56 protein-coding genes (1 of these 56 running past the window's edge) are annotated in these 55,208 nt (G+C 67.5%); 35 read left to right on the top strand and 21 right to left on the bottom strand.

Features of this window, described 5'->3' with window-relative positions; translation table 11 throughout:
• From ACT54R_RS00280 to folD, 4 genes are all read left to right on the top strand, one after another.
• Positions 1 to 255, top strand: partial view of a hypothetical protein gene (locus ACT54R_RS00280; RefSeq protein ID WP_476322202.1) — the 3' end only. 801 nt of this gene lie to the left of the window's left edge; 255 of the gene's 1,056 nt are visible here — the last part of the coding sequence; its start codon lies off the left edge, out of view; it ends in the stop codon at positions 253 to 255.
• A gap of 141 nt (positions 256 to 396) precedes the next feature.
• The gene (locus ACT54R_RS00275; protein WP_476322199.1) at positions 397 to 744 is read left to right on the top strand and encodes an STAS domain-containing protein; all 348 of its coding nucleotides are present in this window, start codon (positions 397 to 399) and stop codon (positions 742 to 744) included.
• A 473-nt stretch (positions 745 to 1,217) separates the two neighbouring features.
• Positions 1,218 to 3,305 (top strand): bifunctional diguanylate cyclase/phosphodiesterase, encoded by a 2,088-nt coding sequence (locus ACT54R_RS00270; RefSeq protein ID WP_476322196.1) that lies wholly within the window; start codon positions 1,218 to 1,220, stop codon positions 3,303 to 3,305.
• A 193-nt stretch (positions 3,306 to 3,498) separates the two neighbouring features.
• Positions 3,499 to 4,374 (top strand): bifunctional methylenetetrahydrofolate dehydrogenase/methenyltetrahydrofolate cyclohydrolase FolD, encoded by an 876-nt coding sequence (gene folD / locus ACT54R_RS00265; RefSeq protein WP_476322193.1) that lies wholly within the window; start codon positions 3,499 to 3,501, stop codon positions 4,372 to 4,374.
• A gap of 58 nt (positions 4,375 to 4,432) precedes the next feature.
• On the opposite strand, the gene ACT54R_RS00260 is transcribed toward folD, so the two are convergent.
• The 8 genes from ACT54R_RS00260 to purC form a co-directional block, all read right to left on the bottom strand.
• Positions 4,433 to 4,696, bottom strand: a complete 264-nt coding sequence (locus ACT54R_RS00260; RefSeq protein ID WP_476322190.1) for a hypothetical protein — start codon at positions 4,694 to 4,696, stop codon at positions 4,433 to 4,435.
• A gap of 91 nt (positions 4,697 to 4,787) precedes the next feature.
• A complete protein-coding gene (grxD, locus tag ACT54R_RS00255; RefSeq protein WP_168458013.1) occupies positions 4,788 to 5,126 on the bottom strand; it encodes a Grx4 family monothiol glutaredoxin in 339 nt (112 codons plus the stop codon).
• 167 nt (positions 5,127 to 5,293) lie between these two features.
• Positions 5,294 to 5,530, bottom strand: a complete 237-nt coding sequence (locus ACT54R_RS00250) for a BolA family protein (RefSeq protein WP_024278809.1) — start codon at positions 5,528 to 5,530, stop codon at positions 5,294 to 5,296.
• Between the two features lie 31 nt (positions 5,531 to 5,561).
• Positions 5,562 to 7,769 (bottom strand): phosphoribosylformylglycinamidine synthase subunit PurL, encoded by a 2,208-nt coding sequence (purL, locus tag ACT54R_RS00245; RefSeq protein ID WP_168458284.1) that lies wholly within the window; start codon positions 7,767 to 7,769, stop codon positions 5,562 to 5,564.
• A 37-nt stretch (positions 7,770 to 7,806) separates the two neighbouring features.
• Positions 7,807 to 8,505, bottom strand: a complete 699-nt coding sequence (gene purQ / locus ACT54R_RS00240) for a phosphoribosylformylglycinamidine synthase subunit PurQ (protein ID WP_168458012.1) — start codon at positions 8,503 to 8,505, stop codon at positions 7,807 to 7,809.
• Positions 8,506 to 8,511: 6 nt separating this feature from the next.
• Entirely contained in the window at positions 8,512 to 8,736 is a 225-nt protein-coding gene (locus ACT54R_RS00235) for a hypothetical protein (protein WP_476322186.1), read from the bottom strand.
• 50 nt (positions 8,737 to 8,786) lie between these two features.
• Positions 8,787 to 9,029: a phosphoribosylformylglycinamidine synthase subunit PurS gene (purS, locus tag ACT54R_RS00230; RefSeq protein WP_024278813.1), complete on the bottom strand. Its 243-nt coding sequence runs from the start codon at positions 9,027 to 9,029 to the stop codon at positions 8,787 to 8,789.
• Between the two features lie 166 nt (positions 9,030 to 9,195).
• Positions 9,196 to 9,990, bottom strand: a complete 795-nt coding sequence (gene purC, locus ACT54R_RS00225; protein WP_168458010.1) for a phosphoribosylaminoimidazolesuccinocarboxamide synthase — start codon at positions 9,988 to 9,990, stop codon at positions 9,196 to 9,198.
• 361 nt (positions 9,991 to 10,351) lie between these two features.
• Between purC and ACT54R_RS00220 the strand changes: the two genes are divergently transcribed.
• Positions 10,352 to 10,675 (top strand): DUF1476 domain-containing protein, encoded by a 324-nt coding sequence (locus ACT54R_RS00220; RefSeq protein ID WP_476322182.1) that lies wholly within the window; start codon positions 10,352 to 10,354, stop codon positions 10,673 to 10,675.
• Between the two features lie 97 nt (positions 10,676 to 10,772).
• On the opposite strand, the gene rpsD is transcribed toward ACT54R_RS00220, so the two are convergent.
• Positions 10,773 to 11,390: a 30S ribosomal protein S4 gene (gene rpsD / locus ACT54R_RS00215; protein WP_476322179.1), complete on the bottom strand. Its 618-nt coding sequence runs from the start codon at positions 11,388 to 11,390 to the stop codon at positions 10,773 to 10,775.
• Positions 11,391 to 11,766: 376 nt separating this feature from the next.
• Here rpsD and ACT54R_RS00210 point away from each other — a divergent pair, with 376 nt between their 5' ends.
• Positions 11,767 to 12,474: a type 1 glutamine amidotransferase gene (locus ACT54R_RS00210; RefSeq protein ID WP_476322177.1), complete on the top strand. Its 708-nt coding sequence runs from the start codon at positions 11,767 to 11,769 to the stop codon at positions 12,472 to 12,474.
• 167 nt (positions 12,475 to 12,641) lie between these two features.
• Here the strand turns inward: ACT54R_RS00210 and rimO are convergent, their stop codons facing one another.
• Both rimO and tyrS read right to left on the bottom strand, forming a co-directional pair.
• On the bottom strand, positions 12,642 to 13,964 hold the full coding sequence (gene rimO, locus ACT54R_RS00205) for a 30S ribosomal protein S12 methylthiotransferase RimO (RefSeq protein WP_476322174.1): 1,323 nt from the start codon (positions 13,962 to 13,964) through the stop codon (positions 12,642 to 12,644).
• Positions 13,965 to 14,272: 308 nt separating this feature from the next.
• A complete protein-coding gene (gene tyrS / locus ACT54R_RS00200) occupies positions 14,273 to 15,523 on the bottom strand; it encodes a tyrosine--tRNA ligase (protein WP_476322171.1) in 1,251 nt (416 codons plus the stop codon).
• A 102-nt stretch (positions 15,524 to 15,625) separates the two neighbouring features.
• Between tyrS and ACT54R_RS00195 the strand changes: the two genes are divergently transcribed.
• A complete protein-coding gene (locus tag ACT54R_RS00195; RefSeq protein WP_476322169.1) occupies positions 15,626 to 16,735 on the top strand; it encodes an anhydro-N-acetylmuramic acid kinase in 1,110 nt (369 codons plus the stop codon).
• Positions 16,736 to 16,997: 262 nt separating this feature from the next.
• On the opposite strand, the gene ACT54R_RS00190 is transcribed toward ACT54R_RS00195, so the two are convergent.
• Positions 16,998 to 17,660 carry an alpha/beta hydrolase gene (locus tag ACT54R_RS00190; protein ID WP_168458004.1) on the bottom strand — a complete coding sequence of 221 codons (663 nt, stop codon included), beginning with the start codon at positions 17,658 to 17,660 and terminating at the stop codon, positions 16,998 to 17,000.
• Between the two features lie 306 nt (positions 17,661 to 17,966).
• On the opposite strand from ACT54R_RS00190, the gene ACT54R_RS00185 reads away from it, so the two are divergent.
• The 11 genes from ACT54R_RS00185 (at position 17,967) to ACT54R_RS00135 (ending at position 29,953) form a co-directional block, all read left to right on the top strand.
• Complete coding sequence (locus ACT54R_RS00185; RefSeq protein ID WP_476322166.1) at positions 17,967 to 19,214, top strand: cysteine desulfurase family protein; 1,248 nt, start codon at positions 17,967 to 17,969, stop codon at positions 19,212 to 19,214.
• A gap of 108 nt (positions 19,215 to 19,322) precedes the next feature.
• Positions 19,323 to 20,795: a Fe-S cluster assembly protein SufB gene (gene sufB, locus ACT54R_RS00180; protein WP_168458003.1), complete on the top strand. Its 1,473-nt coding sequence runs from the start codon at positions 19,323 to 19,325 to the stop codon at positions 20,793 to 20,795.
• A gap of 204 nt (positions 20,796 to 20,999) precedes the next feature.
• Entirely contained in the window at positions 21,000 to 21,749 is a 750-nt protein-coding gene (gene sufC / locus ACT54R_RS00175) for a Fe-S cluster assembly ATPase SufC (RefSeq protein WP_168458002.1), read from the top strand.
• 11 nt (positions 21,750 to 21,760) lie between these two features.
• Entirely contained in the window at positions 21,761 to 23,089 is a 1,329-nt protein-coding gene (gene sufD / locus ACT54R_RS00170) for a Fe-S cluster assembly protein SufD (protein WP_476322163.1), read from the top strand.
• Between the two features lie 149 nt (positions 23,090 to 23,238).
• Positions 23,239 to 24,486, top strand: coding sequence for a cysteine desulfurase (locus ACT54R_RS00165; RefSeq protein WP_476322160.1), 1,248 nt, complete (start codon positions 23,239 to 23,241; stop codon positions 24,484 to 24,486).
• Complete coding sequence (locus ACT54R_RS00160; RefSeq protein WP_168457999.1) at positions 24,483 to 24,857, top strand: SUF system Fe-S cluster assembly protein; 375 nt, start codon at positions 24,483 to 24,485, stop codon at positions 24,855 to 24,857. The genes ACT54R_RS00165 and ACT54R_RS00160 overlap by 4 nt, the downstream gene beginning before the upstream one ends.
• A gap of 9 nt (positions 24,858 to 24,866) precedes the next feature.
• Positions 24,867 to 25,310, top strand: coding sequence for a VOC family protein (locus ACT54R_RS00155; protein WP_476322158.1), 444 nt, complete (start codon positions 24,867 to 24,869; stop codon positions 25,308 to 25,310).
• A 454-nt stretch (positions 25,311 to 25,764) separates the two neighbouring features.
• On the top strand, positions 25,765 to 27,087 hold the full coding sequence (proS, locus tag ACT54R_RS00150) for a proline--tRNA ligase (RefSeq protein WP_476322155.1): 1,323 nt from the start codon (positions 25,765 to 25,767) through the stop codon (positions 27,085 to 27,087).
• Entirely contained in the window at positions 27,084 to 28,382 is a 1,299-nt protein-coding gene (locus ACT54R_RS00145; protein WP_168457996.1) for a lipoprotein-releasing ABC transporter permease subunit, read from the top strand. Before proS ends, ACT54R_RS00145 begins: the two co-directional genes overlap by 4 nt.
• Before the next feature lie 5 nt (positions 28,383 to 28,387).
• On the top strand, positions 28,388 to 29,125 hold the full coding sequence (locus ACT54R_RS00140) for an ABC transporter ATP-binding protein (protein WP_476326317.1): 738 nt from the start codon (positions 28,388 to 28,390) through the stop codon (positions 29,123 to 29,125).
• A 30-nt stretch (positions 29,126 to 29,155) separates the two neighbouring features.
• On the top strand, positions 29,156 to 29,953 hold the full coding sequence (locus tag ACT54R_RS00135; protein ID WP_476322151.1) for a YdcF family protein: 798 nt from the start codon (positions 29,156 to 29,158) through the stop codon (positions 29,951 to 29,953).
• A gap of 16 nt (positions 29,954 to 29,969) precedes the next feature.
• Here the strand turns inward: ACT54R_RS00135 and ACT54R_RS00130 are convergent, their stop codons facing one another.
• Positions 29,970 to 30,272: a DUF3253 domain-containing protein gene (locus ACT54R_RS00130; RefSeq protein ID WP_168457994.1), complete on the bottom strand. Its 303-nt coding sequence runs from the start codon at positions 30,270 to 30,272 to the stop codon at positions 29,970 to 29,972.
• A gap of 222 nt (positions 30,273 to 30,494) precedes the next feature.
• Here ACT54R_RS00130 and ACT54R_RS00125 point away from each other — a divergent pair, with 222 nt between their 5' ends.
• From ACT54R_RS00125 to ACT54R_RS00110, 4 genes are all read left to right on the top strand, one after another.
• Complete coding sequence (locus tag ACT54R_RS00125; RefSeq protein ID WP_168457993.1) at positions 30,495 to 30,632, top strand: hypothetical protein; 138 nt, start codon at positions 30,495 to 30,497, stop codon at positions 30,630 to 30,632.
• Between the two features lie 189 nt (positions 30,633 to 30,821).
• Positions 30,822 to 31,838, top strand: coding sequence for a hypothetical protein (locus tag ACT54R_RS00120; protein WP_476322147.1), 1,017 nt, complete (start codon positions 30,822 to 30,824; stop codon positions 31,836 to 31,838).
• Between the two features lie 10 nt (positions 31,839 to 31,848).
• Positions 31,849 to 32,283 (top strand): DUF1489 family protein, encoded by a 435-nt coding sequence (locus ACT54R_RS00115; protein ID WP_168457991.1) that lies wholly within the window; start codon positions 31,849 to 31,851, stop codon positions 32,281 to 32,283.
• A gap of 106 nt (positions 32,284 to 32,389) precedes the next feature.
• Positions 32,390 to 33,547 (top strand): hypothetical protein, encoded by a 1,158-nt coding sequence (locus tag ACT54R_RS00110; protein WP_168457990.1) that lies wholly within the window; start codon positions 32,390 to 32,392, stop codon positions 33,545 to 33,547.
• A 33-nt stretch (positions 33,548 to 33,580) separates the two neighbouring features.
• Here the strand turns inward: ACT54R_RS00110 and ACT54R_RS00105 are convergent, their stop codons facing one another.
• Complete coding sequence (locus tag ACT54R_RS00105; protein ID WP_168457989.1) at positions 33,581 to 34,195, bottom strand: XRE family transcriptional regulator; 615 nt, start codon at positions 34,193 to 34,195, stop codon at positions 33,581 to 33,583.
• A 107-nt stretch (positions 34,196 to 34,302) separates the two neighbouring features.
• Entirely contained in the window at positions 34,303 to 35,115 is an 813-nt protein-coding gene (thiD, locus tag ACT54R_RS00100) for a bifunctional hydroxymethylpyrimidine kinase/phosphomethylpyrimidine kinase (protein ID WP_476322142.1), read from the bottom strand.
• Between the two features lie 124 nt (positions 35,116 to 35,239).
• On the opposite strand from thiD, the gene ACT54R_RS00095 reads away from it, so the two are divergent.
• The 6 genes from ACT54R_RS00095 (at position 35,240) to ACT54R_RS00070 (ending at position 39,894) form a co-directional block, all read left to right on the top strand.
• A complete protein-coding gene (locus ACT54R_RS00095) occupies positions 35,240 to 35,476 on the top strand; it encodes an Lrp/AsnC ligand binding domain-containing protein (RefSeq protein WP_168457987.1) in 237 nt (78 codons plus the stop codon).
• 234 nt (positions 35,477 to 35,710) lie between these two features.
• A complete protein-coding gene (locus ACT54R_RS00090) occupies positions 35,711 to 35,935 on the top strand; it encodes a hemin uptake protein HemP (RefSeq protein ID WP_476322139.1) in 225 nt (74 codons plus the stop codon).
• A gap of 194 nt (positions 35,936 to 36,129) precedes the next feature.
• Positions 36,130 to 37,863: an ArnT family glycosyltransferase gene (locus tag ACT54R_RS00085; protein ID WP_476322136.1), complete on the top strand. Its 1,734-nt coding sequence runs from the start codon at positions 36,130 to 36,132 to the stop codon at positions 37,861 to 37,863.
• A complete protein-coding gene (locus ACT54R_RS00080; protein ID WP_476322129.1) occupies positions 37,860 to 38,822 on the top strand; it encodes a phosphatase PAP2 family protein in 963 nt (320 codons plus the stop codon). Before ACT54R_RS00085 ends, ACT54R_RS00080 begins: the two co-directional genes overlap by 4 nt.
• Entirely contained in the window at positions 38,819 to 39,565 is a 747-nt protein-coding gene (locus ACT54R_RS00075; RefSeq protein ID WP_476322126.1) for a glycosyltransferase, read from the top strand. The genes ACT54R_RS00080 and ACT54R_RS00075 overlap by 4 nt, the downstream gene beginning before the upstream one ends.
• Entirely contained in the window at positions 39,565 to 39,894 is a 330-nt protein-coding gene (locus ACT54R_RS00070; RefSeq protein ID WP_024278845.1) for a lipid-A-disaccharide synthase N-terminal domain-containing protein, read from the top strand. The genes ACT54R_RS00075 and ACT54R_RS00070 overlap by 1 nt, the downstream gene beginning before the upstream one ends.
• Before the next feature lie 36 nt (positions 39,895 to 39,930).
• Here the strand turns inward: ACT54R_RS00070 and ACT54R_RS00065 are convergent, their stop codons facing one another.
• From ACT54R_RS00065 to ACT54R_RS00050, 4 genes are all read right to left on the bottom strand, one after another.
• A complete protein-coding gene (locus tag ACT54R_RS00065; RefSeq protein ID WP_476322123.1) occupies positions 39,931 to 40,707 on the bottom strand; it encodes an amino acid ABC transporter ATP-binding protein in 777 nt (258 codons plus the stop codon).
• A 14-nt stretch (positions 40,708 to 40,721) separates the two neighbouring features.
• Entirely contained in the window at positions 40,722 to 42,131 is a 1,410-nt protein-coding gene (locus ACT54R_RS00060) for an amino acid ABC transporter permease (protein WP_476322120.1), read from the bottom strand.
• A gap of 1 nt (position 42,132) precedes the next feature.
• Positions 42,133 to 43,428 (bottom strand): amino acid ABC transporter permease, encoded by a 1,296-nt coding sequence (locus ACT54R_RS00055; RefSeq protein WP_476322117.1) that lies wholly within the window; start codon positions 43,426 to 43,428, stop codon positions 42,133 to 42,135.
• Positions 43,429 to 43,554: 126 nt separating this feature from the next.
• On the bottom strand, positions 43,555 to 44,565 hold the full coding sequence (locus ACT54R_RS00050) for an amino acid ABC transporter substrate-binding protein (RefSeq protein WP_168457980.1): 1,011 nt from the start codon (positions 44,563 to 44,565) through the stop codon (positions 43,555 to 43,557).
• A 179-nt stretch (positions 44,566 to 44,744) separates the two neighbouring features.
• On the opposite strand from ACT54R_RS00050, the gene metC reads away from it, so the two are divergent.
• Positions 44,745 to 45,959: a cystathionine beta-lyase gene (gene metC, locus ACT54R_RS00045; RefSeq protein WP_476322113.1), complete on the top strand. Its 1,215-nt coding sequence runs from the start codon at positions 44,745 to 44,747 to the stop codon at positions 45,957 to 45,959.
• Positions 45,960 to 46,036: 77 nt separating this feature from the next.
• The gene (locus tag ACT54R_RS00040) at positions 46,037 to 46,231 is read left to right on the top strand and encodes a hypothetical protein (protein WP_168457978.1); all 195 of its coding nucleotides are present in this window, start codon (positions 46,037 to 46,039) and stop codon (positions 46,229 to 46,231) included.
• A gap of 3 nt (positions 46,232 to 46,234) precedes the next feature.
• Here ACT54R_RS00040 and panC read toward each other — a convergent pair whose 3' ends face one another.
• Positions 46,235 to 47,080 carry a pantoate--beta-alanine ligase gene (gene panC, locus ACT54R_RS00035; protein ID WP_476322109.1) on the bottom strand — a complete coding sequence of 282 codons (846 nt, stop codon included), beginning with the start codon at positions 47,078 to 47,080 and terminating at the stop codon, positions 46,235 to 46,237.
• 264 nt (positions 47,081 to 47,344) lie between these two features.
• Here panC and ACT54R_RS00030 point away from each other — a divergent pair, with 264 nt between their 5' ends.
• Together ACT54R_RS00030 and ACT54R_RS00025 are read left to right on the top strand one after the other, a co-directional pair.
• Entirely contained in the window at positions 47,345 to 47,968 is a 624-nt protein-coding gene (locus ACT54R_RS00030) for a VWA domain-containing protein (protein ID WP_476322106.1), read from the top strand.
• Between the two features lie 74 nt (positions 47,969 to 48,042).
• Positions 48,043 to 48,762 (top strand): DnaJ domain-containing protein, encoded by a 720-nt coding sequence (locus ACT54R_RS00025; RefSeq protein ID WP_476322103.1) that lies wholly within the window; start codon positions 48,043 to 48,045, stop codon positions 48,760 to 48,762.
• A gap of 15 nt (positions 48,763 to 48,777) precedes the next feature.
• Here ACT54R_RS00025 and ACT54R_RS00020 read toward each other — a convergent pair whose 3' ends face one another.
• Entirely contained in the window at positions 48,778 to 50,808 is a 2,031-nt protein-coding gene (locus tag ACT54R_RS00020) for a serine hydrolase (protein WP_476322100.1), read from the bottom strand.
• Between the two features lie 294 nt (positions 50,809 to 51,102).
• Between ACT54R_RS00020 and ACT54R_RS00015 the strand changes: the two genes are divergently transcribed.
• The 3 genes from ACT54R_RS00015 to clpA all read left to right on the top strand — a co-directional run bounded on the left by ACT54R_RS00015 (position 51,103) and on the right by clpA (position 54,990).
• On the top strand, positions 51,103 to 51,435 hold the full coding sequence (locus tag ACT54R_RS00015; protein ID WP_168457974.1) for a phasin family protein: 333 nt from the start codon (positions 51,103 to 51,105) through the stop codon (positions 51,433 to 51,435).
• Between the two features lie 516 nt (positions 51,436 to 51,951).
• On the top strand, positions 51,952 to 52,293 hold the full coding sequence (gene clpS, locus ACT54R_RS00010) for an ATP-dependent Clp protease adapter ClpS (protein WP_476322097.1): 342 nt from the start codon (positions 51,952 to 51,954) through the stop codon (positions 52,291 to 52,293).
• 246 nt (positions 52,294 to 52,539) lie between these two features.
• On the top strand, positions 52,540 to 54,990 hold the full coding sequence (gene clpA / locus ACT54R_RS00005) for an ATP-dependent Clp protease ATP-binding subunit ClpA (RefSeq protein ID WP_476322094.1): 2,451 nt from the start codon (positions 52,540 to 52,542) through the stop codon (positions 54,988 to 54,990).
• Positions 54,991 to 55,208: the final 218 nt, after the last annotated feature.

Raw genomic sequence — 55,208 nt, 5'->3', positions numbered from 1 at the left:
CTCAAGGACGACTGGAAGAAATTGACCAACAAGTTTCCGCGTTATTCCGGCCAGCAACTGCCCGTTGAGCCGCTCGGTCCGGTGCTGGACACCTTTGACCGGCTGTGGACCGACACCCTGGCGAAGAGCGAGGGGCGCGCCGGCTGCTTCTTCCTCATGGTGCGCCATCTCGCGGCGGGCGGCCTTGCAGTGGAGGAGGTGGCGGGCCTGCCGGAAGGGGAGGGGCTGGACGCCCGCCTCGCCGCCCTCGGCTGACCGGTCCGTCCATCGCCGCTGGTAGGTGGGCCGCCCGGCCGCACTGTCACAAAACTGTAAAGGCCGGGTGGGAAGAGGGGCCAGATAGCCCGGAACCACACCGGTTCCGGCGCACGGCTCAGCGAACCACGGCGGACCGCCATGAAGCTCGACTCCACTCCGCTCGAACCCGGGCAGATCGTCATCTCCCTCGCCGGCCGCATGGATATCGCCGGCGCGGCGGAAATCGAGACCGTTTTCAGTGCCCTGGTGAGCCACGCCCATGTGGCCCTGGTGGACATGGCGGGCGTGACCTTCCTCGCCTCCATCGGCATCCGCCTCATCCTCGCCAATGCCAAGTCCCTGCATAAGCGCGGCGGCACGCTGGTGCTGTTCAACTGCGATCCGCAGGTGGAGCGCGTGCTGCTCACCACCGGCGTCGGGGAACTGACCGAGATCGTCGCCACCCGCGCCGATGCCGACCGCTTCCTGGTTCCTGCGGCCGGCTGACTGTCGCTGGGGCCACTGCTTAACCTTGGGTAATACTTCGCCGCCCGGCTGAGACATCATCAGCCGGGCGGCCTTGCTTTGGGCCGGCGTTGTCCGACGCGGACGCTCCAAGGTGCTGCATTGCACGGTGAATGCTGGCGCGCCAACGCCGACGCGCCGGCCGCGGGTCGCCAGTTTCATGGCGCCGCAGGGGAATGGCGTCCCCCTGGTTGAGCGCAGATCGCTGCTCACTCGCCGGTCGGCTGCGCAGATTGGAGAAGGTCGAAACGACCTTGCGCAAGGTGCAAATCTATCGGACATAGAGATTAAATCCGGCTGCCACGGCCGGATTTTCTGCCAAACAGCGCCCGGCGCGGCTCTGGGGCGGAGCAACGATCTGGACCGGGTTCCAGGGAGGCATCGCCATTTCTCGCCAGTCCGGCCGTCACGTCCACCGTTCGCTCCTGGCCGGGCTCGCCGCGCTCGCGCTCCTGGTGGCGGGGCTCGTGGGGGTCTTCGTCTATGCCGGCATGAAGCAGGACGAGAAGGCGGGGATGCGGGAGCGCCTGGCCCTCTTGGCTGCGCTGCAGGCCCACGAAACGCTCATCCAGCAGGCCCTGGCCAGCTCGGAGGACGAGCGGCAGGTGCTCAGCCAGCTCGCCAGCGGAGACTTCGCCCGGCTGCACGAGCGCTTCGGCAAGCGGCTGAACGACAGGTTCGGGCTCGAGTTCGTATACATCATCGATGCCAACGGCGACGTGCTCTATTCGTCCGAGAACGGAAAGACGGGTGAGCGGAAGGCCTACGACTGGATTCGCCCTGCGGTCGCCCGCGCGCTGGCGGAAGGGCGCGCCGGCCATGCCGGCCTCGTCGCCAGCAAGGACGGCTCCGGCATCATGGTGGCCCGTCCGTTCTCCGAGCGGTCGGACGACATCAAGGCCCCGCAGCCGCTGGTGGCGGTGACGGTGGACCTGCTGGACCAGCCCCTGCTGCAATCCCTCGCCGCGCCGGCCCATCTGAGCGACGTGCAATTGCGCACCGGCCGGGGCGCCGCGAACCATCCCGACAGGGTGGGCGCCTCGGTTCCCAATCTCTATGACGGCACCGAGGCGGAGCTGGCCTGGCGCGGCTCCCAGCCCGGCCGAAACCTGCTGCGCAACGCGCTGCCGGCCCTCGCCGTGCTCACCACGCTGCTGTCCATCACCTTCCTCGTCATGATGTTCCGCGCGCTGCGCGTCGCTGCCGCCCTGGCCGAAAGCGAGGCCGAGGCCCGCCAGGCCGCCTCGCGCGACTACATGACGGGCCTGTTCAATCGCGGCTATTTCATCGAGGCGCTGGAGTCGGCCTTCGCGGGGCTCGATCCGGACGGGCGGCTGGTGCTGCTGTTCATCGACCTCGACGACTTCAAGACGATCAACGACACGGCCGGCCACGGCGCTGGCGACCAGGTGCTGAAGGCGGTGGCGAGCCGTATCGCCGCGGCCATCGGCGACCGCGGCGTCGCGGGGCGGTTCGGCGGAGACGAGTTCGTCGCCTTCTTCCCGGCCGCCACCGGGGCCGAGATCGACGAACTGCTCCATCGCGTCCAGACGGAGCTGAAGCCACCGATCCAGGACGGGCCCGGCGAACTGCGCGTCACCGTCTCCATCGGCGTCGCCGAGGCGCCCCAGGATGCGGTCTCCGCCAGCGACCTCATGCGCCGCGCCGACATCGCCCTCTACCGGGCCAAGGACACGGGGGGCGACACCCTCTGCCGGTTCGAGACCCAGCTCGAGAGCGAGCGCAACGCCCGTCGCGAGATCAAGGGCGCCCTGGGCGGCGCGCTGGAGCGGGGCGAGCTGGTCATCACCTACCAGCCGCAGGTGGACGTGGCGAGCGGCCGGGTCGTCGGCTTCGAGACGCTGCTGCGCTGGGATCATCCCCGGCTCGGCCGCCTGCTGCCGGCGCAGTTCATCGCCATGGCCGAGGAGATGCACATCATCTCCGCGCTCGACCTGTACGGGCTGCGCCGCGCCTGCATCGAGGCGGCGGCGCTGCCGGGCATGTCCATCTCCGTCAACATCGCTTCCGCCACCATGAAGACGACGGACTTCGCCGATCAGGTCGCCGGCATCCTCCGGGATACGCGCTTCGATCCCGCGAAGCTGGAGATCGAAGTGCCGGAAACGATCGTGCTCAACACCTCGGCGGAGCTTGCCCGCACGTTCGAGGCCCTGCGTGGGCTGGGGATCGGCGTCGCCCTCGACGATTACGGCACCGGATATGCGTCGCTGCACCATGTCAGCCGGTTTCCCATCAGCCGGATCAAGATCGACCGCTCCTTCATGCTGAAGGCCTGCACCGATCCGGACGTGGCGGCGGTGATCGAGCACAAGCTCAAGCTCGCCCAGTCGCTGCGCATCAACGTGACGGCGGAAGGGGTGGAGACGCGGGAGCAGCTGCGCTTCCTGCGCGAGATCGGCATGCCCACGGCGCAGGGCTACCTGTTCGCCCCGCCGCTGCCCATCGCTGCGGCCATCGACATGCTGCACCGGCAGGACGAGGCGCAGCAAGCCAGCGCGGGCGGCACCGCGCGGGCCTGACCTTTCCGTCAGATAAGACAATTTTCTTTACAAGAAACATTCGCGCGCGGTAAGCACCACAGCTGCGGCGTTCCGGCATGCTTTTGGCCTTGCCTCTGCCGCCCCGCCTGCCGACAAGGACGGGGAATTGCGCACAGCGAGCGGAGCCGGTGCGGCCCAGCGCCGGGCTCCCGATGATTTCTGGGGGTGCTTCGTGATCGAGACCAAACCCATCGACGGAAAGGCCTTCGCCGCCGGCCTGCGGGCCCGCATCGCCGAGGAGGTTTCCGCCCTCAAGGCCAGCGCCGGCCTCACCCCCGGCCTCGCCGTGGTGCTGGTGGGCGAGGATCCCGCCAGCCAGGTCTATGTGCGCAACAAGGCGGCCCAGACCGCCGAGGCCGGCATGGCCTCCTTCGAGTACAAGCTGGCGGCCGACACGGCGGAGGCCGATGTGCTGGCCCTGGTGGCGAAGCTGAATGCGGACCCTGCCGTGAACGGCATTCTGGTTCAGCTTCCGCTGCCCCCGCAGATCGACGCCACCAAGGTGATCGCCGCCATCGACCCTGCGAAGGACGTGGACGGCTTCCACGTGGTCAACGCGGGCCGCCTCGCGGTGGGCCTTGATGCGCTGGTGCCCTGCACGCCCCTCGGCTGCATCATGCTGCTCAAGCACCACCTCGGCAGCCTCGCCGGCCTCAAGGCGGTGGTGGTGGGCCGTTCCAACATCGTCGGCAAGCCGGCCGCGCAGCTGCTGCTGAAGGAAGACTGCACCGTCACCATCGCCCATTCGCGCACCCGCGACCTGCCGGGCGAATGCCGCACGGCAGATATTCTGGTGGCGGCGGTGGGCCGGCCGGAAATGGTGCGGGGCGACTGGATCAAGCCCGGCGCGACGGTGATCGACGTGGGCATCAACCGGGTGCCCAAGGACGACGGCAAGACACGTCTCGTGGGCGATGTGGCCTATGCGGAAGCGCAGGGCATCGCCGGCCTCATCACGCCGGTGCCCGGCGGCGTCGGTCCCATGACCATTGCCTGCCTGTTGCAGAATACGCTGACGGCGGCCAAGCGCCAGAAGGGCCTTGCCTGAGGAGTCGGAAAAGCGCCGGCGGCGTCGGGCCGCCGGCCTTTGAGCCGGGCAGGGGGATCTAGAACAGCCCGAAGGCCGAGGCGGCCAGCGCCGCGAGTGGGGGAAGCCAGGCGATCGCGAGGCCCACATCCGGCCGGCCGCGCCGCCAGAACCACAGACCGAGCGCAGGCGGAATGACGAAGGCCGCCACCGCGCCGGTCCATTCCATCACGGCGTGAATCTCGCCGCGCGCACCTTCCGGGCCGCCGAAGACGAATCCCGAGATGGCGATCAGCAGGATGACGACGCCGGCATCCGCCAGCAAGGCAAACGCCATCGCCACCTTGAGCCCCCACCCCGCGGCTTGCGGCGGAGGTGGGGCCGGCGGCGAGGCCGCCTCAGGTGCCGATGGCGGTGCGCTCACGTGATGGGAATCAGCCGACCGCGCGATCCCGCACGGCGACGCCCTTCTCTTCCAGCAGCGGGACCAGCTCGCCGGACTGGAACATCTCGCGGACGATGTCGCAGCCGCCCACGAACTCGCCCTTGATGTAGAGCTGGGGAATGGTCGGCCAGTTGGCGTAGTCCTTGATGCCCTGGCGGATCATGTCGTTCTCGAGCACGTTCACGCCTTTGAAGGGGACGCCCACGTGGTCGAGAATCTGCACCACCTGGCCGGAGAAGCCGCACTGCGGGAACTGCGGCGTGCCCTTCATGAACAGCACCACATCGCCGGACTTCACGATGGCGTCGATATCGTCACGAATGCCCATGGTCTCAAATCCAATGTCTGCGGCCGGAAAGAAGGCCTTCCACGGATAAAGATCGGCCCATGTGGCCCAAAGCGCAAGGGTTGAGGGCGCGACACGGCGGCGACACGCTTGCACAGGCGCGTGTAGCAGGCGCCGCGATGGTGCGGCGCACGCGGGGCGGAGCGTTCCTACTCGGCCGGGGCGGAGGTCTGCAGGGCGAGGGCGTGCAGCACGCCGCCCATGTTCCCCTTGAGCGCGGCATAGACCATCTGGTGCTGCTGCACCCGGCTCTTGCCGCGGAACGAGGCCGAGACGATGCGGGCGGCGTAGTGGTCGCCGTCCCCGGCCAGATCCTCGATCACCACGGTCGCGTCGGGCAGCGCATCCTTGATGAGCTGCTCGATGTCGCGGGCATTCATGGGCATGGTCGAAACGTCCTTGCTGTGCGCGAAAGCGTCAGGACGAGGCGCCCATGTAGATGGGCAGCCACGTCTCGTGCCGATCCTTCAGCGATTCGACGACTATCGAGCGGTCGTCCGGCACGATCAAGCGGTCACCGCCGGTCTTGCCGATCTTCATGATCGGAACGCCGGCCATCTCCGCCTTGTGGATCACCTCGGCGCCCTGGCCGGATGCGACCGTGACCACGTAGCGGGCCTGATCCTCGCCGAACCACCACGCATAGGGGTCCATGCCGTCCGGCGCGTCTTCCAGCGAGACGCCGATGCCGCTGGCCATGGCCATCTCGGCGAGCGCCACCAGCAGGCCGCCGTCCGACACGTCATGCACGGCGGTGGCGACGCCGTCGCGGATGAGGTTGCGCACGAAGTCGCCGTTGCGCTTCTCGGCGATGAGGTCGACGGGGGGCGGGGCCCCTTCCTCGCGCTCGCATACGGTGGCGAGGAAGGCCGAGGCGCCGAGCCAGCCCTTGGTCTTGCCGATGAGCAGCACCGGCTCGCCCGCCGCCTTGAAGTCCAGCGTCATGGTCTGGTCGAGATCCTCGATCAGGCCGACGCCGCCGATGGTGGGGGTGGGCAGGATCGCCTTGCCGTTGGTCTCGTTGTAGAGGCTGACGTTGCCTGAGACGACCGGGAAGTCCAGCGCCTCGCAGGCCGCGCCGATGCCTTTCACGCAGGCCACGAACTGGCCCATGATTTCCGGCTTCTCGGGATTGCCGAAGTTCAGATTGTCGGTGACCGCGATGGGGGTGGCGCCCACGGCGGTGAGATTGCGCCACGCCTCGGCCACCGCCTGCTTGCCGCCCTCGAAGGGGCCGGCCTCGCAATAGCGGGGCGTCACGTCGGTGGTCATGGCCAGGGCCTTGGGGCCGTCGTTCACCCGCACCACGGCGGCATCGCCGCCCGGGCGCTGCACGGTGTTGCCGAGAATGAGGTGATCGTACTGCTCCCACACCCAGCGCTTGGAGCACAGGTCCGGCGAGGCGATGAGCCGCTCCAGCGCGTCCGCCACCGAGGCAGTGGTGCGCACGTCCGAGGGCAGGATCTCGGGGCGGGGGGCCGGCTCCTCATAGGGACGACGGTATTCCGGCGCCTCGTCCCCCAGCTCCTTGATGGGCAGGTCCGCTTCCACGAGGCCCTTGTGCTTCACCACGAAGCGCAGGGTATCGGTGGTGTGGCCGACGATGGCGAAGTCGAGGCCCCACTTCTTGAAGATGGCCTCGGCTTCCGCCTCCTTGCCGTCGGCGATCACCATGAGCATGCGCTCCTGGCTCTCCGACAGCATCATCTCATAGGCCGTCATGCCGGTTTCGCGGCAGGGCACGGCGTCGAGGTTCAGCTCCACGCCGAGGTCGCCCTTGGCGCCCATCTCGACGGCGGAGCAGGTGAGGCCGGCGGCGCCCATGTCCTGGATCGCCACCACGCAGCCCGCCTGCATGATCTCGAGGCAGGCCTCCAGCAGCAGCTTCTCGGCGAAGGGGTCGCCCACCTGCACGGTCGGGCGCTTCTCCTCGGCGTCGGCACCGAACTCGGCCGAGGCCATGGTCGCGCCGTGGATGCCGTCGCGGCCGGTCTTGGAGCCGAGATAGACGATGGCCCGGCCGACGCCGGTGGCCGCCGCGTAGAAGATCTCGTCCGTCTTCGCGAGGCCGACGGCCATGGCGTTGACGAGGATGTTGCCGTTGTAGCGCTTGTGGAAGCCCACCGAGCCGCCCACCGTGGGCACGCCGAAGGAGTTGCCATAGCCGCCGATGCCGGCCACCACGCCGGCCAGCAGGCGGCGGGTCTTCAAATTGTGGCAGTCGCCGAAGCGCAAGGCGTTGAGCGCCGCGATGGGCCGCGCGCCCATGGTGAACACGTCGCGCAGGATGCCGCCCACGCCCGTCCCCGCGCCCTGGTAGGGCTCGATGAAGGAGGGGTGGTTGTGGCTTTCCATCTTGAACACGACGGCAAGGCCGTCGCCGATGTCCACCACGCCGGCATTTTCGCCCGGCCCCTGGATCACGCGCTTGCCGGTGGTGGGCAGGGTGCGCAGCCAGACCTTGGAGGACTTGTACGAGCAGTGCTCGTTCCACATGGCGGAGACGATGCCCAGCTCCGTGATGGACGGCTCGCGGCCGATCAGCTTCACGAAGTGATCGTACTCCTCCGGCTTCAGCCCATGCTCGGCCACGAGTTCCGGCGTGATGCGGGGGGTGTTGGGAATGAGGTTCACGGGCGTCGATCCGAATTGGGGCCGCGGCTCACGCCGCCTTGAGGGCGCCGGCGAGGCTCTCGAAGAGGCCGCGTCCGTCGGTGGGGCCGATCTCCGGCTCGATGTAGTTTTCCGGGTGGGGCATCATGCCGAGCACGTTGAACTTCTCGGAATAGATGCCGGCGATCCCGTTGATGGCGCCGTTGGGGCCGTCCGTCTCGTCAATCCGGCTGTCCGGGCGGGCGTAGCGGAAGGCCACGCGGCCTTCGCCCTCGATGCGGGCGATGGTGGCCTCGTCGGCGGTATAATTGCCCTCGCCGTGGGCCACCGGGATGCGGATCAGCTCGCCCTTGCGATAGGCCTTGGTGAAGGGCGTGTCTGCCCGCTCCACCCGCAGCAGCACTTCCCGGCAGACGAAGCGCAGGCGCGCGTTGCGTACCAGCACGCCGGGCAGCAGCCCCGCCTCGCACAGAATCTGGAAGCCGTTGCAGATGCCGAGCACCAGGCCGCCACGGGCGGCATGGGCGCGCACCGCATCCATGATGTTCGCCCGCGCGGCGATGGCGCCGCAGCGCAGATAGTCGCCATAGGAGAAGCCGCCGGGCAGGACCACGAGGTCGGTGCCCTTGGGCAGCTCGTGCTCGGCGTGCCACACCACCTGGGGCTTGGCGCCGGCGACGAGCCGCAGCGCGCGCACGGCGTCCTGCTCACGATTGGAGCCAGGGAAGAGGATGACGGCTGGTTTCATGATCTCTCAGTGGGTGCCGACGCGGCCGGGCCTGCGTGCGATGCGATCGAGCCGCGCGTCACGGCCCGCGTGCATGCCGTATATGGTGTTCATGTCCTGCCCGATGGCCTGTCGGGGACCGCGCCGGGCGATCATCTCTTCGCGAGCTTCCGGCGCCAGCGCGCCGGGGCTCGCGTCCCGCGGGATCGACTTCGGAACCTCTCGCTGAAGCTCGTTGGTGATCTCGGCCATCATGCCCTCTCGGCGGCCTTGCTCCCTGAAGCGGCCGCCAGACTATAACATCACTCGGCGAACTCGACCTTGTAGGTCTCGATCACGGTATTGGCGAGGAGCTTGTCGCAGGCTTCCTTGAGGGCGCCCTCGGCGGCGGCGCGGTCGTTGCCGGCCAGCTCCACGTCGAACACCTTCCCCTGACGCACGCTCTGCACGCCGGCCACACCCAGCGACCGCAGCGCGCCTTCGATGGCCTTGCCCTGCGGGTCGAGCACCGCCGACTTGAGGGTGACGATCACTCGGGCCTTCATGGAAACCTCGCCTTCATGGCACGGGCCTGCGCCCGCCTTGTTGCTTGCCCGCCGCCAGACGCCGCCGGGGGCCTGACAGGCCCGGCAACGCAAAACGGGGGCCGATCCGGCCCCCGCCTAGCACTTTTCGGGGTGGGGAAACAACGCCCCCGCCCGAATAGACGGATCACTTCACCAGCACGGGGCCCTTGCCCTGCGTCGGATCGTTCTCCATCAGGATCCCGAGCCGGCGCGCGACCTCGGTGTAGGCCTCGACGAGGCCGCCCATGTCGCGGCGGAAGCGGTCCTTGTCCATCTTGTCGTTCGACTTGATGTCCCAGAGCCGGCACGAATCGGGGCTGATCTCGTCAGCGACCACGATCCGCATCATGTCGTTCTCCCACAGCCGACCGCATTCCATCTTGAAGTCGATCAGACGGATGCCGGCGCCGAGGAAGAGGCCGGACAGGAAGTCGTTGACGCGGATCGCAAGGGCGATGATGTCGTCGATTTCCTGGGTCGTGGCCCAGCCGAAGGCGGTGATGTGCTCTTCCGACACCATCGGGTCGTTGAGCGCGTCGTTCTTGTAATAGAACTCGATGATCGAACGGGGCAGCTGGGTGCCTTCCTCGATCCCGAGACGGGTCGAGATGGAGCCCGCGGCGACGTTGCGCACGACGATCTCGAGGGGGATGATCTCCACCTCCCGGATGAGCTGCTCGCGCATGTTCAGCCGGCGGATGAAGTGGGTCGGCACCCCGATGTCGTTCAACCGGGAGAAGATGTACTCCGAAATCCGGTTGTTCAGCACACCCTTGCCGTCGATGACATCGTGCTTCTTCGCATTGAAGGCCGTGGCATCGTCCTTGAAGTGCTGAATGAGTGTGCCGGGCTCGGGTCCTTCATAGAGGACTTTCGCCTTGCCTTCGTAGATTCGGCGGCGGCGGCTCATGGGGGTATACCGTCGATTGAGGAAATCCATGGGTTTGCCAAGGCTCCGTTCGTGTGACGCTCCTCGGCGGGGCCGGGATGGCTGTTTGACGGTCACCCCAAACCCGTTCGGACACTAGCCGATCAGGCCGCGCGATACAACGCGCGTCCATTTCGCCCGGTGTCCGCTCGTTCGGCATCCGCCCCCCAAGCGGGCGGCCATCTGGTCGCACGGTCGTGGCGGGGCGCGGAGCTTTACTGACGTTGATCTAATATGAGGCGAGGGATATTCAAGGCGCGCGTGCGGAACGACGGCTGCCCTTGCGTGAGCGCAGCGGCAACCCAAATCAGCTGAGTCCGCGCAAACCGATCAGGCCGGCCGCCGGCCGCCCATTCGCAGGAAGAGGGGTGCCATGACCACGTTCGACAAGCGCGAGGAAGGTTTTGAAAAGGCTTTCGCGCTCGACGAGGAGACGCGGTTCCGGGCGCTCGCCCGCCGCAACAAGAAGCTCGGCATGTGGGCCGCGCAGAAGCTCGGCCTCGCTGGCGATGAGGCTCTTGCCTACGCCAAGGCCGTCGTCGAGGCCGACCTCCAGGAAGCCGGTGACGACGACGTGTTCCGCAAGCTGCGCGCCGACTTCGACGCCAAGCAGGTGGACGTCTCCGACCACCAGATTCGCCGCAACATGGACGAGTTCCTCGCCGCCGCCGCGGCCGAGGTGAAGTCCGGCGCCTGAGCCCGGTGCGCGCATCCCGCCGCGTCATCCGGCGCGGCGGCCCAAACAAAAAGGCCGCCCACAGGGCGGCCTTTTCTTTTCTCGGTCCCGCGCCGGATCAGCGCGAGTAGAACTCGACCACGAGGTTCGGTTCCATCTGGACCGGGTAGGGCACCTCGTTCAGCTCGGGGATGCGGGCAAAGCGCGCGGCGAGCTTGTGGGTGTCGAGCTCGATGTAGTCCGGCACGTCGCGCTCGGCGAGCTGCTGGGCCTCGAGCACGATGGCGAGCTGACGGGACGCTTCCTTCACCTCGACCACGTCGCCGACCTTCACGAGGTAGGACGGGATGTTCACGCGCTGGCCGTTCACCTTCACGTGGCCGTGCGAGACGAACTGGCGGGCGGCGAAGATGGTGGGCACGAACTTGGCGCGATAGACCACCGCGTCGAGGCGACGCTCGAGCAGGCCGATCAGGTTGGCGCCGGTGTCGCCCTTGAGGCGGGAGGCTTCCACATAGACCTTGTGGAACTGCTTCTCGCCGATGGAGCCGTAATAGCCCTTCAGCTTCTGCTTGGCGCGCAGCTGCACGCCGAAGTCGGACAGCTTGCCCTTGCGCCGCTGGCCGTGCTGGCCGGGACCGTACTCACGACGGTTGACCGGGCTCTTGGGGCGGCCCCAGATGTTCTCGCCCATACGGCGATCGATCTTGTGCTTGGCCGCAATGCGCTTGCTCATGTAACGCGGATCCCTGTTGGTTCGTTCGGGTTTGGATCGCGCCCCTCCTCTGCGAAATGGCTTGGGAACCAAGCGGTTCCGGACCGTTCCGCCGACAGGCTCGCCCGGCGCGCTGCCTTGCGAAGCCACGGGTGCGTGAAACGCCAAGCGGGCCACTCCGGGCCCGCAAGGTGGCGGGTTCTTAGTCGCGAAAGCGTGGGGAGTCAACGCCGGAGCCGCTTCGGCCTCGATCCGCGCGCTGGCGGGCGGGCGAATCATCAGCCTTTGCGCACCTGACATGAAAGATATTTAACTGAGAGGAATGGCTATTGCTCCGCTCCCGTCCGGCGGCACAGTATCAGGCAACCGGCCCCCAGGGCCAGCATGGAGGCCTCCCTTGAAAGTCCTCGTCTTCCAGCACGTCGCCTGCGAGCACCCCGGTCGTTTCCGCGACTTCATGCAGGCCGACGGCGTGGCGTGGCACGCCGTGGAGCTGGACGAGGGCGAGGCCATCCCGCCGTTCGACGACTACGCCGCCCTCATGGTGTTCGGCGGTCCGATGGACGTGTGGCAGGAGGAAGAGCTGCCCTGGCTCGTGGCCGAGAAGGCCGCCATCCGGGACTGGGTGGCGACGGGCAAGCCCTATCTCGGCGTCTGCCTGGGCCACCAGCTCCTCGCCGATGCGCTGGGCGGAAAGGTGGGCCTCATGCCGCGGCCGGAAGTGGGGGTCTCCGAGGTCTCGCTGACGGCGGCCGGGCGCGAATCCCCCCTTTTCCGGGGGCTCGACCCCACCTTCCCGACTCTCCAGTGGCACGGCGCCGCCGTGCTGGCCCTCCCGCCGGGCGGTGTGGCCCTGGCCGAGAACGCGCATTGCGCCATTCAGGCGCTGCAGGTGGGGGAGAAGGCGTTCGGCATCCAGTATCACGTGGAGCTGACCGACGAGACCGTCGGCGAATGGGGCGTGATCCCGGAATACCGTTGCGCGCTGGAGGCCATCACCGGCGAGGGCGGGCAGGCCCTGATCGAGGCGGCCACGCGGGAGCGGATGCCGGTGTTCGCGGCGGCGGCGGAGCAGCTCTACCGGAATTTCAAAGCGACCTGGTGAGGGGCCCCCTCTCCCCTTGCGGGAGAGGAGCCCCATATTGGGTCATCGCCCGGCTTGTCCGGGCGATCCACCCATTAGCCTGTGCATTGGCCGAAAACCCAACCCGGCCTAGCCGTGGATCGCCCGGACGAGCCGGGCGATGACGCTAGGGAAATAGGGTCGCTCCCTCAGAACCCCACGGCCGTGCCGGTGAGGTCATAAGGCCCTGCGGCCTCGATCTTCACCGTGGCGATCTCGCCAACCCGCAGCGGGCGGCGGGAGACCACCTTCACCGTGCCGTCGATCTCCGGCGCATCGCCCTTGGTGCGGCCGATGGCGCCCTGTGCGCTCACGGAATCGATGATGACCTGCTGGCGGGTGCCCACCTTCTTCTTCAGCCGGCGCGCCGAGACCTTCTGCTGGGTGCGCATGAAGCGGTCGTAGCGGTCCTGCTTCACCTCGTCCGGCACCGGATCGGGGAGGGCATTGGCGTCGGCGCCGCGCACCGGCTCGAACTTGAAGGCGCCGGCGCGGTCGATCTCGGCTTCCTCCATGAAGGCCAGAAGCTCCTCGAACTCCGCCTCCGTCTCGCCGGGGAAGCCGACGATGAAGGTGGAGCGGAGCGTGAGGTCCGGCACCGCCGCCCGCCACGCCTGGATGCGCGCGAGGGTCTTCTCCTGCGAGGCCGGGCGCTTCATGCGCCGCAGCACGGTGGGGCTCGCATGCTGGAAGGGAATATCGAGATAGGGCAGCACCTTGCCGGCGGCCATCAGCTCCATCACCGCATCCACGTGCGGGTAGGGGTAGACATAGTGCAGGCGCACCCAGGCGCCGAAATCGCCCAGCGCGGACGCGAGGTCGAGGAAGCGGGTCGCCAACTCTTTGTCGCCCCACTGGCTTGGCGCGTAGCGCAGGTCCACCCCATAGGCGGAGGTATCCTGCGAGATGACGAGCAGTTCCTTCACCCCCGCCTTCACCAGCTTCTCGGCCTCGCGCAGCACATCGGCGGCGGGACGGGAGACGAGGTCGCCGCGCAGCTTGGGGATGATGCAGAAGGTGCAGCGGTTGGAGCAGCCTTCGGAAATCTTGAGATAGGCGTAGTGGCGGGGCGTGAGCTTCACGCCCTGCTCGGGCACGAGATCGAGGAACGGATCATGCTGCGGCGGCACCGCCTCGTGGACGGCGGCGAGCACGCTCTCGTACTGCTGCGGGCCGGTGATGGCGAGGACGCTGGGATGCACCTCGCGGATCTGCTCCGGCTCGGCGCCCATGCAGCCGGTGACCACCACCTTGCCGTTTTCCGCCAGCGCCTCGCCGATGGCGGAAAGGCTCTCGGCCTTGGCGCTGTCGAGGAAGCCGCAGGTGTTGACGATGACGAGGTCCGCGCCCTGATGGGTCTTCGTCAGCTCGTAGCCCTCGGCGCGCAGCCGCGTGACGATGCGCTCACTGTCCACCAGCGCCTTCGGGCAACCGAGGGAGACGAAGGAGATGCGCGGCGCGGGCTCGGCCATGGGGAGGCGGGTTCTTTCTAGGGCTGTGCGAAGGGCGTGCGCTTACGTCAGCGCGACGGGGCCGTCAACGCCGGGTCTTTGGCGGGGCTTTGTGGCCGAAGGAGGGACGGAACGTTCCCCGGACCAGCGACGGCGCAGCCGGAGCGCCGAGCCGGGGTCCAGGGGAGACGTCGGCGAAGCCGGCAATGCTCTGGAAGACCCCGGGATCAGGCCGCCTTCGGCGAGGTGTTGCGCTGGGCCACGGCTCTCCTTCCGCTCCGCTCCAGTCGGCCGAGGCGCGGGAGCGGAGCCAAAGGGATCAACGCCCCTCACACCGGCTTGAGCAGCACGTGCTTCTTCTTGCCCATGGAGAGCTTCACCACTGCCTCGGGCGTGAGCGCGGAAAGGTCGATCATCGCCTTCTCGTCCGTCACAACGGCATCGTTCACGCGCAGGCCGCCGCCCTTGATCTGGCGGCGCGCCTCGCTGGTGGAGGCGACGAGGCCGGCCTCCACGAAGGCGTTGGCGACGGGAAGGCCAGCCTCCAGCTTCGCCCGCGGCAGCTCCACGGTGGGCAGGTCCACGGCCAGCGCGCCCTGCTCGAAGGTGGTGCGGGCGGTTTCCTTCGCCTTCTCGGCGGCCTCGCGGCCGTGCAGGAGCGCGGTCGCCTCGGTGGCGAGCACCTCCTTGGCGATGTTGATCTCCTGGCCTTCCAGCGCGGCGAGGCGGGCGATCTCGTCCAGCGGCAGCTCGGTGAAGAGCTTGAGGAAGCGCTCCACGTCCGCATCGCCCGCATTGCGCCAGTACTGCCAGTATTCGTAGGGGCTGAGCAGGTCCGCATCGAGCCACACGGCGCCGCCGGCGGTCTTGCCCATCTTGGCGCCGGAGGAGGTGGTGAGCAGCGGGGTCGTGAGCGCGAAGAGGTCGGCGCCGTGCATGCGGCGGCCCAGCTCCATGCCGTTGACGATGTTGCCCCACTGGTCGGAGCCGCCCATCTGCAGGATGCAGCCGTGGCGCTTCGACAGCTCCACGAAGTCATAGGCCTGCAAAATCATGTAGTTGAATTCGAGGAAGGTGAGCGGCTGCTCGCGCTCCAGACGCAGCTTCACCGAATCGAACGTCAGCATGCGGTTGATGGTGAAATGCGGCCCCACCTCGCGCAGGAGGGGGATGTATTTCAGCTCGTCGAGCCAGCCCGCGTTGTTCTCCATGATGGCGCCGCCGTCGAAATCGAGGAAGCGCGCGAAGACCTTGCGGATGGAGGCGATGTTGGCGTTGATCTGCTCATCGGTGAGCATCTGGCGCTGTGTGTCCTTGCCGGACGGGTCGCCGATCTTGGTGGTGCCGCCGCCCATGAGCGCGATCGGCCGGTGGCCGGTGCGCTGGAGGGTACGCAGCATCATGATGGAGAGCAGGTGCCCCGCATGCAGGCTCGATGCGGTGGCGTCGAAGCCGATATAGGCGGTGATGGGCCCTTCCGCGGCCTTGGCATCGAGGCGCTCGATGTCCGAGCATTGGTGGATATAGCCGCGCTCGTGAAGCGTGCGCAGGAAATCGGAGCGGAAGGAGGGAGAAGTCATCACACAGATCGAGGCTTGAGGCTGGCGCTCACGCGCCGGAAAGGAGCGGTGGTGTATCAGGTCCGGCGCAAGAATGCATGTGCGTGAGGCGAGGGGACGGATATGCGTGTCGTCGGGCTGATGAGCGGCACCTCCATGGATGGCATCGACGCCGCCTTGATCGAAACGGACGGCGAGACTGTCGCCTGGCTCGGTCCCGCGCTCACCCGCCCCATCGACGCCGAGACCCGCGCGCTGCTCGTGACTGCCATGGAGGATGCGCGCGGCGTCAACCATCGCGATGACCGCCCCGGCGCGCTGGCGGAAGCCGAGCGGCGCATCACCGATCTCCACGCCGAGGCGGTGCGCGCGCTGCTGGAGCCCTTGCGGCTGACGCCCGGCGACATCGACCTCGTGGGCTTCCACGGCCAGACGGTGATCCACCGGCCCGACGCGCGCCTCACCGTGCAGATCGGCGAGGGGCAGCGGCTCGCGACGGCGCTGGGCATTCCGGTGGTGGCGGATTTCCGCGCGGCGGATGTGGCGGCGGGCGGGCAGGGGGCGCCGCTGGTGCCGGTGTTCCATCAGGCGCTGGTGCGGCGGCTCACCCTGCCGCAGCCGGTGGCGGTGCTGAATGTGGGCGGGGTCGCCAACGTCACGGTGATCGACGGCGACGCGCCGCCGATTGCCTGCGACACCGGGCCGGGCAATGCGCTGATCGACGATTTTCTGAAAGAGCGGACGGGCGTCCCCTTCGACGCGGATGGCCGCGCGGCGGCTGCCGGCGAGGTGGATGAGGCGCGCGTCGCGGCGGTGCTGGAAGACCCCTTCTTCCGCCTGCCGCCCCCCAAGTCCCTGGACCGCAATGCCTTCCGCCGGGCCGTGGGCGAGCGGATGGGATTGGCCGGGCTATCCATCGAGGACGGAGCGGCGACGCTGACGGCTCTGACTGCGGCGACCGTCGCAGCCATCGTGCCAATCCTGCCCGCTCCGCCCGCCCTCTGGATCGTCGCGGGCGGCGGCGCGCGCAATCCGACACTGCTGGCCATGCTGGCCCAGCGCCTAAATGCTGAGGTCCGCACGGCTGATCGGGTGGGATGGTCAGGCGATGCACTGGAAGCCCACGCCTTCGGTTATCTCGCCGCGCGTTCCATCCGGGGCCTGCCGCTGACGTTTCCGACCACGACGGGGGTGCAGACGCCGATGACGGGCGGGGTGCTGTTCCGGCCTTGAGGTCTTTTGCCTCCCCTCTCCCCTTGCGGGAGAGGGGATGGGGGTGAGGGGGCTGGTCCCGGTCCTCACGGTGCTGGGCAAAGGCGGGAAACCCCTCACCCCGGCCCTCTCCCGCAAGGGGAGAGGGAGTCCTCACGCGAAAACCCATCCAGGCCCCCAGAGTGGATCGCCCGGACGAGCCGGGCGATGACGGCGCCTGATGAAGTCCCCACAAACGAAAACGGCGCGCCGAAGCGCGCCGTTGAAGCGGGGAGGGCTGCCCTCAGGCGGCGCTGTCCTTGCGGGTGCCGGGGAGGCGCTTGTCGAGATAGGTGCCGACGACACCCATCAGCTCCTCGGTCTTGCCGTCGAAGAAGTGGTTGGCACCGGGCACCACCTGCTGCTCGATGACGATGCCCTTCTGGGTCTTCAGCTTTTCCACCAGCGTCTGCACCGCGGAGGTGGGCACCACCGCATCCTTGTCGCCATGGACGAACAGGCCGGAGGAGGGGCAGGGGGCGAGGAAGGAGAAGTCGTAGAGGTTCGCCGGCGCGGCGATGGAGATGAAGCCCTCCACCTCGGGACGGCGCATCAGAAGCTGCATGCCGATCCAGGCGCCGAAGGAGAAGCCGGCGATCCAGCAGGCGCGGGCATCCGGGTTCACCGACTGCGCCCAGTCGAGCGCGGCGGCGGCGTCCGAAAGCTCGCCCTGGCCGTGGTCGAACGAGCCCTGCGAGCGGCCGACGCCCCGGAAGTTGAAGCGCAGCACAGAGAAGCCGCGGTTCACGAACTGGTAGTACAGATTGTACACGACCGGATTGTTCATCGTCCCGCCGAACTGCGGGTGCGGATGAAGGATGATGGCGATGGGCGCGTTGCGGGTCTTGGCGGGCTGGTAGCGGCCTTCGAGGCGCCCCTTTTCGCCGGGGAAGATCACTTCTGGCATGGAAGTCTGCAACCTCTGGGTGGCAATGACGCGCGGCGCTCTTTCGTCCTGATGGACGACGGGTCCGGCGCGGGAACCCGTCAGCACGATCCCTCTCGACTTGACGCCGGAACGGTAATGCTTGACTAACGGACGCGCGAGACCTATCTATTTAGAATAATTCTAATTTGTTCCCGGCGGCTGCGCGAACCGATGGGCGCTGCGTAGTGAGAACGGGTGAAGTTTGACCTATGACGGAGATCGCCGGCAATTGCAAGCCTGGCACGGGTCGCGGGTGCGTTTGGCACGCGGGACCGGGAGGCGGTGATGAGCGCGGGCGACGGGTCGCGGCAGTTCGGTACCAGCGCGGGCATGGGTGAGGCGAACGCCTCCCGCCCGTCCGTGCCGCGCCGCGCCTATCTCGATCACAACGCCACGAGCCCTCTTCGGCCTGAGGCCCGCGCTGCGCTGGTTGCGGCGCTGGATGCCGGTGGCAATGCCTCTTCCGTCCATGCCGAGGGCCGCGCCGCGCGCGCCCGCATCGAGGCCGCCCGCGCGGCCGTCGCGGCGCTGGCCGGTGCGCCCGTCCGTGGCGTGGTCTTCACCTCCGGCGCCACCGAGGCGGCGGCGCTGGCGCTGCATCCCGCCGTCGAGATCACCGGCCGGGCCAAGCCCTGCGACGTGCTGCTGGCGAGCGCCGTGGAACACCCGGCGGTGCTCAAGGGCCACCGCTTTCCGTCCGGTGCCGTCGAAATCCTGTCGGTGGATGGCGAGGGGCGGCTCGATCTTTCCGCGCTGGCCGACGCCGTTGGTCGCCATCGCGCCGCTGGGCGCCGTGCCCTGCTGGCGGTGATGGCGGCGAACAACGAGACCGGCGTGATCCAACCTGTCGCTGAAGCCGCCCGGCTGGTGCATGAGGCCGATGGCATCGTCTTCTGCGACGCGGTGCAGGCGGCCGGCCGCATCCCGCTCGACATGGCGGCGCTGGGCGCCGATTTTCTCGCCGTCTCCGCCCACAAGATCGGCGGTCCGCCTGGTGTCGGCGCGTTGATTGCGGCGGGGCCGGACCATCGCACCGCCCCGCTTCTGTCCGGCGGCGGGCAGGAGCGCAACCGGCGGGCGGGCACCGAGAACGGGCCGGCCATCGTCGGCTTTGGCGCGGCCGCAACCGCCGTGAAGGCGGCGCTTCCCGCCGAGGCGGACCGTCTCGCCGGGCTGCGCGACCGGCTGGAACGGGCGGTGATGGAAGGCGCTCCCGGTACAAGCGTGGTTGGCGCGGGTGCCGATCGCCTGCCAAACACCCTTATGGTCACTTTTGCCGGACTTCGCGCCGAGACGCTGGTGATCGCGCTGGACCTTGCCCACGTAAGCATCAGCGCCGGGTCGGCCTGCTCGTCCGGCAAGGTCGGCGCCTCGCAGGTGCTGCTCGCCATGGGGTTGCCCGAGGACGAGGCGGCGGGCGCCATTCGCCTGTCGCTCGGCTGGTCGAGCACCATCGAGGATGTGGACGCCGCGGTCGAAGCCTTGAAAAAGGCCGTGCCGCAGCTGAGAAGCCGCGCTTCGCGCGCGGCTTAGCGGATTAAGCCGCGCTTTGCGCGGTTTTGGGGAATTACGCTGCGCATCATGCGCGGCACACGGACTTGACCCGCGGGCCTTGACCCCGCGTGGGAGAGGAGAAGAGAGATGCCTGCGGTTCAGGAAACCGTCGAACGCGTCCGCGCGATCGACGTGGATCAGTACAAGTACGGTTTCGTCACGGACATCGAGAGCGAGAAGGCCCCGAAGGGCCTGTCCGAGGACACGATCCGTTATATTTCCGCCCGGAAGAACGAGCCCGAGTGGATGCTGGAATGGCGGCTCGACGCCTACCGGCGCTGGCTCACCATGGAAGAGCCCACCTGGGCGCGGGTGAGCTACCCGAAGATCGATTTCCAGGACTATTACTATTACTCGGCTCCCAAGGCCGCGCCGAAGTCCATCGACGAGATCGACCCCGAAATCCTCAAGACCTACGAGAAGCTCGGCATCCCGCTGCGCGAGCGCGACGCGCTGCTCGGCATCCAGCGCGAGGGCGGCTCCAAGGTGGCGGTGGATGCGGTGTTCGACAGCGTGTCGGTCGCCACCACCTTCAAGGAGGAGCTGGCCAAGGCGGGCGTCATCTTCATGCCCATCTCGGAAGCCATCCGCGAGCATCCCGAGCTGGTGAAGAAGTATCTCGGCTCGGTCGTGCCGGTGTCGGACAATTTCTACGCCACGCTGAATTCGGCGGTCTTCTCGGACGGCTCGTTCGTCTATGTGCCGAAGGGCGTGCGCTGCCCCATGGAGCTTTCCACCTATTTCCGCATCAACGAGCGCAACACCGGCCAGTTCGAGCGCACGCTCATCATCGCCGATGAAGGCGCCTATGTGAGCTACCTCGAAGGCTGCACCGCGCCCCAGCGCGACGAGAACCAGCTGCATGCCGCCGTCGTCGAGCTGGTGGCGATGAAGGATGCGGAGATCAAGTATTCGACCGTCCAGAACTGGTATCCCGGCGACAAGGACGGCAAGGGCGGCATCTACAATTTCGTCACCAAGCGCGGCGACTGCCGGGGCGACAATTCCAAGATTTCCTGGACGCAGGTGGAGACCGGCTCGGCCATCACCTGGAAGTATCCGAGCTGCATCCTGCGCGGCGACAACTCGCAGGGCGAGTTCTATTCCATCGCCATCTCCAATGGCCACCAGCAGGTGGATTCGGGGACGAAGATGATCCACCTCGGCAAGAACACGTCGAGCCGGATCATCTCCAAGGGCATCGCCGCCGGGCACTCGGACAACACCTACCGGGGGCTCGTGTCCGCTCACCGCAAGGCCACCGGCGCGCGAAACTTCACCAACTGCGACTCGCTCCTCATCGGCGATCTCTGCGGGGCGCACACCGTGCCCTATATGGAGGCCAAGAACGCTTCGGCCCAGTTCGAGCACGAGGCGACCACCTCCAAGATCTCCGAGGACCAGCTGTTCTACTGCCTCCAGCGCGGCCTTTCGCAGGAGGAGGCGGTGGCGCTCATCGTCAACGGCTTCGTCCGCGATGTGCTCCAGCAGCTGCCCATGGAGTTCGCCGTGGAGGCGCAGAAGCTGATCGCCGTGAGCCTCGAGGGGAGCGTGGGGTAAGGCGCCCCTGAACTGCGCGTCATGGCCGGGCTTGTCCCGGCCATCCACGTCGGCGGACCGCACCAAGTTTGCCCAGTTGGGCGCCAGCGGCGCGACGTGGATGCCCGGGACAAGCCCGGGCATGACGAGGTCCCGGAACCGCGCGCCACTTCGCGCAACGCACTTTTCGCCCGGCCCGGCCGCGGCGCATGAACGGACAGAAACATGCTCGAAATCCGCAATCTCCACGCCCGCATCGGCGAGAACGAGATTCTCAAGGGCCTCGACCTCACCATCCCCGATGGAGAGGTGCATGCCATCATGGGGCCGAACGGCTCCGGCAAGTCCACGCTCTCTTATGTCCTCTCCGGCAAGCCGGATTATGAGGTGACGGACGGTGCGGTGAGCTTCGACGGCGCGGACCTGCTCGCCCTCGACGCCAGCGCGCGCGCGGCAGCCGGCGTGTTCCTCGCCTTCCAGTACCCCATCGAGATCCCCGGCGTCGCCAACATGACCTTCCTGCGGGCGGCCATGAACGCCCAGCGCAAGGCGCGCGGCGAGGAGGAAATCTCCACCCCCGACTTCCTGAAGCTGGTGCGCGCCAAGGCGCCGGACCTCGGCATCTCGCAGGACATGCTCCGGCGCGGCGTCAACGTGGGCTTTTCGGGCGGCGAGAAGAAGCGCAACGAAATCCTGCAGATGGCCCTGCTGGAGCCGAAGCTCTGCATCCTCGACGAGACCGATTCCGGCCTCGATATCGATGCGCTCAAGGTGGTCGCGCAGGGCGTCAACGCGCTGCGCAGCCCCAAGCGCTCCATGCTCGTCATCACCCACTATCAGCGCCTGCTCGACCATATCGTGCCGGACGTGGTGCATGTGATGCACAAGGGCCGCATCGTCCGCTCCGGCGGGCCGGAGTTGGCGCTGGAGCTGGAAGAGTCGGGCTACGCGGCCTACGCGCAGGACGCGGCGTGAGGGACGGCACCATGACCATCAACGTCTGTCCCGCCCGAACGGCGGCGGAAGAGGCGATCGCCGCCGCGCTTGAGGCTGCGATCACCGCCGAGGCGGGGCAGGGGCGCATCCCCGAGATCCGCCGCGCCGCCCGCGACGCCTTCCTGACCCACGGCCTGCCCAGCCGGCGTGTGGAGGAGTGGAAGTACACCGACCTGCGGGCCGCCATCCGCGACGTCCCCAACCGCGCCCCTGCGCCGGGTGCGGTGGAGGAGGCCGAGGCCGCCGCGCTGGTCCCGGCTGTGCCGAATGCCGGCCGCATCCTGTTCGTGAACGGCGTGCTCTCCCGCGCCGGCTCGGACTTCTCGGCGCTGTCCGAGGGCATCACCGCGCTGCCGCTGGAGAGCGCCATCGCCGCCGGCGATCCGCTCGCTGACCGCATCAATGCCCTGTCGCCGAGCCGCTATGACGGGCCGCTGGCCCTCAACACCGGCTTCCTCGGCGAGGGCGTCGCGCTCCGCGTCGATGCCGGGGTGAAGGCCGCGCGGCCGGTGCACATCGCCCACGCCTATCCGGGCGCCGAGGCCGTCGCCGCCTTCACCCGCACCGTCGTGGTGGTGGGCGAGGGCGCCGAGGTGACACTGGTGGAGAGCTTCGCGGGTCGCGACGGCGTCGCCTACCAGTCCAACCACGCGGTGGAACTGGTGGTGGGCGACGGCGCAATCGTGAACCTCGTGCGTCTCCAGGAGGAGGGCGACGCCGCCTTCCACTTCGGCACCCTCATGCTGGAGCTGGGCCGCGAGGCGAAGCTGAACCTGTTCACGCTGGCGCAGGGCGCGGCCCTGGCGCGCTACAATGTCTATGGCCGCTTCGAGGGCACCGGCGCCCATGCCGGCATCCGCGGCGCGACCCTCGCCCGTGGCCGCCAGCATTCGGATACGACCCTGGTCATCGACCATGCCGTGGCGCAGGGCGAAAGCCGCGAGCTGTTCAAGACCGTGCTCGCGGACGACGCCCACGGGGTGTTCCAGGGCAAGATCGTGGTGCGCCGCGCCGCCCAGAAGACCGATGGGCGGATGATGAGCCAGGCGCTCCTCCTCTCCGACCGCGCGGAGATGGACAACAAGCCGGAGCTGGAAATCTTCGCCGACGATGTCCAGTGCGGCCACGGCGCCACAGCCGGCGCGCTCGACCGCTCCATGCTGTTCTATCTGCGCTCGCGCGGACTGCCGGAAAAGGAAGCCGAGATGCTCCTCATCCAGGCCTTCCTCGGCGAGGCGGTGGAATATGTGGAGGACGCGGACCTGCGCGACCTGCTGATCGAGCGGATCGGCGGGTGGCTGGAGAAGGGGCTGGGGTAGGGCATTCGCCCCATCCTCCACCGCGCCATCACCCTCCGGCTTGACCGGAGGATTCATGGCGCCGCCCGATCCAGCGGATGGATAGGCCCTCCGGTCGAGCCGGAGGGCGACACGACATTTCTTGAGACGATTGCCAAAAGGATTTGGCCATGACGAAGCCCCACCCCGCCGTCGCCAATGGCTCCTTTGACGTGGAGCGTGTGCGCGCGGATTTTCCGGCCCTGTCTCTGGAGGTGAACGGCCATCCGCTCACCTATCTCGACAATGCCGCCTCCGCCCAGAAGCCGCGTCAGGTCATCGACCGGATGGTGACCGCCTATGAGCGGGAATATTCCAACGTCCATCGCGGGCTGCACTATCTCGCCAACGCTGCCACCGAGGCGTTCGAGCACGCCCGCGAGACGGCGCGCGCCTTCCTGAATGCGGGCAGCATCGACGAGATCATCTTCACCCGCTCGGGCACCGGGGCCATCAACACGGTGGCCTCGTCCCTCGGTCATTCCATCGAGGCGGGCGACGAGATCGTGCTCTCCATCATGGAGCATCATTCCAACATCGTGCCGTGGCACTTCCTGCGCGAGCGCAAGGGCGCCGTCATCAAGTGGGCGCCTGTGCGGGAGGACGGCTCCTTCGACCTTGAGGCCTTCAAGGCGCTGCTCGGCCCGCGCACCAAGATCGTCGCCATCACCCACATGTCCAACGTGCTGGGCACGGTGACCCCCATCAAGGAGATCGCGGCGGCGGCCCATGCGGTGGGCGCCAAGGTGGCGGTGGACGGCTGCCAGGCCATCGTCCACATGCCGGTGGACGTGCGCGACCTCGATGTCGATTTCTACGCCGTCACCGGCCACAAGCTCTATGCCCCCACCGGCATCGGCCTGCTCTACGGCAAGAAGGAGCTGCTGGAGGCCATGCCGCCCTACGAGGGCGGCGGCGAGATGATCCGCGAGGTGACGGAAGAGACCGTCACTTATGGCGTACCCCCGCACCGTTTCGAGGCTGGAACACCTCCAATCGTGCAGGCCATCGGCCTTGGCGCTGCAATGGAATATGTCCAATCCATCGGCCGCGAGCGCATTGCCGCACACGAGCACGACCTCTCGGCCTATGCCCACGAATGCCTGCGGGCGTTGAATTCCCTGCGGATCATCGGCACCGCGGCGGACAAGGGTGCGATCATTTCGTTCGAGATGAAGGGCGCCCATCCGCACGACGTGGCCACCATCATCGACCGCTACGGTGTCGCGGTACGGGCCGGCACCCATTGCGCACAGCCGCTTTTGGCACGATATGGTGCCACAGCAACGTGCCGCGCATCGTTTGCCCTTTACAACACGCGCGCCGACGTGGACCGTCTCTTTGACGCCCTCGTCAAGGCGCAGGATTTGTTCGCATGACCGATACCAAGTCGATCGAGGCGCCGAACCAGCCGCAGATCCAGTCTCCGATCCCGGAGGCGGAGCTTGCGCGGCTCACCGACGACATCGTGGTCGCCCTCAAGACGGTCTACGATCCCGAAATCCCCGTGGACATCTACGAGCTTGGCCTGATCTACAAGGTCGACATCTCGGATGCCCGCACCGTTGCTGTCGAGATGACGCTCACCACGCCCAACTGCCCAGCCGCGGCCGAACTGCCCGGCATGGTGGAAAGCGCGGTTGCGGCCGTGCCCGGCATCTCGGACGTGAAGGTGGACATCACCTTCGATCCGCCGTGGGATCAGGGCCGCATGTCCGAGGAAGCCCGCGCCACCCTCAACCTCTGGTGAGGGCGCAGCGTGGCTGACGGGGAGGGGACCGCGCCCACTGCGCCGCCCCTCGGCCGGGTGCTGGAAACCGGCCTTTACGTGGACGACCTCGACCGGGCGCGCGCCTTCTACGAAGGCGTGCTGGGGCTTGTCCCCATGCTCTCGGATGCCCGCTTCGCGGCGTATCCGGTGGGCGGCACCGTGCTGCTGCTGTTCGTGCGCCGCTCTGCCGATCAAGCCATCGAACTGCCCTTCGGCGGCGCCATCCCGCCCCACGATGGAGCCGGCCGGCTCCACTTCGCCTTTTCCGCCGAAGCCGCCGACATGGAACGCTGGCGCGCCCACCTCACGGCCCATGGCGTCGCCATCGAGGGCGAGGTGCATTGGCCGAAGGGCGCGACGAGCCTTTATTTCCGCGATCCGGACGGAAACCTCGCCGAGATCGCAAGCCCGGGGCTCTGGGCGAATTATTAGGGGGCGGCCTCGCTGTCATCGCCAAGCACCGGCGGGGTAGGCCCCAAAGAAAAAGGCGAGGCCCCGAGCGGGCCTCGCCTTTTTTAATCCACGGGTCCAGCGCTGCCTGCAGATCTAAGTCCGCTTTTTGAGGGCCGCGCGGCCAATCCGTGATGCCGATTCCGTGTGCGCCATCAAAGGCGGCCGTCGGTCGGCTTTTTCTTACCTCTCCTCCCGAGACCTGGACCGCATTCACCGCCGTCTGGCCGGCTGGTGACGGTCCCCTTTCTTGTGCGAGGGGAAAATAGAACAAGAATCTGTCGTTTGTCATCCTTGCGCCGCAATAAGTCGTTCGCTGCGCCGCAATATGGTTGCAGGGCACCGCATTCGCGCCACCGCCCTTGTGTTTTGGCCGCCCTTCCGCTTTCACTCCCGCCAGCCTGATTTCCCTCCGCACGAGAGTCCGAGCCACCCGATGCGACTGTCCCGCTATTTCCTTCCCATTCTGCGCGAGGTGCCCAAGGAGGCGGAGATCGTCTCGCACCGGCTGATGCTCCGCGCCGGCATGATCCGGCAGGAATCGGCCGGCATCTACGCTTGGCTGCCGTTCGGCCACCGCGTGCTGAACAAGGTCTGCAACATCATCCGCGAGGAGCAGAATCGCGCCGGCGCCATCGAGATGCTCATGCCGACCATCCAGTCGGCGGACCTCTGGCGCGAGAGCGGCCGATATGACGACTACGGCAAGGAGATGCTGCGCATCCGCGACCGGCACGACCGCGAGATGCTGTTCGGCCCGACCAATGAGGAGATGATCACCGAGATCGTCCGCGCCTATGTGAAGTCGTACAAGGCGCTGCCCCTCAACCTCTACCACATCCAGTGGAAATTCCGGGACGAGGTGCGCCCGCGCTTCGGCGTCTACCGCTCGCGCGAGTTCCTGATGAAGGACGCCTATTCCTTCGATCTCGACGCGGCCGGCGCCCGCCATTCCTACAACAAGATGTTCGTCGCTTATCTGCGCACCTTCGCCCGCATGGGCCTGAAAGCGATTCCGATGGTGGCGGACACGGGACCGATCGGCGGCAACCTCTCGCACGAGTTCATCATCCTCGCCTCCACCGGCGAGAGCGAGGTGTTCTGCCATGGCGACTATCTCGACATGGCGCCGCCCCCGGCCGACGTGAACTTCGATGATCCCGCCGGCCTGCAAGGCGTGTTCGACCGCTGGACGCAGCTTTATGCCGCGACCTCCGAGAAGCACGACACAGCGGCCTTCGAGGCCATCCCCGAGGCGCGCCGCCTCGCCGCGCGCGGCATCGAGGTGGGCCACATCTTCTATTTCGGCACCAAATATTCCGAACCTTTCGGCGCCAAGGTGCTCGGCCCGGATGGCAAGGAGCACACCATCCACATGGGCTCCTACGGCATCGGCCCCTCGCGCCTCGTGGCGGCCATGATCGAGGCGTCTCACGATGACAACGGCATCATCTGGCCGGAAGCGGTGGCGCCCTTCCAGGTGGGCATCCTCAACCTCAAGGTCGGGGACAGCGCGACCGATGTGGCCTGCGGCGCCCTTTACGCGGAATTGACCGCTGCCGGTTACGACGTGCTGTACGACGACACCGAGGAGCGCGCCGGCGCCAAGTTCGCCACCGCCGATCTCATCGGCCTGCCGTGGCAGATTCTGGTGGGGCCGAAGAGCCTCGCCGAGGGCAAGGTGGAACTGAAGCGCCGGGTGGACGGCTCCCGCGAGCTGATCGCCGCGAGCGACATTGTGGAGAGGCTGAAGGCATGACGGCAACCCATGCGGCGGCGAGGGCAGGCGGGGACACCACCGGTACGCGCCCCTTCGCGCCGTTCGAGTGGATGCTGTCGTTGCGTTACCTCAGGGCCCGCCGCAAGGAGGGCTTCATCTCGGTCATCGCCGGCTTCTCCTTCCTCGGCATCATGCTGGGGGTCGCGACACTCATCATCGTCATGGCGGTGATGAACGGCTTCCGGCAGGAACTGCTGGGCAAGATCCTCGGCCTCAACGGCCATGTGCTGGTTCAGCCGCTGGAAAGCCCGCTCACCGACTACAAGTCGGTAGCGGCGCGCATCGCCGCGCTCAACGGCATCCGCCTCGCGGTGCCGCTGGTGGAGGGGCAGGCGCTCGCCTCCTCGCCCTTCGGCGCCTCGGGCGTGCTGGTGCGCGGCATGGCGGAGAAGGACCTGCGCGGCCTGCCGTCGGTGGCCCACAACATCCGCCAGGGCACGCTGGAGAATTTCGACCAGGGGCAGGGCATCGCCATCGGCAAGCGCCTCGCCGACCAGCTGTCCCTGCGCGCCGGCGACAACATCACCCTCGTCGCCCCGCGCGGCGCGGTGACGCCCATGGGCACCTCGCCGCGCATCAAGGTCTACAAGATCGCCGCGGTGTTCGAGGTGGGCATGTCGGAATACGACAGCGCCTTCGTCTTCATGCCGCTGCCGGAGGCGCAGGCCTATTTCAACCGCAATGGCGACGTGAACGCCATCGAGGTCTATCTCGACAATCCGGACGACGTGGGCGAACTGCGCGCCGCGATCCAAAGCGCGGCCGAGCGGCCTGTCTATCTGGTGGACTGGCGCGTGCGGAACGCCACCTTCTTCGGTGCGCTGCAGGTGGAGCGGAACGTGATGTTCCTCATCCTCACGCTGATCGTGCTGGTGGCGGCGCTCAACATCGTGTCCGGCCTCATCATGCTGGTGAAGGACAAGGGGCACGACATCGCCATCCTGCGCACCATGGGCGCCACGCAGGGCTCCATCATGCGCATCTTCTTCATCACCGGCGCCTCCATCGGCGTGGTGGGCACCCTGTCCGGGCTGCTGCTGGGCGTGGTCGTGTGCATCAACATCGAGAGCATCCGTCAGTTCATCTCCTGGCTGACCTCCACCGAGCTGTTCTCGCCGGAGCTTTACTACCTCTCCCGCCTGCCGGCGCAGATGAACTTCGGCGAAACCTCGTCCGTGGTGCTGATGGCCATGGCGCTCTCGTTCCTGGCCACGCTCTATCCGTCCTGGCGGGCCGCCCGGCTCGATCCGGTGGAAGCCCTGAGGTACGAGTGATGGATATGCCCACCCCGCCCGAAGGCCGCTCCCCGGGCCGCGCCTCCGGCTCCGGCACCCGTCCCCAGTTCGCGCTCGCCCTGTCCGGCGTGGTGCGGCGCTATGCGCAGGGGCAGGGGGCGCTGGAGATCCTGCGCGGCGCCGACCTCGGCATCACCCACGGCCAGTCGGTGGCGCTCGTCGCGCCGTCCGGCTCCGGCAAGTCGACGCTGCTGCATATCGCCGGGCTGCTGGAGCATTCGGATGCCGGCGAGGTGTTCATCGACGGAGCGCCCACCGCCCGCCTGCCGGATGCGGAGCGCACCCGAATCCGTCGCCTCTCCATCGGCTTCGTCTACCAGTTCCATCATCTCCTGCCCGAGTTCACGGCGCTGGAGAACGTGGCCATGCCGCAGATGATCCGCGGCCTCGGCAAGAAGGAAGCGGAAGCGCGGGCCAAGGAACTGCTCTCCTATCTCGGCCTCGGCGCGCGCCTCACCCATCGCCCTTCGGAGCTTTCGGGCGGCGAGCAGCAGCGTGTGGCCATCGCCCGCGCCCTCGCCAATGCGCCCCGCCTGCTGCTGGCGGACGAACCCACCGGCAATCTCGATCCCAAGACCTCGGACCACGTGTTCGGTGCCATGTCGGAGCTGGTGCGGGCGACCGGCGTCGCCGCCCTCATCGCCACCCACAACCTCGACCTCGCCGCCCGCATGGACCGGCGCGTCACCCTGCGCGAAGGCAAGGTGGTCGAACTGGCCTGACCGGCGCCGACGGCGCCCCGAAAGCGTGGCATGGATTCCTTCTTCGCCGTCTCCAAGATGTTCTGGTTCCTCGTCGCGCCGTCCAACCTGCTGATGCTGCTGGGGGGGCTCGGCCTGCTGCTGGCGCTGGCCGGCGTGCGGCGATGGGGGATGGGGCTCCTGGCCGTCTCCATCGTCGGCTGGGGGGTGATCGGCTTCTCGCCGTTGTCCAATTATCTCCTGAGCCCGCTGGAAGAGCGCTTTCCCCTCTACCGGGGCGATGCACCGATCACGGGCGTCATCATTCTCGGTGGGGCTGAGGTGGCCGACGTGGGCATTGCGCGGGGCGTGCCGGCCTATGCCAATGCCGGCGAGCGGGCCATCGCCTTCGGGGCGCTGGCGCGGAAATACCCCGATGCCCGGCTCGTCTTCTCCGGCGGCAACGGCAAGGGCAACTCGGAAACCCTCACCGAAGCCCGGATGACGATGATCGCCTTGCCGGAACTGGGCATTGCCCCGGAGCGGGTGGAGTTTGAAAGCCGTTCCCGCAACACCGCCGAGAACGCGCTTTTCTCGAAGGAACTGCTGAAGCCCAAGCCGGGCGAGCGCTGGCTGCTGGTGACGAGCGCGTTCCACATGCCGCGCGCGGTTGGCTGCTTCCGCAAGGTGGGATTCGACGTGATCCCCTATCCGGTCGATTTCCGCACCATCGGCCCGGATCAGCTCAACGAGACCTTCTCGCGCACCGCTTCCGGGCTCGACGTGGCGGATGTGTCCCTCAAGGAATGGGTCGGCCTCGTCGCCTATTATCTGTCGGGCAAGACCAGCGCGCTGTTTCCGGCGCCCTGAGCGTTCACCGCCTGCCCTAGTCGTTCCTCGGCAGGCCGATGCGGTAGACGCCCCGGAAATCGGACGGGTCCACCGGCTTGCCCTTGCGATAGATCATCAGCCGGCCTTCCAGCGCCAGGCGAACGGCTACGCGCCGCACCACCGGCAGCGCCCGCTGCCATTCGTCCTTCGGCATCAGCGCCACCGCCGCATCCATGGGACCGATGCTCTTGCCCGGTCCGGCTTCCCCCGCGAGGCGCAGGAGCAGCGCCGCCGCGGCCTCCTCGTCGGGCAGAGGGGAGGAGCCGGCGGACGAATCGGAGGTGGGGGCGGCGTTCATGTGCAAAGTCCTATCCCATCCCGGCGGAATTTCGCATGCGCAAAGGACGGGCTCCTCCGCGAGTCCCCCTGTGGATAGCGGCAGTCTCCGGTTCTGCATGCGAGCCGTTCGCAGAAGGCATGGCGCGGGCCTTGCCGAAGCGTTCATAAATTCTTAATCAATGTTGCGATGCGGGACGTTGTTCGTACCGCGGGGGATTCGTCGAAAGAGCCGCTATCCATCATGGATCTCAGCCAAGGTTATGCCCATCGCCGCTCCTGCTGGGGCGTCGCGCGCACCGCGCTTGCTGTCTTTCTGGTCGCCGTCGCGGTGATCTACCTCTATGGAGGCTTCGACGCCTCCGTGCTGCGGCCGCACTGAACGCAGCGGCCGGCTGCGGGTTTTCTTTTACCATGAGGGTCGCGCGCCGGTCCGCCGCGTTGCCTTGCGCTGCGGACCGGACAATTATCCGCGCCCCGACCGGCGGCCGTAAAGGCATGTCCGGAGCGGGAACCGGAACCAGGCCAATGGCGTTCGCCCCGGCCTGCGGGCAGCGTCGCGGAGGGCGCCATGGCAGAATGGATTGACCGAACCCTCAGCATTCTGAACAGCAATTTCGACGTGCCCGGCTGGGTCGTGCTGGCCGCCATGGTCATCGGCGCCGTGTTCGTCTTCGTGCTGTTCGTGCGCTCGGAGCCCAATGAGAATCCGCTGACGCTGCTCGTGCTCATCGGCATCCTGCTCGGGGGCCTGTCGGTGGGCAGCGCCATGCTCAAGCAGATCATCCAGGCCGCCGCCATCTCGGAGGCGCGGGCGCTGGAAGCCCGGGCCTCGGCTCTCGATGGCGCCGCCGCCCAGTCGGCGCTGGGCTGCCTCGGTGCCGACCCCTCCCTCATCCAGGTATGCGAAGCGGTACTGTTCGAGCGGCCCGACACGGTGGCGTCCGCCCGCTCGATGGTGCGCGCGCGCATGGCTCTGGTCGAGGATGCGTTCGAGTTCGTGCGTCGGCGCAAGGCCGACTACCTGACCGAGCGGATCATCGCCTGGCGCCGCCCGCTGGAGCAGGATCCCTATGGCCTCGTCGCCTCCGCGCTGGTGGACTTCACCGGCTGCACGGCAAGCTATTGCCCGCAGGCGGCGATCTTTGGCGATCCGACCCACATCATCGCCAACATGAACGAGGGGCGGTACGCCAGCCTCATCACCAAATATTCGCCGGTGTGGGAGCGCAACGCGCGCAACCGGGGCATGACCGGTGGTCCGCCGCCGCGCACCGGCCCGTTCGGCATGCTGCTGCAGTCTGATCCGAACCACGCGGCCCAGCCTGGCGCGCCTGCCGCGACAGGACCTTCCGCTGGCGCGCCGTCCGCCGCGCCGTCGGCCGAGGAGCCTGAGGTCATCGCTCCGCCGCCCTCCGCGCCACTGCCGCCCGCCCGTCCTCCGGTGCGAACCCCGGCCGCGCAGGCGACACCCCCGGCGAATCCCGCGCCCCGCCCCGCCGCGCCGCGTCCCCGTCCCCAGCCTGCTGCGCCGGCCGAAGCGGAACCCGCGGCCGAGGGTGCGCCCGCCGCCCCCAACGGCCAATAGCGCGGGCGCGATGGCGCTTCATCTCATCAAGCTGTGCGTCGGCGCCACCTCCATCGCCGATCTCGAAGCCTGGATCGCCGACCGCGCCGACACGGCGCGGCGGGCCGGCGTTCCGTTCGAGCAGATCCACGTCACGCGCATGGTGCCGAGCCGCAAGGACGAGCTGATCGACGGCGGTTCGCTTTACTGGGTCATCAAGGGCGAGGTGGCGGCGCGCCAGCGCCTCATCGATCTGCGCACGGTGGTCGATCCGGACGGCGTGCGCCGCTGCGGCCTCGTGCTCGATCCCGCCGTCATTCGCGTGGAACCGCGCCCCTCGCGCCCTTTCCAGGGATGGCGGTACCTCGCCGACCGGGAGGCGCCCCGCGATCTTGGGACCAGCGCCGGAGCCGCCGACCTTCCCGAAGCCCTCAGCCGCGAACTGCGCGACCTCGGCCTTCTCTGAACGGCGCGGATGACCTTTGGTCATCTTCCGTTCAGGAAGCCTTCGCCATGGTCCGCCCCGAAGCTCCCGGTGCCCCCCGCGCCGGGCGCCATCGAGGGAGATCGACATGACCATTCGCTTCGCGCCGGCCCTATCGGCCTGCGCTGCCGGCCTGTGCGCCGCGAGCCTGTTGGCATCCGGCGGCGCGCTCGCGCAGCAGAGCCAGGCGCTGAAGGAGATCCCCGCCGACAAGGCCAAGCTCACCGGCGCCATGACGGTGGACTACAATTCCCGCTCCCTGCGATCTTCCAGCGGTACCGATCTTTATGAGATCACCGACCTGTCGGTGGCCGACATCATGATCCTGAAGGGCTCCGTGCAGCGCACGCCGGGAAAGAGCCTCGTCTATTCGGTGAAGTTCGACGTCATCAACCCGGCCAATCCCTCCCAGGTGGCGCGGGAGGTGGCGATCCTGCGCGGTGACCTGCAGATCGACGCCAATGGCCGCTACATCCCCGATGCCGGCCGCCTGCGCATCGATGTGGTGAAGGGCAACCAGACCTCGTCGCCCTTCGGCGGCTCCATTCAGGGCCGCAACGTGACGCGCTGGTGGGAGGTGGCCGAGCAGTTCCGCCGGGCGCAGAAGGAGGCGGACAAGATCTATTCCCGCATGGTCGACGGCAAGGTGGTGTCGATCCAGGTGAAGAACCCCGATCCGCTGCGCTTCGAGCGCACCCAGCTCGCCGCCGGTCCCTTCTCCTTCCTCCCCGAGGCGCGGGTCTCCGGCAACCTCGACTACGACTACGAACTGGGCAACTGGCTGACCGACGCCAACGGCGTGACCTTCGCCTACACGGTCGCCGACCGCTCCATCAGCGATCGCGTGTCCGGCTCGATCCGCTTTGTGGAGGAGAACGGCAACTTCACCGACAAGGCCGGCAAGAAGAAGCCCTATACCGGCTATTACGAATACAATCTGCGCTGGAACGAGCAGGCGGTGAACACCGACCAGTCCTTCTTCGACGCCAGCGCGGCGCAGGCGCAGTCCGACGCCTTCTTTTCGGCCGCCGACCAGTCGAAGCCCGGCCTCTATGGCCGCGTCTATTACAACGACAGCGAAGACGCCTGCAAAAGGGTGAAGGGCGACAACGGCCGGGACAAGTGCGTCGGCCCCACCCGTTCAGAGGTGACGTGGGACCTGAAGGCCGAGAAGCTGACCTACGCCCAGCTCGCAAACTGGGTGAAGCTGGAGATGCTGATCCTCGGCCCGCTGACCGACGAGTGAGCGCGCGCGAAGGGGAGGGCAGCCCCTCCCCATTCACTCCAGCACGGCGGCCTTGAGCAGGCACACCATGAAGGCGCGGGCGGGCGCGCCGGAGCGATTGCGGATGACATGGCGGCGATCGCAGCGATAACGCACGGTCTCGCCTTCCTTCACCGTCTCCACCTGGCCCGCCACGTCTACCTCCAGCGTGCCGGCGGTGACGGTGAGGCATTCCACCGACCCGCGCTGGTGCCCGTCCGAATCGAGTTCGCCGCCGGGCGCGGCCTCGAGGTCGTAATACTGGAGCCACTCCACCGTCTTGATCCAGCCGATGATGGACAGGCGCACCAGACCGTCCTCGGAGAGCAGGATCGGCGTGTCGGCGCGGGAGAGCTTCTCCACGAAGGGCGCATCGTCGGAGGAGGCGAGCACCCGCTCCACCGACATGTCCAGCGCCTGCGACAGACGCCAGACGGTCGCGAGCGTCGGATTGGTCTCGTTGCGCTCGATCTGGCTGATGATGGACTTCGCCACGCCGGACTGTTCGGCGAGGTCCGACAGGGACAGGTTGTAAGCCTTGCGCAGGCGCTGGATGGTCTTGCCCAGCTGCCCGGTAATAACCTGGGCGCCGGTTTCAAGAGAACTGCCCCCGCGGTCCCTGACGGCCATGCCCCAATATCCTTTCAACCGAACGAGCGTTCGCTTCGGCGGACGTTATCGTCCGGACGCGCGGGATGGAAGGTGGAGGGGACGGCGAAGGGGCGATTTTCCGTCGCCTAGTCCCGCCAGAGCTCGAAAAAGTGGTGCACCGGGCCGTGGCCGGAGCCCACCTCCAGGCGGTCGGCGGCCGCAATGGCGCCGGTGATGTAGGCCTTGGCGTTCTCGACCGCATCCGAAAGGCTCAGTCCGGACGCGAGCCCGGCGGCGATGGCGGATGACAGCGTGCAGCCGGTGCCGTGGGTGTTGCGGGTGGCATGGCGCGGGGCGGTGAAACGCCGCGTCCCGTCCGGCGTGACGAGGAGGTCGATGCTCTGCGGCCCCTCGCCGTGCCCGCCCTTCATGAGCACGGCGCGCGCGCCCAGCGCCAGTAGCGCCGCGCCCTGGCGCTGCATCTCCTTTTCCGTCTTCGCCGCTTCGGTGCCGAGCAGAGCGCCGGCTTCCGGCAGGTTGGGCGTGATGAGGTCGGCGGCGGGAATGAGGATGGCGCGCAGGTCATTGAGCGAATCGTCGCTCAGGAGCCGCGCCCCGGACGCCGCGACCATGACCGGATCAAGCACCACCGGCCGGGCCTTGTGGCGCTTGAGCCCCTCCGCCACGGTGCGGATGGCGCCCGGGCGCGACAGCATGCCGATCTTCACCGCCTTCACCGCGAGGTCCGAAAACACCGCATCCATCTGCGCGGCGATGAAGTCGTCCGGCACGTCGTGGATGGCGCTGACGCCCGTCGTGTTCTGTGCCGTGAGCGCGGTGATGACGCTGGCGCCGTAAACCCCCAGCGCGGAAAAGGTTTTCAGGTCCGCCTGGATGCCGGCGCCGCCGCTGGAATCCGAGCCGGCAATGGTGAGGGCGATGGGAATGGGCCGGCTCATGGACGACGTGAGGCTCCGGTGGGGCAGGGACGATCGTGCCGCCACCCTTGCCAGTCCCGGCGGATTTGTCCACCTTGGCGCGGCCCGCGAGGGCCTTCCGATCCCGCCGCCAGCGGAGCACGCCGTGGTTCCCTTCTTCGTCCAGATCAAGTGCCAACTCGGGAAGTCCTACGAGGTGGCCGATGCCCTCGCCAATGCGGAGATCGCCTCCGAGATCTATTCCACGGCCGGCGAGTTTGACCTTCTGGTGAAGTTCTATGTGGAGCCCGGCACCGACATCGGCCATTTCGTGAACCAGAAGGTGCAGACCATTCCGGGTATCCAGGACACCCGCACCCTCATCACGTTCAAGGCCTTCTGACAGGCCTCCCGCGGGCCTGACACCCATTATCGATCCGGCTTGAACGAACGCACGGGAAGGTGCGGGCGCCCGTGCGCGCGCAAAGTTGCCGGGATAGCCGGCGGGGGTTGATCGCGCGCGCCGCATGTATTACTCAAGGACAAGGCGATGGTATTCTAGTATTGAATGCTTCTAAAGTGAGCCTCGACCCGCAGCATCGGTCGCGGCCCGTGCCCTGATCTGGAGCGATTCAAAATGAACAGGTACGAACACGGGGGCTCTCATCTGAATGACACCGAGCGGGAGGGGGAGTGGACCTTCCGAGCGGCGCAGGAGACCTGCCGGGCCATCCCGATGGTGGACGCGCAGCTCGACAGCCGCGACCTGTTCGCGGCCGGCCGGCTGGTCACCATTGCCCATGGCGAGTACACGTATCAGCTGCGTCTAACCGCTCAGAACAAGCTGATCCTGACCAAATAGTCCGCAGCGGTCTTCATGTACCGCCTGCCGCCGGGGTGGCCACCCGCGCGGCCACTGCCTTTCCTTCGCCGCCTTTGGTCTGCATCACCGTCCGCCCCGGCGAAGGGCGCCTCTGCGCGCTCCCCTCCGGCCCTTTTCGGCACGGGCGGTTCTGCTATTGTCCGCGCCCAATTCGAGCGGATCCTGACCGAAGCATGGCCATCTCAGAGCCCGCGACCCACAAGGGGCGGGCGTTCGATCTTGACCTGCCGCAGCGCCTGGCGAGCATGCTCGACGCAGCGTCAGTGCGTCATGGCCGTGCCGTGCTGGCGCTGGTTGCCGTCGCCCTCATCGCCTTCCTGCCGGGCTTCTTCAGCCTCTCGCCCATCGACCGCGACGAGGCCCGCTTCGCCCAGGCGACGAAGCAGATGCTGGAGAGCGGGAATTACGTCGATATCCGCTTCCACACCCAGGCCCGGCACAAGAAGCCGATCGGCATCTACTGGTTGCAGGCCGCCTCGGTGAAAGCCGGCGAGGCGGTGATCGGGCCGTCCGCCCGCTCTTCCATCTGGCTCTATCGGCTTCCGTCGCTGCTGGCGGCCATCGGTGCGGTGCTGCTCACCTACTGGACGGCGCTCGTCTTCCTTTCCCGCCGCGGCGCGCTGTTTGCCGGGCTGATGATGGCGGGATGCGTCCTTCTGGGAGTGGAGGCGCGCCTCGCCAAGACCGATGCGGTGCTGCTCTTCACCATCCTCGCCTGCTTCGGGGCGCTGGCGCGCGCCTATGTCCGCCCGCCCGAGGCGCGGCAGGGCGACTGGACCCTCGCCTTCATCTTCTGGACCGGCCTTGCGGCCGGCGTCCTCGTGAAGGGGCCGGTGGCGCCCCTGTTCGTCGGCCCCGCGATTGCCGCGCTCGCCGTCGCCGACCGCTCCGGCGCCTTCCTGCGGCCGCTGAAGCCCCTCATGGGGCTGGCATGGTGCCTGCTGCTGGTGCTGCCATGGTTCGTCGCGATCTACATCGTCACCAACGGCGCCTTCTACCAGCACGCCGTCGGCGTCGACATGATGGGCAAGGTGGCCGAAGGCGCGGAGGGCCACTGGGGTCCGCCCGGCGCCTACTTCCTGGCCGCATGGGGCACCTTCTGGCCCTCCATCGTCGTCGCCGCGATGGCCGCGCCTTACGTCTGGCGCAACCGCCGCGAGCAGGCAGTGCGTTTCCTCCTGTGCTGGCTGGTTCCGAGCTGGGTGCTGTTTGAACTGGCCGTCACCAAGCTGCCGCACTATGTGCTGCCGGTCTATCCGGCGCTGGCGATCCTTTCGGCCCTCGCCATCGAGCGCGGGGGGCTGGCCCGGGCCGGATCGCGGCTCGCCGGCCTCGTGTGGTTCTGGCCGGGCTTCGGCATCGTGGTTTCGCTGGCGCTGGGCGCGACCTATCTCTATTTCGGCAGCGGCTTCGGCCTCGCCGCATGGCCGCTGCTGCTGCTGGGCTCCATGCTTCTGTGGTGGGCGGCGCGGTCCTTCCCCCGGGTGGGCATCGAGGGGGCTTTCCTCACCGCCCTGGCCGGCGCGATCGTGCTCTATTACGCCGTGTGGCAGGTGATGCTGCCGCAGATGCGGGCGCTTTGGATCTCCGAGCGGCTCGCCGCCGTGGTGAAGCAGCAGGGCTGCCCGGCCTCGCAGGTCGCATCCTTCCCCTATCAGGAGCCGAGCCTCGTCTTCCTGGTGGGGACGCAGATCAACTACGTCCTGCCCAATGAGGCGGTGGCGCTGCTGAAGAAGGGCGGCTGTGCCCTCGCCTTCATCGACGCGCGCTTTACCCCCGCCTTCGAGCGGCACGCCGGCCTGCTTGCGCTGAAATACCACGCGGTCGCGACCATCTCCGGCTTCACCTACAACGGCGGACGCCCCACCGCGATCACCGTGTTCCGCTCCGACGAGGCCGCGCCGTGAGCGGGCAGGACCGCGCCGGCGCGGCCCCTTTCGCTTCCCTCGGTGCGGCCTTGCGGCTGGCGGGGGAGGGCGTGCGGCTCCTCCTCGTCTCCATCGGGCGGGGCCTCGCCTACCTGCGCGATCGGCGCATCGGCGTGCCGCGCCCGCGCCTCGGCTTCCTCGGAAGGTGGGAGGCGCTGGCGCTTCTCGTGCTGACAGCCGGCGTGGTGGCAGCGCTGATGCTGCTGGTCGATCCGCTCACCATGGGCCTCCGGCTCCGGCTGCCGTCCTGGCTGGTCGTCTTCTGTGATCGCCTCACCGACCTCGGGTTCAGCGGCGTGGTGCTGTGGCCGCTTGGCATCGGCCTCGCCTACGCGCTGATTCTGACCAACGCGGGCGACGCCATGACCCGACGGATCGCCGCCAGCGTCGCGGCCCGCCTCGGCTTCCTCTTCCTCGCCATTGCGCCGGTCGGGCTGCTGGTGGCCATCGTCAAGCACACCCTCGGCCGGGCGCGCCCGCATGCCGCCCTGCACCTCAAGGGGCCGAACCCCGAGATGACATTCGATTTCCTGATCTGGAAATCGAGCTTCGCGTCGTTCCCCTCGGGCCATTCCACCACCACCTTCGCCGCGGCAGTGGCGTTCGCCGCCCTGTTTCCCAGGGCGCGGACGATCCTCCTCGTGGCGGCGTTCCCCATCGCCGCCACCCGCATCGCCCTCAGCTCCCACTATCCGAGCGACGTCGTGGCCGGGGCGGTGCTGGGGACGGCCGCTGCCTTGTGGACGGTGAAGCTGTTCGCCGCGCGCCGCGTCGTCTTCGCGGTTGACGCGGCGGGGACGATCGTGCCCATGGCGGGGCCGTCCGCGCGACGGCTCGCCCGTCTCCTTGCTCCCGTCAATCCCGCGCGGGCCGGCTCGTCCCTGCCTGCGCCGCACGACGTGAGCACCGCCGTTCCAGCCGAAGAGGCGAGACCGTGACTTCCCTTTCTTCCGAAACCACCGCCGTGCCCCGGCTGTCGGTGGTGATCGCCGTCAAGGACGAGGCGGACAACGTGCTGCCGCTCATCGAGGAGATCGATGCGGCGCTGTCGTTCGAGCCGTTCGAGCTGATTTTCGTGGACGATGGTTCCACCGACGCCACCCTCGCCAACCTGCGGCTGGCCCAGCAGACCCGTCCCTATCTGCGGATCGTCGTGCATGCCAAGGCCTGCGGGAAGTCCGCGGGCGTGGATACCGGCGCCTGGGCCGCGCGCGGCGACCTGCTCCTGCTCCTCGACGGGGATGGGCAGAACAACCCCGCCTATCTGCCGGAGATGGTCCGCGTCATGGACGCGGGCGGTCCCACCGTGGGCATGGTGCAGGGCGAGCGGCAGGGGCGCAAGGACACGGGGTTCAAGCGCTTCCAGTCTCGCCTTGCCAACGGCGTGCGCAGCGCCCTGCTCAACGACGGCTCTCGCGACACAGGGTGCGGACTCAAGGTCGTGCGCCGGGAGGTGCATCTGCGCCTGCCCATGTTCGATGGCCAGCACCGCTTCATGGCCGCCTTGATCCGGCGGGAGGGTTACGACATCCGCACCGTCAAGGTGGTGGACCGGGACCGCTGGCACGGTGTTTCCAAGTACGGCTTCTGGAACCGACTGTGGGTGGGCATTGCCGACATGTTCGGGGTGTTCTGGCTGGTCCACCGGCGGCGCATGCCGCGTGTGGTGGAGCGCGGCTGATGGTCTATTACCTGTCGCAGATCGGCACCTACCTGCACGAGGTGTTCATCGACCAGTTCGACTGGTGGGTGGCGCTCGGCCTCGTGGCGCAGTTCATGTTCACCATGCGCTTCGTGGTGCAGTGGATTGCCAGCGAGCGCGCGCAGCGCTCGGTGATTCCCTTCGCCTTCTGGACCTTTTCCCTCGGTGGTGGCTCGCTGCTGCTGGTCTATGCCATCTACCGCAAGGATCCGGTGTTCATCGCCGGGCAGGCGCTTTCCACCTTCATCTACATCCGCAACCTCCAGTTCGCCCTGCGCGAGCGGCGGGCGAACCGGGCCGTCACCTGAGCTGCGCCCGGTGGGGGAACCGGGCGCGCCCTCGCTTCAGTGCAGGATCTGGCTGAGGAACAGCTTGGTCCGCTCGTGCTGGGGGTTGGAGAAGAAGGCGTTGGGCTCGTTCATCTCCACGATCTGCCCGGCATCCATGAAGATCACCCGGTTCGCCACCTGACGGGCAAAGCCCATCTCGTGAGTCACGCACAGCATGGTCATGCCGTCCTGGGCGAGCGAGACCATGGTGTCGAGCACCTCCTTCACCATTTCCGGGTCGAGGGCGGAGGTCGGCTCGTCGAACAGCATGATGCGCGGGCGCATGCAGAGCGCGCGGGCGATGGCCACGCGCTGCTGCTGGCCGCCGGAGAGCTGGCCGGGATATTTGTGCGCCTGGTGGGGGATCTTCACCTTCTCGAGGAAGTGCATCGCCAGATCCTCGGCCTCCTTCTTCGGCATCTTGCGCACCCACATGGGCGCGAGCGTGCAGTTCTCGAGGATGGTGAGGTGCGGGAACAGGTTGAAGTGCTGGAAGCACATGCCCACCTCGCGGCGCACCTCGTCGATGCGCTTGAGGTCGTCGGTCAATTCGATGCCGTCCACCACGATGCGGCCCTTCTGGTGCTCTTCCAGACGGTTGATGCAGCGGATGAGGGTGGATTTGCCCGAGCCGGACGGGCCGCAGATGACGAGGCGTTCGCCGCGCTCCACGGTCAGGTTCACGTCCCGGAGGACGTGGAAGTCGCCGTACCACTTGTTCACGCCGGTGAGTTCCACGGCGATCTTGGGGGCGGTGGCCTCGTCGGCGGCGATGATCGGATCTGCGCTCACGTTTGTTGCCCCTCTCAGTGCCGGTGGGCCCGGTCGAGGCGCTTTTCCAGCGCCATCGAATACCGGGACATGCCGAAGCAGAAGACGAAATAAATGATGCCGGCGAAGCCGAAGCCGGTGAACAAAGTGGTGGGCGAGGCCCAGTTGGGGTCGGTGAAGGCCGCGCGCATGGAGCCGAGCAGGTCGAAGATCGAGACGATCAGCACCAGCGTCGTGTCCTTGAACAGGCCGATGAAGTTGTTGACGATGCCGGGGATCACCAGCTTCAGCGCCTGCGGCAGGATGACGAGGCGCATCATGAGGCCCGAGCGCAGGCCCATCGCCATGGCGCCCTCATACTGGCCCTTGGGGATCGCCTGCAGGCCGCCGCGCACCACCTCCGCCATATAGGCCGAGGCGAACAGGGCGACGCCCACCAGCGCCCGGAGCAGCCCGTCGATGGTGAAGCGGCCGGGCAGGAACAGGGGCAGCATGTAGGTGGCGAAGAACAGCACCGTGATGAGCGGCACGCCGCGCCAGAACTCGATGAAGATGATGCACAGCCACTTCACCAGCGGCAGCTTGGAGCGCCGGCCGAGGGCGAGGAGGATGCCGAAGGGCAGGGAGACCGTGATGCCGGTGACCGCGATCACCAGCGTCACCAGCAGGCCGCCCCATAGGCGGGTTTCCACCTGGGGCAGGCCGGTGTCGATGTCCACGGCCAGCAGAACCACCGCCAGCACACCGAGAATGCTGAGCGTGGTCTGCGCCGCCGAGCGTCCGCCCTCGGGACCCGCGAGGAAGCGGGAGATGCCGTAGGCGATGGCCGTCAGCAGGACGGTGGAGAGGACGTAATCCACCCAGAAGCCGATCCTGAGGCCCTGTGCGCCGCCGATGGCAGAGAAATCCACGCCGAGCCAGCCGAGCACGAAGCGCTGGAGATCGAGGTTGCCGCCGGTGAGGAGCACGAAGGCCACCACCGGATAGACGCCGAAGAAGGCGATGGCGTTGAGCCGCTTCAGGGGCAGGCTCTGGATCAGCAGCGGCAGCAGCAGGATGGCGCCGAGCCAGTAGACCACATTCACCCGCCAGCGCTCGCTGGCCGGGTAGAAGCCGTAGATGAGCTGGTCGAGCTTGGCCCAGATGAAGGGCCAGCAGGCGCCCACCGGCCGGCCGATCTTCTCGGCGAGGCAGGCGTCGCGGTTGGTGCCGGTCCATACCGCGTCGATCAGGAAGAATTTGATGAGCGGCGGCACAGTGACATAGAGCAGCCAGACGCCGAACAGCGTCAGCAGCACCTGCGGCACCGAGCCGAACAGGTGCTGGCGCGCCCACAGGATAGGGCCGCGGGTCGCGACCGGGGCTGGCTGCGGCTCGTGGAACGCCGTCGAGACGAAGGGCGTCGCGGGGGTGATGGGGGCGCGGGGGGCGGAGATGTCCGTCATGTCACCGCTCCACCAGCGCGACGCGCTTGTTGTACCAGCCCATGATCGTCGAAGTGACGATGGAGATGGTGAGATAGACCGCCATGATGATGGCGATGATCTCGATGGCCTGGCCGGTCTGGTTCAGCGTGGTGCCCGCGAACACCGCGAACAGGTCCGGATAGCCCACCGCCACGCCGAGCGACGAGTTCTTGGTGAGGTTCAGATACTGGCTCGTAAGCGGCGGCACGATCACCCGCATGGCCTGCGGGATCACCACGAGGCGCAGCGTCGGCCCGTTGCGCAGGCCGAGCGAATGGGCGGCCTCGGTCTGGCCCTTGGAGACCGCGAGGATGCCCGAGCGCACGATCTCGGCGATGAAGCCGCCGGTGTAGATGGACAGCGCCAGCAGCAGCGAGACGAATTCGGGGATGACGCGCAGGCCGCCGGCGAAGTTGAAGCCGCGCAGCTCCGGCTTCTCGACGCCGACCGGGAAGCCCATCGCCGCCGAGGCGAGGAGCGGCAGCACGATGATGAGGCCCAGCGAGGTCCAGAACACCGGGAAGGGGCGTCCCGTCGCCTCCCGCCGCTTCTTTGCCCAGCGTCCGAGCAGGAAGCTCAAGATGAAGGCGGCGATGAGGGCATAGAGGATGGCCATGGAGCCGTCCTCGAAGATGGGGCGCGGCACCACGAGGCCGCGGTTGTTCACGAATACGCCGGGGGCGGCGAGGGTGGCCGCATAGGCGGACAGCGGGCCGCCGAGAAAGCCGAGGCCGATGGAGGAGAGGCCCGAGCCGATCGCGCCGAGCAGCGGCTGCAGGCCGAAGCCCCAGCTCTGGCGCGGGCCGGGCAGGGCGGCCAGTACGGCGAGGTACCAGAACATGATCTGGAACAGCGGCGGCAGGTTTCGGGTGATCTCCACATAAGCGGAGGCCAGCGCCTTGATGACCACGTTCTTCGACAGCCGCGCCACGCCCATCAGGAAGCCGATGAGGGTCGCGAGGATGATGCCGAGGAAGGCCACCAGCAGCGTGTTGAACAGGCCCACCAGGAAGGCGCGGCCATAGGACATGGATTCGTTGTAGGGGATCAGCGTCTGGCTGATGGCGAAGCCGGCGCGATTGTCGAGGAAGCCGAAGCCTGAGGCGATGCCGAGCCGGGACAGGTTGGACTGGGCGTTGGAATAGAACGACCACAGCAGCCAGACGAGAATGACCGCGACGGTGATCTGGATCACCTGGGACCGCAGCTTGGGATCCGTCCAGGACCAGCGACGGCCCTGTGGCCGCGGCGGCGCGGCAGGGCTGACTTCAGACATGAAACCCCCGAAAGCTCAGGCCTTTGGCCTGTGTTCTTGGTGGCGGAGGGCGCGATGCCCGCGTCCTCCGTCCCGTCCTTGAGCCCTGCTCTCAAGCAAGGCGCGGGCCATACGGCCCGGATGCGCTCAGCGCACCGGCGGGCCGTACTGGATGCCGCCCTTGGTCCAGAGGTTGTTGAGGCCACGCTCGATGCCGAGCGGCGTGGCGGGACCGACGTTGCGGTCGTAGATCTCGCCGTAATTGCCGGTGGCCTTGATGATGCGCACCACCCAGTCGGGGGTGAGGCCGATGCCTTCGCCATACTTGCCGTCGGTGCCGAGCAGGCGCTTCACGTCCGGGTTCTCGGACTTCACCATCTCGTCCACGTTCTTCTGGGTGATGCCCAGTTCTTCCGAGTTCAAGAGCGCGAAGTAGGTCCACTTCACGAGGTCGAACCACTGGTCATCACCGTGGCGCACCAGCGGGCCGAGGGGCTCCTTGGAGATGGTCTCGGGCAGGAGCACGTGGTCGGCGGGGTTGGTCAGCTTGAGGCGCACGGCGGCGAGCTGGGACTTGTCCGAGGTGAACACGTCGCAGCGTCCGGATTCATAGGCCTTCACGGTCTCGTCGAGGGTCGCGAAGGCGATGACCTCGCGATACTTCATGTTGTTGGCGCGGAAGTAGTCGCCCACATTCAGCTCGTTCGACGTGCCGGTCTGCACGCAGATGGAGGCTTCCTGCAGCTCCTTGGCGGACTTCAGGCCCACCGACTTGCGGATGAGGAAGCCCTGGCCGTCATAATACATCACGCCGGCGAAGTTGAAGCCGAGGGTGGTGTCGCGCGACATGGTCCAGGTGGTGTTGCGCGACAGCACGTCGATGGCGCCGGAGGTCAGCGCGGTGAAGCGGTCCTTGGCGGAGAGGGGGGTGAACTTCACCTTCGTGGGATCGTTGAAGATGCCGGCGGCGATGGCGCGGCAGAAATCGACGTCGAGCCCGCTCCACTCATTCTTGTCGTTGGGGCTGGAGAAGCCGGGCAGGCCCTGCGTCACGCCGCAGTTGAGGGCGCCTCTCGCCTTCACGTCGTCGAGGGTCGCTGCTTGCACGGCGCCGGCCAGCGACAGAAGTCCTGCTGCTGCGAGGAGGATGCGTTTCACGGAAGGTTCCTTTTTTCGCGACGACGACCCCCTGCCGCCACCGTCTTTCGCCGCGATCCGGCACGAGACGGCTCGACGGACGGATCAAGGCCGTCTATCCCGCCCATCACAACCCCTCACAGCGGAGCGGTCAATAGCGGCCGGTCGGTCGCAAGCTGCCGTGACCACAGGAGATGTGCATGTCGGACGGAAGCAGGGACGACCATGGGTCAGACGGAGCGTCAGGCGAGGCCCGTGGCACCGCCACGAAGATCGTCCACGCCGGCCGCGATCCCCGCCGTTTCGACGGGTTCGTGAATACGCCGGTGGTGCGCGGCTCCACGGTGCTCTACCCGAATTATGATGATCTGATCCACCACCGCGCCCGCTACACCTACGGCCGCCACGGCAACCCCACCAGCGAGAGCCTGCAGGTGGCGCTCACCGCGCTGGAAGGCGGCGACGGCGTGGTGCTGACCCCGTCCGGCCTCTCGGCAGTGACGACCGCGCTGCTGGCGGTGGCCGGCAGCGGCGACCACGTGCTCGTGGTGGACAGCGTGTACCGGCCGACCCGCAATTTCTGCGACGGGCTGTTCGCCCGCCTCGGCGTCGAGACCACCTATTACGATCCTTTGATCGGCGCCGGCATCGAGGCGCTGATCCGGCCGAACACCAAGGCCATCTTCCTGGAAGCGCCCGGCTCCCAGAGCTTCGAGATGCAGGACGTGCCGGCCATCGTCGCGGTGGCGAAGGCGCGCGGCATCACCACGCTCATCGACAATACCTGGGCGACCCCGGTCTTCTTCAAGCCCCATGCGTTCGGCGTGGATATCTCGATCCAGTCTGGCACCAAATACATCTGCGGCCATGCGGACGTGAGCATCGGCACCATCTCGGCGGTCGGCGACGCCCTCCGAAAGGTCCGCGCCACCTACAGCGCGCTCGGCATGACGGTCGGCCCCGATGACATCGCGCTTGCCGCCCGCGGCCTGCGCACGCTGGCGGTGCGGCTCGCCCATCACCAGAAGGCGGGTCTGGAAATGGCCGAGTGGCTGGGCGCGCGGCCGGAAGTCTCGCGCGTGCTGCATCCTGCGCTGCCGTCCGATCCCGGCCACGCCATCTGGAAGCGCGACTTCTGCGGCGCCAGCGGCCTGTTCAGTTTCATCCTGAAGCCGGTGCCCGAGGCTGCGGTGGCGGCCTTCTTTGACGCGCTGACGCTGTTCGGCATGGGCTATTCCTGGGGCGGCTATGAGAGCCTCGCCATTCCCTTCGATTGCAGGGACTACCGCACGGCGACGACGTGGAAGGTGGAAGGCCCGGCGGTTCGCATCCACATCGGGCTCGAGGACACCGCCGATCTCAAGGCCGACCTCGATCAGGCCTTCGCCCGCATGCTTGAGGTGGCCGGCGGCTAGAACGCACCCGCGCCAAGGGGAAACCTGCGGCGCGGGCCGGCGTTGTCCTGACGAGACACAAGCGTCAGGAGGCCAGAATGCAGGACCCGAACGAAGTCCGCGAGGACGTGGAATTCCACCGCACCGATGGTCGCACGGTGGATGGTGCCCCGGTGAAGCCGGCGGTTCAGGCGCGGCAGGGGGTGACCTCCGGCCGCGTGCTCATGATCCTGTCCGTCGGCATCGCGCTGGTCGTGATCGGCTTTGCCGCGAGCTACATGGGCGCGGTGTAGTTTCTAAACCGGGATGTTGTCGATCAGCCGGGTCTGGCCGAGCCAGGCTGCGGCCAGCAGCCGGATGGGCTCCTTGGCGTCCTTGAGCGGCGCCAGGGTTTCTGCGTGGCGGGCGGCCACATAGTCCACCTTGAGGCCAAGGGCAGAGATCATCCCCGCCGCCGTATCCACCGCCACCTGCGGCTCGGTTCCGGCCCGGATGGCTTCCGCCGCGCGGGTGAGGGCGGCGTAGATCACCGGTGCGATCTTGCGCTGCTCCTCGTCCAGATACGCATTGCGGGAGGAGAGGGCGAGGCCGTCCGCTTCGCGGGTGGTCGGCACCGGCACGACCTCGACGCCGAGATCGAGATCCTTCGACAGCCGCGTCACCACCTTGAGCTGCTGGTAGTCCTTCTCGCCGAACATGGCGTAGTCGGGCGCGCACTGGATGAAGAGCTTGCCCACCACCGTCGCCACGCCGCCGAAGAAATGCGGGCGGAAATCCGTCTCCAGCCCCTCGGAGGGGCCGCCCACGTTGATGCGGGTGGCAAAGCCAGCCGGATACATCTCGGTCGCGGTCGGGGCATAGACGAGATCGACGCCCACCTCGGAGAGCTTGTAGAGGTCCGCCTCCAGCGCGCGGGGATATGTGTCGAAATCCTCGTGCGGGGCGAACTGGGCGGGATTGACGAAGATCGACACCACGGTGCGCCCGGCGAGTTCGCGCGCCTTCTGCGCCAGCGCCATGTGGCCAATGTGGAGGGCGCCCATGGTGGGAACCAGCGCCACCTTCGAGCCCTCGGCCCGGAAGCCAGCCACCGCCGACCTCAGTTCGCGCACGCGGCCCACAACCTTCGGCAAAGTCGCCATCGTCCCATCCCCTCGATGCGGCTCCGGACCGCTGGGGGGTGCAGATAGGCCGTGTGCCGGCTGGCATCAAGCCAATCCCCACCTTTGGCGGCACCGGAAGGGGGCCTTGGTGGTCCGTTCGATGCAGCTTATGTGTGGGAGAGAGAGGACCGGATGGCCACGCGCGACGACAGCAAGCGAAAACTGGCGGAAACGAAAGCCGGGCAATCGGTTCCGGTTTCCGCTCCAGGAGATGTAGCGGCCTTCCTCGCCGCGGCGCGCAGCATGCCCCCCGCCCGCCCGGCGGATGGCCGGGGCCGACTGTCCTTCGCGCTTGATGCGACCGGCTCACGCCAGCCCACCTGGTCGCTGGCGTGCGACATCCAGGCCGACATGTTCGCCGCTGCCGCCAGCCATGGCGGGCTCGACATGCAGATCGTCTATTACCGCGGGCAGGACGAATGCCGCGCCTCGCCGTTCGTGCGCGATGCCGCGACGCTGGGCGGGCTGATGCGGCGCATCTCCTGCATGGGCGGGCTCACCCAGATCAACCGCATCCTCGGCCATCTTACGAAGGAAGCCGAGCGCTCGGGCCTGCGCGCCGCCGTCTTCGTGGGCGACGCGGTGGAGGAAGACCCGGCGGTTCTGAAGGAGGCGGCGGGGCAGCTCGCCCTGCGCGGGGTGAAGCTGTTCATGTTCCAGGAGGGGCACGACGCCCGTGTGGAAGACGTCTTCCGCGGCCTCGCGCAGGTCACCGGCGGCGCGTGGTGCCGGTTCGATCCCGCTGCTCCGGGCGAACTCCGGCAGTTGCTCGCGGCGGTCGCCGCCTATGCAGCCGGCGGCCAACTGGCCCTGACATCCCGCCGTGATGCCGGCGCCCGGCGCCTCATCGCCGCCATGGGCCGCTGACCTGTGGCGCTTCGTCTGTCTTGCTCAATCATTCCGCTGGCGCAGGGGCGCGGCGACCTGATCCGGAGTTCCGCGTGATTAGCCTCGTCGCCGGTGCGTTGCTGCTGTTGATCGGCCTTTATGGCCTCTCGGTCTGGACCAAGGCCGATCCGAAGGCCCTCATCGCTGCTATGATGCGAACGCTGGCCTATGCTGCGCTTCTGGGGGCTGCGGGAGCATTGGTGACCGGGCGGATCGGCATCGCGCTGCCGCTGGGCGCGGCGGGCATCGCCCTGCTTGGGCGGCTCGATCCGCAGGGGATCGGCGGCTATCTCGGCGGGCTGTTCAAACGCCGGACCGCACCGAAAACCTCGGGTGTGCGCACCGCGCTGTTCGAGATGGAGCTGGACCACTCCAACGGAGACATGCGCGGAACGGTGCTGGCCGGGCCCTTTGCCGGGCAACGGCTGGAGGAGATCGACGTCCCCTCCTTGCTGGCGCTGCGCCCGCAGTGCGATGCGCAGTCGCTGGCTTTACTCGAAGCTTATCTCGACCGCCGGGCGCCCGCCTGGCGTGAGGACGCACAGGGACACGCGGGTGCGGGGAATATGGGCGGAGGCGGTGGCCTGGACGCTGCGATGCCCGAGGAGGAGGCCTATCAGATCCTTGGCCTTCAGCCGGGCGCGAGCGCGGAAGCTGTCCGCGCGGCGCACCGATCCCTCATGAAGAAGCTCCACCCCGATCATGGCGGATCCGATTATCTCGCGGCGAGGATCAACCGAGCGAAGGACGTGATCTTGCGCAAGCATCGCTGATTCTCTGTCAGGACTTCAATTCCTGATAGGCATGCAGTCGAAATCGTTACGCTTGAGTAAACGACAGGCTTCCTTCGCCGACTTCTCATTAAAACCGGCGAAGCGGGCGCGGTAGAGGTCGGTCGAACCCTTGGACACCTTCTCGGTATAGGGATCCGCGCCGGCCAGAGCCGACTTCGCGCGGGCGCGAGCGGCATCAAGCTTGTTGCGGGCCGCGCGCTCGGCATCGAACGCACCGATCTGGATGCTCCAGCCGGTCTTGGCCGAAGCCGGGACATTGCTGCGGGAGGCGGGAGGGGGGGCAGCCGCGGTCTGCGGAGGCGCCACCGGAGCGAGGGAGGCCGTGCGCACCGGCTTGGCCGGCGGCTGGGACGCCTGCGCACGGGGCTGGGCGTCTACCACGCCGTCGCGGGCGGAGCGCAGGGCGCGGGCATAGGGGTCGTCGGGCTCCATGGCGGCGATGCGGGCTGCCCGCATGGCCTGCTCGGCGGCGGCATCGTGGGCGCCAAGGCGCGAATTGTCCTTGCCCGAAGGTGCTGCAGCGGGGGCGGGAGGCGCCACGTCGGCCCGCGCGGCGACCTGCTGCGGCTTGGCGTGCGCCCGGCCTTCGGCCGCTGCGGTCGCGGCGGCTGCGGCCGGCGACTGGGCAAGGCCGGAGGGACCGAGATAGCCGAGCACGCCGGCGGGCGCCGAGGTGAACTGGGTGGTCGACGCCACCTGCACCGGCGCAGCCGGGGCGGCCGCGGGCGCCGCGGCGACGCTGGCGGCGGTGGGCTTCTGGATGGAAACGGTCTTCACCGCGACCGGCTTGATCGGCTCGGCAGAGCCGGGCTTCACCTGGGGCAGCGGCGCCGAAGGCGCGGCGGCGGCAACCACCTGGTTGGCCGTGCGGGCGGTCGGCTTTGCGGGGATGGACGCGGTGCTCGCCGGTTCCGCCGCTTCGGCCACCGCCGGCTTGGGCAGCGGCGCCACGGCGTGGGGCTGCACCTCGTCACGGGCGGCGACGATGGGCATGGGCGCATTGAAGCTGCCCGGCTTGCCGATGGAAAAGGCGTTGTCGGCCACCTCGGTGATCTTCGGGGCCACGCGACCGCCGGCATAGGCCGTGGGCAGGTTCTGGCTGATGAGGCTGGTCATCCGCGCATCGCGGGAGCCGCCGCTGGAACCGCCGAGCACCACGCCGACCAGATAGCGGCCATCCCGCTTCACCGAGGTGACGAGATTATAGCCCGAGGCATTGGTGTAGCCGGTCTTGATGCCGTCGACGCCTTCGACCCGGCCGAGCAGGCGGTTGTGATTCCCGATGGCCTGGCCGCGGTAATAGAAGGTCCGGGTGGCGAAATACTTGTATTGCTTGGGGAAGCGGTCCTGGATGGCGCGGCCGAGGATGGACAGGTCGCGGGCTGTCGTAACCTGGTTCACGTTCGGCAGGCCGGAGGCGTTGCGGTAGACCGTGCGGCTCATGCCGAGGGCGCGGGCCTTCTCGGTCATCGCCTCGGCGAATGCGGATTCAGACCCGGCGAGATTTTCAGCGATCACCACCGCCACGTCGTTGGCCGAGCGGGTGACGATCGCCTTGATGGCATCCTCCACCTCGATGGTCTGGCCGGGCTTCATGCCGAGCTTGGAGGGCTGCTGCGACGCTGCCTTGGCGGATACCTCCAACTTGCTGTCGAGGCGCAGGTTTCCGGCCTCCAGCTGCTCGAACAGGAGGTAAAGCGTCATGATCTTGGTGACTGAGGCAGGATGTCGCAGGGCGTCCGAATTTTCTTCGTAGAGCACCTTGCCGGTATTGCCGTCCACAATGATGGCGGCGGAGCCGTAGCGCCAGCGACCGCCGTCGGGGTCCGCAGCGGCAACCGTCTTGGTATTGGAGGACGGCTTCGTCTTTGACGCGGACTTCGAGGAAGACTTGGCGCTGCGCTCCACCTGCGTCTTCTTGCGCGGCTTCGCGTCGGCCACCGTGGCGGTCAGGGAGAAGGCCGCAAGCACCGCAAGGGCAAGGGCTTTCGAGGAATGTGGCAGACCGCCCCGAGCGTAACGCATGTACTTATGTCCCGTGTCGCTGGTCGCAGACGCCGCCCCTTTTCCGGAACACCGATGTGACAGGGAAGCCTTGTGAGAGGCTTGTGCGTCGCACCGGAGGTCCAGGGAAGCGACCAGTGCCTGACCCTAAAAACGCGGAGTTACCAAGGCGTAAACCGGGCGCCCCCGCCACATTGTGCAGCGCACAATTGAGCTTGACTTTCATTGTGCAGTGCATAATATCCACAACTGAGCGGAGGCATAATCCACTCGACGCAATGCCAGCGCGTTTGCTGGCGCGAAAGGGGACACCCAATGGTTCAGAGCGCTGAAGAGCTCCAGAAGCTCAGCAAGGACAACATCGAAGCCGCCGTGAAGAGCTTCGGTACGCTCTCCAAGAGCGCCCAGGCGATCGCGGTGGAAATCGCCGATTACACCAAGTCTTCCTTCGAGCAGGGCACTGCGGCCCTCGAGAAGCTGCTCGGTGCCAAGACCCTCGAGCAGGCCATCGAGATCCAGCAGTCCTACCTCAAGACCGCCTATGAGGGCGCCGTTGCCCAGGCGACCAAGCTCGGCGAGCTCTACACGGAGCTGGCGAAGGAGAGCTACAAGCCCTTCGAGACCTCCTTCGGCAAGTTCGGCCGCTGAGGTTTGATGCCTGAGGCCATCGGCCTGAGGTTTGCCCCGTCCGGCGCGCAGGACTGCGTGCCGGGGGCTTGATGATCCCGCGAGGCCTCCCGTCAGGGCTGGCCTCCCGGTGCCGCGCCGGGGGCTCGTATCGCGTCGCGCCCCGGCGCTCCCGCCCCATCGATGGTTCCCGTTCCGGCCCGGTGCACGCCGGGCTTCTTGCTTTTCGGCGCCAGCGCGTTTCGCCCCCGGCGACGCATCCTGCCAAAGCGCCGCACGCCGGATTTGCGCTGCTGACCTTGCGCCCGCCGGCATTCCTCCCGACATAGAAGCGGCCCGGACGTCTGTGCGGCGAGCCTGCGTGGCGCAACTTGCGTGACGCACCGCGGTACTGGCGCCGAGGCACCGATTTTTCTATGATCGCCAGCCGTCAGGGGCTGCGCCGAGGCTCCGAGTCGCCGGAGATCGCGACAGGGCGCGAGGATTATGAAGCACGTTTTCCATCCGTCTCAGCCGGCTCGCGCGATTTCCGCGCCCATGCTCCCGCTCGCCATGGCGGCGGAGCCGCCGCGCAAGGGCGATGGGCCGGGCACGGCCGTCATCACCCGTACCAAGCCCCAGACCAAGCGGCCCAGCCTCTATCGCGTCCTGCTGCTGAATGACGACTACACGCCCATGGAGTTCGTGGTCCACGTGCTCGAGCGGTTCTTCAGCAAGAACCGCGACGAGGCGAACCGCATCATGCTCCATGTCCATCACCACGGCGTGGGCGAATGCGGCGTTTTCACCTATGAGGTTGCCGAGACCAAGGTGACTCAGGTGATGGATTTCGCCCGCAAGCATCAGCATCCGCTTCAGTGCGTGATGGAAAAGAAGTGAGCCGCCACAGGCGGCCTTCAGACTTCCCGCAGAAAAAGTGATCGTCACCCGACCCGGGCGGAAGCTCGGGCGGGCGGGGCGTTGTGCCGTCGTCAAGAGCAATTCGGCGACAGGCCCGGGCGCTTTCCTTTCGCCGAGGGACTTGCGCACTGCGGCATCCAGTACGAAGTTTGTGTGAATGGTGCACGTGCTCCGGATCTGGGGGAAGAATCCGATAGTCCGGAGCGACGCGCGAAAGAGGTGTCGATGCCTACATTCTCACGCAGCCTCGAACAGTCGCTCCATCGCGCTCTGGCCCTCGCGAACGAACGCCACCACGAATACGCGACTCTCGAGCATCTGCTTCTCTCGCTCGTCGACGATCAGGATGCGGCCGCCGTCATGCGCGCCTGCAACGTCGACATGGAGAAGCTTCGTCGCAATCTCATCGAATATGTCGACACCGAGCTGGAAAACCTGGTCCAGTCCGGCTCCGACGATTCCAAGCCCACGGCCGGTTTCCAGCGCGTCATCCAGCGTGCCGTCATCCATGTCCAGTCCTCGGGACGTGAGGAGGTGACGGGGGCAAACGTGCTCGTCGCCATCTTCGCCGAGCGCGAGAGCCACGCCGCCTATTTCCTGCAGGAGCAGGACATGACGCGGTACGATGCGGTCAATTACATCTCCCACGGCATCGCCAAGCGCTCCGGCATGTCCGAGAGCCGCCCCGTGCGCGGCGCCGAGGAGGAGACCGAGACCAAGTCCGGTGACGACAAGCAGAAGAAGGCCGACGCGCTCGACGCCTACTGCATCAATCTCAACAAGAAGGCGCATGAGGGCAAGATCGATCCCCTCATCGGCCGCGACAGCGAGATCACCCGCACCATCCAGGTGCTCTGCCGCCGGCAGAAGAACAACCCGCTGTTCGTGGGCGACCCGGGCGTCGGCAAGACCGCCATCGCCGAGGGCCTCGCCAAGCGCATCAATGACGGCGACGTGCCGGACGTGCTCGCCACCGCCACCGTCTTCGCGCTCGACATGGGCGCGCTGCTCGCCGGAACCCGCTATCGCGGCGACTTCGAGGAGCGCCTCAAGCAGGTGGTGAAGGAGATCGAGGCCTATCCCAACGCGATCATGTTCATCGACGAGATCCACACCGTCATCGGTGCCGGTGCGACCTCGGGCGGGGCCATGGATGCGTCCAACCTCTTGAAGCCGGCGCTGGCCTCTGGCTCGCTCCGCTGCATGGGCTCGACCACCTACAAGGAATACCGCCAGTATTTCGAGAAGGACCGCGCCCTCGTCAGGCGCTTCCAGAAGATCGACGTGGCCGAGCCGTCCGTGCCGGACGCCATCGAAATCCTCAAGGGTCTCAAGCCCTATTTCGAGGACTACCACAAGCTGCGCTACACCAACGACGCCATCAAGGCGGCGGTGGAGCTCTCGGCCCGCTACATCCATGACCGCAAGCTGCCGGACAAGGCGATCGACGTGATCGACGAGTCGGGTGCGGCCCAGATGCTGCTGCCCGAGGCCAAGCGCAAGAAGACCATCGGCCTCAAGGAGATCGAGGCGACCATCGCCACCATGGCGCGGATTCCGCCCAAGACCGTCTCCAAGGACGATGCCGAGGTGCTGGCCAACCTGCAGACGACCCTGAAGCGGGTGGTCTACGGGCAGAACAAGGCCATCGAGGCACTCTCCGCCTCCATCAAGCTGGCCCGTGCCGGCCTGCGCGAGCCGGAGAAGCCCATCGGCTGCTACCTGTTCTCCGGCCCCACCGGCGTCGGCAAGACCGAGGTGGCCAAGCAGCTCGCCTCCATCCTGGGCGTGCAGCTCCTGCGCTTCGACATGTCGGAGTACATGGAGCGCCACACCGTGAGCCGCCTCATCGGCGCGCCTCCCGGCTATGTGGGCTTCGACCAGGGCGGCCTGCTGACCGACGGAGTGGACCAGAACCCGCACTGCGTGCTGCTGCTGGACGAGATCGAGAAGGCCCATCCGGACCTCTTCAACATCCTCCTGCAGGTGATGGACCACGGGAAGCTGACCGACCACAACGGCAAGCAGATCGACTTCCGCAACGTGATCCTCATCATGACCACGAATGCGGGCGCCGCCGACCTTGCCAAGCCGGCCTACGGCTTCACCCGCCAGAAGCGCGAGGGCGACGATTCGGAGGCCATCAGCCGGACTTTCGCGCCCGAGTTCCGCAACCGCCTCGACGCGGTGATCCCGTTCGGTCACCTGCCGACCGAGGTCATCACCCAGGTGGTGGAGAAGTTCGTGCTCCAGCTGGAGGCTCAGCTCGCCGACCGCAACGTCACCATCGAGCTTTCCGACGAGGCGGGTACGTGGCTGGTGGATCGCGGCTACGACGAGCAGATGGGGGCGCGGCCCATGGCCCGCGTCATCCAGGAGTTCATCAAGACTCCGCTTGCGGACCTGGTGTTGTTCGGCGCGCTCAAGAACGGCGGCCACGTGCGCGTGGTGGTGGAGGGCGAGGGCAAGGAATCGAAGCTCGGCTTCGAATTCCCCGAAGGCCCCGTCACCCCCAAGCCGGAGAAGATCGTTCCGGCCCCGGCCAAGCGCCGCAAGCCGGCCGCCAAGTCGAAGGCCAAGCCCACACCCAAGGGCAAGGGCCCGAAGGGTGGACCGGCCGGCGGTTCGGGCCGCTCCGGCAGCCCGGTGCCCAAGCTGCCGCTGGTCAAGGCCTGACGGCACTCCCATCAAAAGAAAGAGGCGGCCCTTGGGCCGCCTCTTTTCGTTTCAGGATCAGGAATTGCGCGGCTACTCGGCCGCCTCGCCGCCTTTCAGGCTCCCACCGTGCAGCTTCTTCAGCTTGGCCTTCAGCGCGGCCGGCGGCGGCGCGTAGATGAAGCCGAAGGAGACGCAGCCCTCCTTGCCCTCCACCGCATGGTGCAGCCGGTGCGCCT

It is taken from the genome of Xanthobacter sp. DMC47, assembly GCF_056313845.1.
This window is presented reverse-complemented; position numbering and strand designations above follow the sequence as displayed.

Excerpts from the sequence above, each read along its gene's own strand:
- ACT54R_RS00275 (WP_476322199.1), top strand. The coding sequence starts at position 397 with ATGAAGCTCGACTCCACTCCGCTCGAACCCGGGCAGATCGTCATCTCC.
- grxD (WP_168458013.1), bottom strand. The coding sequence starts at position 5,126 with ATGGGCATTCGTGACGATATCGACGCCATCGTGAAGTCCGGCGATGTG.
- ACT54R_RS00250 (WP_024278809.1), bottom strand. The coding sequence starts at position 5,530 with ATGCCCATGAATGCCCGCGACATCGAGCAGCTCATCAAGGATGCGCTG.
- purQ (WP_168458012.1), bottom strand. The coding sequence starts at position 8,505 with ATGAAACCAGCCGTCATCCTCTTCCCTGGCTCCAATCGTGAGCAGGAC.
- ACT54R_RS00235 (WP_476322186.1), bottom strand. The coding sequence starts at position 8,736 with ATGGCCGAGATCACCAACGAGCTTCAGCGAGAGGTTCCGAAGTCGATC.
- purS (WP_024278813.1), bottom strand. The coding sequence starts at position 9,029 with ATGAAGGCCCGAGTGATCGTCACCCTCAAGTCGGCGGTGCTCGACCCG.
- purC (WP_168458010.1), bottom strand. The coding sequence starts at position 9,990 with ATGGATTTCCTCAATCGACGGTATACCCCCATGAGCCGCCGCCGCCGA.
- ACT54R_RS00220 (WP_476322182.1), top strand. The coding sequence starts at position 10,352 with ATGACCACGTTCGACAAGCGCGAGGAAGGTTTTGAAAAGGCTTTCGCG.
- rpsD (WP_476322179.1), bottom strand. The coding sequence starts at position 11,390 with ATGAGCAAGCGCATTGCGGCCAAGCACAAGATCGATCGCCGTATGGGC.
- rimO (WP_476322174.1), bottom strand. The coding sequence starts at position 13,964 with ATGGCCGAGCCCGCGCCGCGCATCTCCTTCGTCTCCCTCGGTTGCCCG.
- tyrS (WP_476322171.1), bottom strand. The coding sequence starts at position 15,523 with ATGACTTCTCCCTCCTTCCGCTCCGATTTCCTGCGCACGCTTCACGAG.
- ACT54R_RS00195 (WP_476322169.1), top strand. The coding sequence starts at position 15,626 with ATGCGTGTCGTCGGGCTGATGAGCGGCACCTCCATGGATGGCATCGAC.
- ACT54R_RS00190 (WP_168458004.1), bottom strand. The coding sequence starts at position 17,660 with ATGCCAGAAGTGATCTTCCCCGGCGAAAAGGGGCGCCTCGAAGGCCGC.
- ACT54R_RS00185 (WP_476322166.1), top strand. The coding sequence starts at position 17,967 with ATGAGCGCGGGCGACGGGTCGCGGCAGTTCGGTACCAGCGCGGGCATG.
- sufB (WP_168458003.1), top strand. The coding sequence starts at position 19,323 with ATGCCTGCGGTTCAGGAAACCGTCGAACGCGTCCGCGCGATCGACGTG.
- sufC (WP_168458002.1), top strand. The coding sequence starts at position 21,000 with ATGCTCGAAATCCGCAATCTCCACGCCCGCATCGGCGAGAACGAGATT.
- sufD (WP_476322163.1), top strand. The coding sequence starts at position 21,761 with ATGACCATCAACGTCTGTCCCGCCCGAACGGCGGCGGAAGAGGCGATC.
- ACT54R_RS00165 (WP_476322160.1), top strand. The coding sequence starts at position 23,239 with ATGACGAAGCCCCACCCCGCCGTCGCCAATGGCTCCTTTGACGTGGAG.
- ACT54R_RS00160 (WP_168457999.1), top strand. The coding sequence starts at position 24,483 with ATGACCGATACCAAGTCGATCGAGGCGCCGAACCAGCCGCAGATCCAG.
- proS (WP_476322155.1), top strand. The coding sequence starts at position 25,765 with ATGCGACTGTCCCGCTATTTCCTTCCCATTCTGCGCGAGGTGCCCAAG.
- ACT54R_RS00145 (WP_168457996.1), top strand. The coding sequence starts at position 27,084 with ATGACGGCAACCCATGCGGCGGCGAGGGCAGGCGGGGACACCACCGGT.
- ACT54R_RS00140 (WP_476326317.1), top strand. The coding sequence starts at position 28,388 with ATGCCCACCCCGCCCGAAGGCCGCTCCCCGGGCCGCGCCTCCGGCTCC.
- ACT54R_RS00135 (WP_476322151.1), top strand. The coding sequence starts at position 29,156 with ATGGATTCCTTCTTCGCCGTCTCCAAGATGTTCTGGTTCCTCGTCGCG.
- ACT54R_RS00130 (WP_168457994.1), bottom strand. The coding sequence starts at position 30,272 with ATGAACGCCGCCCCCACCTCCGATTCGTCCGCCGGCTCCTCCCCTCTG.
- ACT54R_RS00125 (WP_168457993.1), top strand. The coding sequence starts at position 30,495 with ATGGATCTCAGCCAAGGTTATGCCCATCGCCGCTCCTGCTGGGGCGTC.
- ACT54R_RS00120 (WP_476322147.1), top strand. The coding sequence starts at position 30,822 with ATGGCAGAATGGATTGACCGAACCCTCAGCATTCTGAACAGCAATTTC.
- ACT54R_RS00115 (WP_168457991.1), top strand. The coding sequence starts at position 31,849 with ATGGCGCTTCATCTCATCAAGCTGTGCGTCGGCGCCACCTCCATCGCC.
- ACT54R_RS00110 (WP_168457990.1), top strand. The coding sequence starts at position 32,390 with ATGACCATTCGCTTCGCGCCGGCCCTATCGGCCTGCGCTGCCGGCCTG.
- ACT54R_RS00105 (WP_168457989.1), bottom strand. The coding sequence starts at position 34,195 with ATGGCCGTCAGGGACCGCGGGGGCAGTTCTCTTGAAACCGGCGCCCAG.
- thiD (WP_476322142.1), bottom strand. The coding sequence starts at position 35,115 with ATGAGCCGGCCCATTCCCATCGCCCTCACCATTGCCGGCTCGGATTCC.
- ACT54R_RS00090 (WP_476322139.1), top strand. The coding sequence starts at position 35,711 with ATGAACAGGTACGAACACGGGGGCTCTCATCTGAATGACACCGAGCGG.
- ACT54R_RS00085 (WP_476322136.1), top strand. The coding sequence starts at position 36,130 with ATGGCCATCTCAGAGCCCGCGACCCACAAGGGGCGGGCGTTCGATCTT.
- ACT54R_RS00070 (WP_024278845.1), top strand. The coding sequence starts at position 39,565 with ATGGTCTATTACCTGTCGCAGATCGGCACCTACCTGCACGAGGTGTTC.
- ACT54R_RS00060 (WP_476322120.1), bottom strand. The coding sequence starts at position 42,131 with ATGACGGACATCTCCGCCCCCCGCGCCCCCATCACCCCCGCGACGCCC.
- ACT54R_RS00055 (WP_476322117.1), bottom strand. The coding sequence starts at position 43,428 with ATGTCTGAAGTCAGCCCTGCCGCGCCGCCGCGGCCACAGGGCCGTCGC.
- metC (WP_476322113.1), top strand. The coding sequence starts at position 44,745 with ATGTCGGACGGAAGCAGGGACGACCATGGGTCAGACGGAGCGTCAGGC.
- ACT54R_RS00040 (WP_168457978.1), top strand. The coding sequence starts at position 46,037 with ATGCAGGACCCGAACGAAGTCCGCGAGGACGTGGAATTCCACCGCACC.
- panC (WP_476322109.1), bottom strand. The coding sequence starts at position 47,080 with ATGGCGACTTTGCCGAAGGTTGTGGGCCGCGTGCGCGAACTGAGGTCG.
- ACT54R_RS00030 (WP_476322106.1), top strand. The coding sequence starts at position 47,345 with ATGCCCCCCGCCCGCCCGGCGGATGGCCGGGGCCGACTGTCCTTCGCG.
- ACT54R_RS00020 (WP_476322100.1), bottom strand. The coding sequence starts at position 50,808 with ATGCGTTACGCTCGGGGCGGTCTGCCACATTCCTCGAAAGCCCTTGCC.
- ACT54R_RS00015 (WP_168457974.1), top strand. The coding sequence starts at position 51,103 with ATGGTTCAGAGCGCTGAAGAGCTCCAGAAGCTCAGCAAGGACAACATC.
- clpS (WP_476322097.1), top strand. The coding sequence starts at position 51,952 with ATGCTCCCGCTCGCCATGGCGGCGGAGCCGCCGCGCAAGGGCGATGGG.
- clpA (WP_476322094.1), top strand. The coding sequence starts at position 52,540 with ATGCCTACATTCTCACGCAGCCTCGAACAGTCGCTCCATCGCGCTCTG.